Source organism: Novosphingobium sp. Fuku2-ISO-50 (assembly GCF_001519055.1).
Classification (GTDB): domain Bacteria; phylum Pseudomonadota; class Alphaproteobacteria; order Sphingomonadales; family Sphingomonadaceae; genus Novosphingobium.
Window position 1 is genome coordinate 57278 of sequence record NZ_KQ954293.1, and the last position, 56451, is coordinate 113728.

The 56451-nt window shown below is 63.3% G+C and carries 54 protein-coding genes and 2 pseudogenes (2 of these 56 only partly in view); 38 read left to right on the plus strand and 18 right to left on the minus strand.

The features are described from left to right. The 13 genes from AQZ50_RS12485 to AQZ50_RS12545 all read left to right on the plus strand — a co-directional run. Nucleotides 1-758, plus strand: partial view of an SDR family oxidoreductase gene (locus AQZ50_RS12485; RefSeq protein ID WP_067746800.1) — the 3' portion only. 22 nt of this gene lie to the left of the window's left edge; only the last 758 of its 780 coding nucleotides appear in the window; its start codon lies beyond the left edge, outside the window; it ends in the stop codon at nucleotides 756-758. A gap of 93 nt (nucleotides 759-851) precedes the next feature. Further along, nucleotides 852-2507: a class I adenylate-forming enzyme family protein gene (locus AQZ50_RS12490; protein ID WP_067746801.1), complete on the plus strand. Its 1656-nt coding sequence runs from the start codon at nucleotides 852-854 to the stop codon at nucleotides 2505-2507. 11 nt (nucleotides 2508-2518) lie between these two features. Beyond that, entirely contained in the window at nucleotides 2519-3286 is a 768-nt protein-coding gene (locus tag AQZ50_RS12495) for an SDR family NAD(P)-dependent oxidoreductase (RefSeq protein ID WP_067746802.1), read from the plus strand. Nucleotides 3287-3301: 15 nt separating this feature from the next. Then, a complete protein-coding gene (locus AQZ50_RS12500; protein WP_067746803.1) occupies nucleotides 3302-4141 on the plus strand; it encodes a fumarylacetoacetate hydrolase family protein in 840 nt (279 codons plus the stop codon). Nucleotides 4142-4163: 22 nt separating this feature from the next. Next, nucleotides 4164-5099: a VOC family protein gene (locus AQZ50_RS12505; RefSeq protein WP_067746804.1), complete on the plus strand. Its 936-nt coding sequence runs from the start codon at nucleotides 4164-4166 to the stop codon at nucleotides 5097-5099. Nucleotides 5100-5102: 3 nt separating this feature from the next. Further along, nucleotides 5103-5828: an alpha/beta fold hydrolase gene (locus AQZ50_RS12510; protein WP_082703626.1), complete on the plus strand. Its 726-nt coding sequence runs from the start codon at nucleotides 5103-5105 to the stop codon at nucleotides 5826-5828. Beyond that, nucleotides 5828-6592 (plus strand): SDR family oxidoreductase, encoded by a 765-nt coding sequence (locus AQZ50_RS12515; RefSeq protein WP_067746805.1) that lies wholly within the window; start codon nucleotides 5828-5830, stop codon nucleotides 6590-6592. The genes AQZ50_RS12510 and AQZ50_RS12515 overlap by 1 nt, the downstream gene beginning before the upstream one ends. Nucleotides 6593-6662: 70 nt before the next feature. Then, nucleotides 6663-7826, plus strand: a complete 1164-nt coding sequence (locus tag AQZ50_RS12520; protein ID WP_067746806.1) for an acyl-CoA dehydrogenase family protein — start codon at nucleotides 6663-6665, stop codon at nucleotides 7824-7826. Between the two features lie 27 nt (nucleotides 7827-7853). Continuing rightward, on the plus strand, nucleotides 7854-8306 hold the full coding sequence (locus AQZ50_RS12525) for a hypothetical protein (protein ID WP_067746807.1): 453 nt from the start codon (nucleotides 7854-7856) through the stop codon (nucleotides 8304-8306). Beyond that, on the plus strand, nucleotides 8303-8692 hold the full coding sequence (locus AQZ50_RS12530; RefSeq protein WP_067746808.1) for a MaoC family dehydratase: 390 nt from the start codon (nucleotides 8303-8305) through the stop codon (nucleotides 8690-8692). Before AQZ50_RS12525 ends, AQZ50_RS12530 begins: the two co-directional genes overlap by 4 nt. Before the next feature lie 11 nt (nucleotides 8693-8703). Then, complete coding sequence (locus AQZ50_RS12535) at nucleotides 8704-9252, plus strand: VOC family protein (protein WP_231730268.1); 549 nt, start codon at nucleotides 8704-8706, stop codon at nucleotides 9250-9252. A 2-nt stretch (nucleotides 9253-9254) separates the two neighbouring features. Continuing rightward, entirely contained in the window at nucleotides 9255-10091 is an 837-nt protein-coding gene (locus AQZ50_RS12540) for an alpha/beta fold hydrolase (protein WP_231730269.1), read from the plus strand. Further along, nucleotides 10088-10834: an SDR family NAD(P)-dependent oxidoreductase gene (locus tag AQZ50_RS12545; RefSeq protein WP_067746810.1), complete on the plus strand. Its 747-nt coding sequence runs from the start codon at nucleotides 10088-10090 to the stop codon at nucleotides 10832-10834. Before AQZ50_RS12540 ends, AQZ50_RS12545 begins: the two co-directional genes overlap by 4 nt. A gap of 53 nt (nucleotides 10835-10887) precedes the next feature. Here the strand turns inward: AQZ50_RS12545 and AQZ50_RS12550 are convergent, their stop codons facing one another. Continuing rightward, nucleotides 10888-11418 (minus strand): ester cyclase, encoded by a 531-nt coding sequence (locus AQZ50_RS12550; protein ID WP_067746811.1) that lies wholly within the window; start codon nucleotides 11416-11418, stop codon nucleotides 10888-10890. 157 nt (nucleotides 11419-11575) lie between these two features. Here AQZ50_RS12550 and AQZ50_RS12555 point away from each other — a divergent pair, with 157 nt between their 5' ends. From AQZ50_RS12555 to AQZ50_RS12575, 5 genes are read left to right on the plus strand one after another with little or no spacing between them, the layout of a single operon-like run. Beyond that, entirely contained in the window at nucleotides 11576-12031 is a 456-nt protein-coding gene (locus tag AQZ50_RS12555; protein WP_067746812.1) for a nuclear transport factor 2 family protein, read from the plus strand. Next, a complete protein-coding gene (locus tag AQZ50_RS12560) occupies nucleotides 12028-12819 on the plus strand; it encodes a hypothetical protein (protein WP_067746813.1) in 792 nt (263 codons plus the stop codon). Before AQZ50_RS12555 ends, AQZ50_RS12560 begins: the two co-directional genes overlap by 4 nt. A gap of 30 nt (nucleotides 12820-12849) precedes the next feature. Further along, on the plus strand, nucleotides 12850-15183 hold the full coding sequence (locus AQZ50_RS12565; protein WP_067746814.1) for a membrane-bound PQQ-dependent dehydrogenase, glucose/quinate/shikimate family: 2334 nt from the start codon (nucleotides 12850-12852) through the stop codon (nucleotides 15181-15183). 11 nt (nucleotides 15184-15194) lie between these two features. Next, a complete protein-coding gene (locus AQZ50_RS12570) occupies nucleotides 15195-16034 on the plus strand; it encodes an SDR family NAD(P)-dependent oxidoreductase (RefSeq protein WP_067746815.1) in 840 nt (279 codons plus the stop codon). Then, on the plus strand, nucleotides 16031-16801 hold the full coding sequence (locus AQZ50_RS12575) for a hypothetical protein (protein ID WP_067746816.1): 771 nt from the start codon (nucleotides 16031-16033) through the stop codon (nucleotides 16799-16801). Before AQZ50_RS12570 ends, AQZ50_RS12575 begins: the two co-directional genes overlap by 4 nt. Before the next feature lie 3 nt (nucleotides 16802-16804). Here the strand turns inward: AQZ50_RS12575 and AQZ50_RS12580 are convergent, their stop codons facing one another. Further along, a complete protein-coding gene (locus AQZ50_RS12580; RefSeq protein WP_231730270.1) occupies nucleotides 16805-17965 on the minus strand; it encodes a hypothetical protein in 1161 nt (386 codons plus the stop codon). Continuing rightward, entirely contained in the window at nucleotides 17962-19092 is a 1131-nt protein-coding gene (locus tag AQZ50_RS12585) for a sulfotransferase family protein (RefSeq protein ID WP_067746914.1), read from the minus strand. Before AQZ50_RS12585 ends, AQZ50_RS12580 begins: the two co-directional genes overlap by 4 nt. Before the next feature lie 102 nt (nucleotides 19093-19194). Here AQZ50_RS12585 and AQZ50_RS12590 point away from each other — a divergent pair, with 102 nt between their 5' ends. The 3 genes from AQZ50_RS12590 to AQZ50_RS12600 are packed head-to-tail and all read left to right on the plus strand — an operon-like array spanning nucleotide 19195 to nucleotide 23059. After that, nucleotides 19195-19962, plus strand: coding sequence for an SDR family NAD(P)-dependent oxidoreductase (locus tag AQZ50_RS12590; protein WP_082703627.1), 768 nt, complete (start codon nucleotides 19195-19197; stop codon nucleotides 19960-19962). Nucleotides 19963-19970: 8 nt separating this feature from the next. Further along, nucleotides 19971-21572: a GMC family oxidoreductase gene (locus AQZ50_RS12595; protein WP_067746817.1), complete on the plus strand. Its 1602-nt coding sequence runs from the start codon at nucleotides 19971-19973 to the stop codon at nucleotides 21570-21572. After that, nucleotides 21569-23059: an aldehyde dehydrogenase family protein gene (locus AQZ50_RS12600; RefSeq protein ID WP_067746818.1), complete on the plus strand. Its 1491-nt coding sequence runs from the start codon at nucleotides 21569-21571 to the stop codon at nucleotides 23057-23059. The genes AQZ50_RS12595 and AQZ50_RS12600 overlap by 4 nt, the downstream gene beginning before the upstream one ends. A gap of 157 nt (nucleotides 23060-23216) precedes the next feature. Here the strand turns inward: AQZ50_RS12600 and AQZ50_RS12605 are convergent, their stop codons facing one another. Further along, the gene (locus AQZ50_RS12605) at nucleotides 23217-24248 is read right to left on the minus strand and encodes an LLM class flavin-dependent oxidoreductase (RefSeq protein ID WP_082703628.1); all 1032 of its coding nucleotides are present in this window, start codon (nucleotides 24246-24248) and stop codon (nucleotides 23217-23219) included. Between the two features lie 126 nt (nucleotides 24249-24374). On the opposite strand from AQZ50_RS12605, the gene AQZ50_RS12610 reads away from it, so the two are divergent. Both AQZ50_RS12610 and AQZ50_RS12615 read left to right on the plus strand, forming a co-directional pair. Next, a complete protein-coding gene (locus AQZ50_RS12610; RefSeq protein WP_067746820.1) occupies nucleotides 24375-24821 on the plus strand; it encodes a nuclear transport factor 2 family protein in 447 nt (148 codons plus the stop codon). Then, entirely contained in the window at nucleotides 24818-25540 is a 723-nt protein-coding gene (locus AQZ50_RS12615) for an SDR family oxidoreductase (RefSeq protein WP_067746821.1), read from the plus strand. The genes AQZ50_RS12610 and AQZ50_RS12615 overlap by 4 nt, the downstream gene beginning before the upstream one ends. On the opposite strand, the gene AQZ50_RS12620 is transcribed toward AQZ50_RS12615, so the two are convergent. Together AQZ50_RS12620 and AQZ50_RS12625 are read right to left on the minus strand one after the other, a co-directional pair. After that, nucleotides 25541-26686: an oxidoreductase gene (locus AQZ50_RS12620; protein WP_067746822.1), complete on the minus strand. Its 1146-nt coding sequence runs from the start codon at nucleotides 26684-26686 to the stop codon at nucleotides 25541-25543. Between the two features lie 122 nt (nucleotides 26687-26808). Beyond that, complete coding sequence (locus AQZ50_RS12625) at nucleotides 26809-27036, minus strand: ferredoxin (protein ID WP_067746823.1); 228 nt, start codon at nucleotides 27034-27036, stop codon at nucleotides 26809-26811. 108 nt (nucleotides 27037-27144) lie between these two features. Here AQZ50_RS12625 and AQZ50_RS12630 point away from each other — a divergent pair, with 108 nt between their 5' ends. The 7 genes from AQZ50_RS12630 (at nucleotide 27145) to AQZ50_RS12660 (ending at nucleotide 34560) form a co-directional block, all read left to right on the plus strand. Beyond that, complete coding sequence (locus tag AQZ50_RS12630) at nucleotides 27145-28533, plus strand: aromatic ring-hydroxylating dioxygenase subunit alpha (protein ID WP_067746916.1); 1389 nt, start codon at nucleotides 27145-27147, stop codon at nucleotides 28531-28533. Between the two features lie 72 nt (nucleotides 28534-28605). Then, the gene (locus tag AQZ50_RS12635; protein ID WP_067746824.1) at nucleotides 28606-29187 is read left to right on the plus strand and encodes an aromatic-ring-hydroxylating dioxygenase subunit beta; all 582 of its coding nucleotides are present in this window, start codon (nucleotides 28606-28608) and stop codon (nucleotides 29185-29187) included. A gap of 5 nt (nucleotides 29188-29192) precedes the next feature. Then, nucleotides 29193-30371, plus strand: a complete 1179-nt coding sequence (locus tag AQZ50_RS12640; RefSeq protein ID WP_067746825.1) for an NAD(P)/FAD-dependent oxidoreductase — start codon at nucleotides 29193-29195, stop codon at nucleotides 30369-30371. Beyond that, nucleotides 30368-31183 (plus strand): SDR family NAD(P)-dependent oxidoreductase, encoded by an 816-nt coding sequence (locus tag AQZ50_RS12645; RefSeq protein WP_067746826.1) that lies wholly within the window; start codon nucleotides 30368-30370, stop codon nucleotides 31181-31183. Before AQZ50_RS12640 ends, AQZ50_RS12645 begins: the two co-directional genes overlap by 4 nt. Further along, nucleotides 31180-31800 (plus strand): TetR/AcrR family transcriptional regulator, encoded by a 621-nt coding sequence (locus AQZ50_RS12650; protein WP_067746827.1) that lies wholly within the window; start codon nucleotides 31180-31182, stop codon nucleotides 31798-31800. The genes AQZ50_RS12645 and AQZ50_RS12650 overlap by 4 nt, the downstream gene beginning before the upstream one ends. Nucleotides 31801-31823: 23 nt before the next feature. After that, nucleotides 31824-33053, plus strand: coding sequence for an acyl-CoA dehydrogenase family protein (locus tag AQZ50_RS12655; RefSeq protein ID WP_082703629.1), 1230 nt, complete (start codon nucleotides 31824-31826; stop codon nucleotides 33051-33053). Nucleotides 33054-33297: 244 nt separating this feature from the next. Beyond that, nucleotides 33298-34560, plus strand: a complete 1263-nt coding sequence (locus AQZ50_RS12660) for an IS701 family transposase (protein WP_197412482.1) — start codon at nucleotides 33298-33300, stop codon at nucleotides 34558-34560. A gap of 237 nt (nucleotides 34561-34797) precedes the next feature. Here the strand turns inward: AQZ50_RS12660 and AQZ50_RS12665 are convergent, their stop codons facing one another. Then, nucleotides 34798-36015, minus strand: a complete 1218-nt coding sequence (locus AQZ50_RS12665; RefSeq protein ID WP_231730271.1) for a cytochrome P450 — start codon at nucleotides 36013-36015, stop codon at nucleotides 34798-34800. A gap of 221 nt (nucleotides 36016-36236) precedes the next feature. Between AQZ50_RS12665 and AQZ50_RS12670 the strand changes: the two genes are divergently transcribed. From AQZ50_RS12670 to AQZ50_RS12690, 5 genes are all read left to right on the plus strand, one after another. Then, nucleotides 36237-37472 carry an acyl-CoA dehydrogenase family protein gene (locus AQZ50_RS12670; RefSeq protein WP_067746830.1) on the plus strand — a complete coding sequence of 412 codons (1236 nt, stop codon included), beginning with the start codon at nucleotides 36237-36239 and terminating at the stop codon, nucleotides 37470-37472. Between the two features lie 38 nt (nucleotides 37473-37510). After that, complete coding sequence (locus AQZ50_RS12675; RefSeq protein ID WP_067746831.1) at nucleotides 37511-38890, plus strand: Rieske 2Fe-2S domain-containing protein; 1380 nt, start codon at nucleotides 37511-37513, stop codon at nucleotides 38888-38890. Nucleotides 38891-38924: 34 nt separating this feature from the next. Further along, entirely contained in the window at nucleotides 38925-39491 is a 567-nt protein-coding gene (locus AQZ50_RS12680) for a 3-phenylpropionate/cinnamic acid dioxygenase subunit beta (protein ID WP_082703630.1), read from the plus strand. Between the two features lie 28 nt (nucleotides 39492-39519). Further along, entirely contained in the window at nucleotides 39520-40740 is a 1221-nt protein-coding gene (locus tag AQZ50_RS12685) for a cytochrome P450 (RefSeq protein ID WP_067746832.1), read from the plus strand. Nucleotides 40741-40847: 107 nt separating this feature from the next. Then, a complete protein-coding gene (locus AQZ50_RS12690; protein ID WP_067746833.1) occupies nucleotides 40848-42134 on the plus strand; it encodes a cytochrome P450 in 1287 nt (428 codons plus the stop codon). 294 nt (nucleotides 42135-42428) lie between these two features. Here AQZ50_RS12690 and AQZ50_RS20975 read toward each other — a convergent pair. Next, nucleotides 42429-42616, minus strand: a pseudogene (locus AQZ50_RS20975) (ParA family protein); the annotation flags it as partial. Nucleotides 42617-42666: 50 nt separating this feature from the next. After that, on the minus strand, nucleotides 42667-43812 hold the full coding sequence (locus AQZ50_RS12695) for a DnaA N-terminal domain-containing protein (RefSeq protein WP_067746834.1): 1146 nt from the start codon (nucleotides 43810-43812) through the stop codon (nucleotides 42667-42669). A 447-nt stretch (nucleotides 43813-44259) separates the two neighbouring features. On the opposite strand from AQZ50_RS12695, the pseudogene AQZ50_RS20105 reads away from it, so the two are divergent. Then, nucleotides 44260-44606 (plus strand): annotated as a pseudogene (locus AQZ50_RS20105) (IS701 family transposase); the annotation flags it as partial. A 107-nt stretch (nucleotides 44607-44713) separates the two neighbouring features. Here the strand turns inward: AQZ50_RS20105 and AQZ50_RS12700 are convergent. The 5 genes from AQZ50_RS12700 to AQZ50_RS12720 all read right to left on the minus strand — a co-directional run bounded on the left by AQZ50_RS12700 (nucleotide 44714) and on the right by AQZ50_RS12720 (nucleotide 50511). Continuing rightward, nucleotides 44714-45631: a molybdate ABC transporter substrate-binding protein gene (locus AQZ50_RS12700; RefSeq protein ID WP_197412476.1), complete on the minus strand. Its 918-nt coding sequence runs from the start codon at nucleotides 45629-45631 to the stop codon at nucleotides 44714-44716. A gap of 52 nt (nucleotides 45632-45683) precedes the next feature. Next, nucleotides 45684-46472, minus strand: a complete 789-nt coding sequence (locus tag AQZ50_RS12705) for a thiosulfate dehydrogenase (protein WP_067746836.1) — start codon at nucleotides 46470-46472, stop codon at nucleotides 45684-45686. Nucleotides 46473-46487: 15 nt separating this feature from the next. Then, on the minus strand, nucleotides 46488-47495 hold the full coding sequence (locus tag AQZ50_RS12710) for a c-type cytochrome (RefSeq protein ID WP_067746837.1): 1008 nt from the start codon (nucleotides 47493-47495) through the stop codon (nucleotides 46488-46490). 184 nt (nucleotides 47496-47679) lie between these two features. Further along, a complete protein-coding gene (locus AQZ50_RS12715) occupies nucleotides 47680-48114 on the minus strand; it encodes an OsmC family protein (RefSeq protein ID WP_067746838.1) in 435 nt (144 codons plus the stop codon). Between the two features lie 51 nt (nucleotides 48115-48165). Continuing rightward, nucleotides 48166-50511: a plasma-membrane proton-efflux P-type ATPase gene (locus AQZ50_RS12720; protein ID WP_067746839.1), complete on the minus strand. Its 2346-nt coding sequence runs from the start codon at nucleotides 50509-50511 to the stop codon at nucleotides 48166-48168. A gap of 244 nt (nucleotides 50512-50755) precedes the next feature. Here AQZ50_RS12720 and AQZ50_RS12725 point away from each other — a divergent pair, with 244 nt between their 5' ends. Together AQZ50_RS12725 and AQZ50_RS12730 are read left to right on the plus strand one after the other, a co-directional pair. After that, nucleotides 50756-51457 carry a class I SAM-dependent methyltransferase gene (locus AQZ50_RS12725; protein ID WP_197412477.1) on the plus strand — a complete coding sequence of 234 codons (702 nt, stop codon included), beginning with the start codon at nucleotides 50756-50758 and terminating at the stop codon, nucleotides 51455-51457. A 67-nt stretch (nucleotides 51458-51524) separates the two neighbouring features. Beyond that, nucleotides 51525-52391 (plus strand): class I SAM-dependent methyltransferase, encoded by an 867-nt coding sequence (locus tag AQZ50_RS12730; RefSeq protein WP_067746841.1) that lies wholly within the window; start codon nucleotides 51525-51527, stop codon nucleotides 52389-52391. On the opposite strand, the gene AQZ50_RS12735 is transcribed toward AQZ50_RS12730, so the two are convergent. The 4 genes from AQZ50_RS12735 to AQZ50_RS12750 form a co-directional block, all read right to left on the minus strand. Then, nucleotides 52377-52805, minus strand: a complete 429-nt coding sequence (locus AQZ50_RS12735; RefSeq protein WP_067746919.1) for a group II truncated hemoglobin — start codon at nucleotides 52803-52805, stop codon at nucleotides 52377-52379. The two genes, AQZ50_RS12730 and AQZ50_RS12735, sit on opposite strands and share 15 nt — an antisense overlap. Next, nucleotides 52802-53224 (minus strand): thioredoxin TrxC, encoded by a 423-nt coding sequence (gene trxC, locus AQZ50_RS12740; protein ID WP_067746842.1) that lies wholly within the window; start codon nucleotides 53222-53224, stop codon nucleotides 52802-52804. Before trxC ends, AQZ50_RS12735 begins: the two co-directional genes overlap by 4 nt. Before the next feature lie 325 nt (nucleotides 53225-53549). Then, nucleotides 53550-53894, minus strand: a complete 345-nt coding sequence (locus AQZ50_RS12745) for an ArsR/SmtB family transcription factor (protein WP_067746843.1) — start codon at nucleotides 53892-53894, stop codon at nucleotides 53550-53552. Continuing rightward, nucleotides 53891-56451: the 3' portion of an efflux RND transporter permease subunit gene (locus AQZ50_RS12750; protein ID WP_067746844.1), read on the minus strand. It continues 655 nt past the right edge of the window; the window shows 2561 of its 3216 coding nt (coding positions 656-3216); the start codon falls outside the window, past its right edge; the stop codon is at nucleotides 53891-53893. The genes AQZ50_RS12745 and AQZ50_RS12750 overlap by 4 nt, the downstream gene beginning before the upstream one ends.

Below are 56451 nucleotides of genomic sequence, written 5' to 3' on the forward strand. Positions count from 1 at the left end.
CGGGCAAGTTTGCGCTGGTAACGGGCGGCGCGCAAGGACTTGGCCGGATGATCGCCGAAGGGTTGCTGCGCGCGGGCGCGACAGTCGCGATCACCTCGCGCAAGGCCGATGCCTGCGAGGCGGCGGCGGCGGAAATGGCCGCGCTCGGTCGCTGCATCGCGCTGCCCTGCGATCTGTCATCACCCGAAGCCGCCGTCGATCTGGCGGGGCGCGTGCGCGCCGCGTGTGGCGGAAAATTGCATGTCATCGTCAACAACGCCGGCAAGACCTGGGGCGGACCGGTCGATTCTTTCCCCGACAAGGCCTGGCCCGGGGTGATGATGGTCAATGTCCAGGCGCCCTTCACGCTGTTGCGCGAATTGCTGCCCGAGCTCGAAGCCGCCGCCACGCCCGATGATCCGGCGCGGGTGATCAATATCGGATCGGTCGCGGGCAAAGTCACCGAGCGATTGAGCGCCTATTCCTATTCCGCCAGCAAGGCGGCAATTCACATGCTCAGCCGAGATCTGGCCGGCGATCTGGCGGCGCGCAACATCAATGTCAACGCGGTGATGCCGGGCTTTTTCCCGACCAGGATGACGGCGCATATGCGCGATGCCGAAGACGTCGATCCCAAAGTCCTGGCACATATTCCGATGCACCGGATGGGCCGCGCCGACGAAATCGCGGGCACGATCGTGTTCCTTGCCTCGCGCGCCGGGGGCTACATCACCGGGGCCGAAATTCCGGTCGATGGCGGGCTGGTCGGCTGTGGCTGAGCGGCGACCCTATCGGCGGAAAGGACAGGGGCGCGCGCCCGGCTGTCACACCGGCATGACATACGGTCGAGGGGGAGTGGCGTTTTGTCAGGCATGAGCGAAATTCCCGCCAGCATGCGCATCAGCGTCAGCCCGCTGGCCGATATGCTGTTGAAATCGTGGGACCGGGTGCCGCACAAGGAAGCACTGGTATTCCCGACCGGACGGCGCAGTTATGACGATGTCGTGCAATCGGTGTTGCGGCGCGCGCGTGGCCTGATCGGGCTTGGCATCGCCCCCGGCGATCATGTCGGCATCCTGTTGCCGTCGGGCGTCGAATTCATCGAAACACTGTTCGCCGTGGCCATGGTCGGCGGCGTATCGGTGCTGATGAACGCCCGCTATCGCGCGCCCGAAGTGCGTTACGTGGTCGAAAATGCCGATCTCGTGGCGGTTGTCACCAACAGCGAGGCGGATGAATTCGTCGACTTCGTCGCGCGCATGACCGAAGCATTTCCCGCGCTGGCGCAATGTGACGATGCGCCGGTGCTGGCCGATGCGCCCAAATTGCGGCGGCTGATCCTGCACGGCGGCAAGCACGCGCCGGGCTTTACCAACCAGGCCGCGTTCGACAGGGCGACCGAACGCACCAGCGAAGCGGCGGTGCACGAAATGCGGCTGGCGGTGCGGCTGCGCGATACGTGCATGATCCTTTATACCTCGGGCACGTCGGACAAACCCAAGGGCTGTCTGCTGAGCAACGAGGCGATCTGTCGCGAAGTCAGCAATCTGGCGCGCAACCGTTGGGCATTCGGCCCCGATGAACGCGTCTGGTCGCCGATGCCGCTGTTCCACATCGCCGCGATGCTGGCCATGCTCGGCGCGATCGAGGTCGGCGGAACGTATATCGGGCAACCGCATTTCGATCCAGGCGAAAGCCTGCGCCAGATCGAGGCGGAAAAGGCGACGATGGTGTTCCTGCCGTTCGTCACGTTCCATCAGGCGATGATCGCGCATCCGGACTGGGACAAGACCGACATGCGCTCGGTGCGGCTGATGAATTCCTGTTTCAGCCAGATGCCCAGGGCGGTTGGCGAGGCCTATCGCGCCAAGATGCCCGATGCACTGCAAGTCGGCACGTTCGGCATGTCCGAAGCCTGCGGCGTGGTGACCACCGGCGGCTATGACATGGACCCGGAACTCGGCTTCGAGGCGCTGGGCTACCCGCTGAAAGGCGTTTCGCTGCGCGTCGTCGATCTGGAGACCGGGGCCGACTTGCCCGTGGGCGAGCGCGGCGAAATCTGGATTCGCGGCTACAATATGCTCGACGGCTATTACCGCGACCCGCAAAAGACGGCTGAGGCACTGGATGCGGATGGCTGGTACCACAGCGGCGATATCGGCTCGCTCGACGCCAACGGCCATTTGCGCTTTCATGGCCGGTTCAAGGACATGCTCAAGGTCGGCGGCGAAAACGTCGCTGCCGCCGAAGTCGAAGCGGTGTTGAGCGCGCACGAGGCGGTCGAATTGGCGCAAGTGATCGGCATTCCCGACCCCCGGCTGGAGGAAGTTCCTGCCGCCTATATCAAGCTGCACAGCGACCAGAGTGTCGATCCGGACGCGTTGATCGCGTTTGTCCGCGATCGCCTTGCCTCGTTCAAAGTGCCGCGCCACGTACGCTTTGTTGACGAATGGCCGATGTCGGCGTCCAAGATCCAGAAGTTCAAGCTGCGCCAGCAGTTGATGGCCGAACTCGGCCTGGCGGATTGAGGAGAGCGGCGATGCGCGTAATCGTGACCGGGGCGGCAAGCGGGATTGGCCGCGCAGTGGCTGAAATGCTGGGCACCGGGGCGCACCGGCTGATGCTGACCGATCGCGATGCGGACGGATTGCGCGCAGTCGCCGATGCGATCGGTTCGGCGGCGGGCACTTGCGTGACCGACCTCGGCGACCCCGAATGCGGCGATGTGCTGGTCGCAGCCGCATTGGCGCACATGGGCGGGATCGATGCGGTAGTCAGCAACGCCGGGATCATCGCGGGCGCGCCACTGGTCGATCAGACGATCGAGCAGTTCGACCGGATCTATGCCATCAACACCCGCGCCACCTGGCTGATCGCCAAAGCCGCGCATCCGCATCTGGTTGCCAGTCGCGGCGCGCTCGTCGCCACCGCGTCGCTGTCGGCCACGCAACCAACGCCGGGACTCGGGTTCTATTCATCGAGCAAGGCGGCGCTGATCATGCTGATCCGCCAGCTCAGCCTTGAATGGGGGCGCGACGGCATTCGCTGCAGCACCGTGTCCCCCGGCCCGACGTATACGCCGATGACCCAAGCCGGCTATGACGATACCGAACGCCGCGCCCAGCGAGAGGCGATGATCCCGCTGGGCAAGCTGGGGATGGCGCAGGACGTCGCCAACGCGATCGTGTTCCTGATCGGCCCGCAGGCCAGCCATATTACCGGCATCGACATTCTGGTCGATGGCGGAATGAGCAACAACCTGATGCCCGCCACCGGCAGTGGAACCGGCCAGCGCGCCAGCAGCTAATTTGGGAGACAAATCATGCGCCTTGCACGAGTGATCAAAGACGGCCGGATCGGCCTTGCAGCAAAGACCGGTGACACCACGACCGTGGTGTGGGACGCGGCCGCTGCCGATCTCGACCGGCATATCGCGGCAGGCACACTCGCGCAGGCAGGCGCGCAAGCGGCGGGCGGCGAAGCGGTGGACATCGCGTCGCTCACCTTTTTGCCGCCGGTGGTGCGGCCTTCGAAAATTGTTTGCCTGGGCCTCAACTACCGCGACCATGCCGAAGAATCCGGGCTTGGCATTCCGGAATTCCCGGTGCTGTTCGCGCGCTTCCCCTCAAGCCTGATCGGCCACGGCGCGCCGATCATCTTGCCCAAAGTGTCGAGCCAGCTGGATTGGGAAGCCGAACTGGCGGTGGTGCTGTCAAAGGGAGGCAAGCACATCGCCGAGGCCGACGCGCTGAGCCATGTCGCGGGCTATTCGGTGTTCAACGACGGCTCGATCCGCGATTATCAGCTGCGCACGCCGCAATGGACCGCGGGCAAGAACTTTGACGATACCGGCGCGTTTGGCCCCTGGCTGGTGACCCCCGACGAACTGCCCGCAGGCGCGGCAGGGCTGAAGATCGAATGCCGGGTCAATGGTCAGGTCATGCAGAGTTCGAACACCGGCAACCTGATTTTCGACGTGGCGCGGACGATTGCGCTGCTGTCGGGCTTCATGACGCTCGAAGCGGGCGATGTGCTGGTGATGGGCACACCGGGCGGTGTCGGCGTGGCGCGCAATCCGCAAGTGTGGATGAAGGCCGGCGACGTGTGCGAAGTGGAGATCGAGCGCGTGGGCCTGCTCAGCAACCCGATCGTCGCGGAATAAAGCACAAGCGCAGGAGAGTGTAATGAAGCGCCCCAACGTCCTTGCCATTCATTCGATCGATCATTTCGCGCTCGAAGTGCCCGATCTTGCCGAAGGTCGCCGCTTCTACGAGACGTTCGGGCTCGATGTGCGCGACGAGGACGGGGGCCTCGCGCTCTATACCCATGGCCATCCGCACCGCTGGGCTCGCCTGTTCAAGGCGCCGACCAAGCGGCTGCATTACATCAGCTTCGGCATATTCGCCGAGGACGAGGCCGCCTTCGCCGTGCATCTCGCCGCGCATGGCGTAAAGCGGATCGCACCGCCCGCAGGGGCCGACGCCACGGGCGTGTGGTTCGAAGGTTTTGACGGACTGCCGCTCAACATCCGCGTTGCGCCCAAAGTGACCCCGGACACCAAGAGCCCGTTCGAATGCGTCAGCGCGGGCGACGGCGAAAGCGCGGCAGTATTCAACTCCGTCGCCCCCAAGACCCGCCCGCGCCACCTGTCGCACTTTGCGATCTTTACCAGTGATGTGATCGCCGCGACCGCCTGGTATGAAAACGTGCTCGGCCTGCGCCTTGCCGACGGCAACGGGGCCGTCGTGGCGTTTCTGCACGGCGCGCACGGCAGCGATCACCACTTGCTCGCGCTGGTGGCATCGTCGCATCGCGGGCTGCACCATTGCAGTTGGGATGTTGGATCGGTGCAGGAAATCGGCCTCGGCTCGGCGCAGATGCTGCGCGCCGGGTACAAGAAAGGCTGGGGTGTCGGCCGCCACGTGCTGGGCGCCAACTACTTCTACTATGCCACCGATCCATGGGGCAGCCATGCGGAATATTCGGCGGATATCGACTATATCCCGGCGACTTGCGAATGGCCGGCCAACGCCAATCACGACCCGGCGGACAGCTTCTATCTTTGGGGCCCCGACTTGCCCGAAGGCTTCATTGATAATTTTGAACTGGCGGAGGCCTGAGCCATGACGACATTTGTTCTGATGCACGGCGGCGGCATGGGCGGCTGGACCTGGAAATTCGTGCGCGAAGTGCTCGAAGCCAAAGGCCATCGCGTTTATACCCCGACCTTCACCGGATTTGGCGAGCGCGCGCATCTGATCGGTCGCGACATTGGCAATCCCACGCATGTGCTCGATATTGTCAACGTGCTCAAATACGAAGACCTGAACGATGTCGTGCTGGTCGCCCACAGCTATGCCGGGACGGTGGCGCCGGGCGTTGTGGCGCAAGCGGGTGAGCGTGTGTCGCGAGTGATCTATCTCGATGCGATCATCGCCAAAGCCGGGGAACGGATCGCAGCGCTGATGGGTTTTGCAACCGAGGCAGAGGCCGCGGGGCTCGATGCCATGCTGGAGGCCGGGCAAGGCCCGATCGGCTCGGGCGTGGACGAAATGCAGCGCGCTGCCGCCAGGGAGCATCCGCACATGATGGACCCGGCGCGCGAACAATGGTTGCTCGACCACTTGTCCGATCAGCCGATGCGCGCGACCACATGCGCGATCGCTGTGGGTGCCGAATCGATCCGCCACCCGGTCGATTATGTCGCCGCGCAGCACACGATCATGACCGCGATGCACGATCGCGCGCGCGCGCTGGGCTGGCCGGTGCATAACCACCCGGGCGACCACGCCTTTATCGTCGGCGACCCTGAAGGGGTCAGCGACATCATTTTGAAGATTGTCGGCTGATGGACACGCAGACACTGTTTTCGGTCAAGGGCCGCGTCGCCCTGGTTACGGGTGGCAGCGCCGGGATTGGCCGGATGATCGCCGAGGGATTGGCCGACGCGGGCGCACGGGTCTACATCTGCGCGCGCAATGCAGACAAAGTAGCAGCGGCGGCGGCGGCGCTGCCCGGCGATGTGATCGGCTTGCCCGCCGACGTCTCGACGCTGGCGGGGATCGAAGCGCTGGTTGCTGACCTGACCGCGCGCGAAAGTGCGCTGCATATCCTGGTCAACAACGCCGGAACCTTGAGCGATGCGCCAATCGACACGTTCAGCGAGGAGCAGTGGGACAGCGTGCTCGACCTCAATCTCAAGACACCGTTCTTCCTTTTGCAAAAGCTGCTGCCGCTGCTGCGCGCCGGGGCTTTGCCCGATCGCCCCGCGTCGGTGATCAACATCGGCTCGGTCGGCGCGCTCAAGATCGGCCCGCGCGAAGTCTACAGCTATCAGGCATCAAAAGGCGCGATCCACTGGCTGACCAAGTCGCTGGCCAAGAAACTCGCCGCCGACGCCATCACCGTCAACGCGATCGCGCCGGGCTTTTTCGAGAGCGACATGACGGTGATCACGTCCGACGCGATGCGCAAAATGGTCGAAAGCATGGTTCCGCGCGGGCGCACCGGGCTGGCCGAAGACGTTGCGGGCGCGGCGATCTATCTCGCCTCGCGCGCCGGGTCCTACGTCACCGGCTCGGTCATCCCGGTCGAAGGCGGACTGTCGATCTGACCCTGCCGTTCGACAGGTGATGAAGCGCCTGCCACGACCGATTGGCGAAGGCAGGAGAGGTTCAAAACCGATGGATTTCCAGCTCAGCGAAGAACAGGCAGCATTCCGCGACATCGTGCGTCGCTGGGTCAATGCCGAATTGCCCAAGGACCTTATGCGCAAGCTTGAGGCCGACGAGGAAAACTATCCCTATCTGATCTGGGACAAGCTCAAGGAACAGGGCTTTTTCGGCATCGGCATCCCCGAGGAATACGGCGGGTTGGGCGGCGATGTGGTCATGCAGATGATCTTTGCCCGCGAGATGGCGCGCACCGCCGGGGGCTTGCTGTGGGTGTGGGGCCTGACTTCGTTTGGCGGCGCCAAGACGCTGACCGTGGCGGGAACCGAGGAACAGCGCCGCAAATGGCTGCCCGAAATGGCGGCAGGCAATTTGCGCGTATCGCTGTCGATGACCGAACCCGACGGCGGCACCGACGTGCTGGGCGCGATGAAGACCTTTGCCGACAAAGTCGATGGCGGCTGGGTGATCAACGGCGCCAAGATGTGGACCACCGCTGCACGGGCAGCCGACCGCCTGCTGGTGCTGGCCCGGTCGGATCGCCACGCGGCCAAGAAACACCACGGGCTGACCGCGTTTTTCGTCGATGCCAAAACGCCGGGCATCACCGCCACGCTACTGCCGAAACTGGGCATGCGCGCGATGGGCAGTTGTTCGGTCAGCTATGACAACGTGTTCGTGCCCGACAGCGACGTACTCGGCGCGCCGCATCAGGCGTGGAGCGCGATGCTGCCCAGCCTCAACAACGAACGCATCATGGTCGGCGCGCAATGCCTCGGCGCGATCGACGGCGTGCTGGAAGATGCGCTCGCCTACATGATGCAGCGGCATGCTTTCGGCAAGCCGATCGGCCAGTTCCAGATCCTGCAACATTACGTCGCCGACATCGCTACCTCGCAGAAACTGACCGAACTACTGCTGTACAATGTCGCGTGGATGCAGGCGAATGGCATGCCCTGCGGCAATGAGGCCAACATGCTCAAGATGGTTGCCACCGAAAACGCGGTAAAAGCGGCGGACCTTGGCATCCAGATCCTGGGCGGCATGGGCTATTCGGCGGAAACCGACATGCAGCGTTATTGGCGCGACCACCGCATCCTGCGCATGACGCCGATCTCGAACGAGATGGTGCGCAACACCATTGCCGAAAACCTCGGCCTGCCCCGATCCTTTTGAAGACGTCGTTCTGAAAAGGCACCCGCGATGAGCGATTTCCCCCCTGCCCCCGATGTCGCCGGCACCGCGCTCGACGGCATCAAAGTGTTCACGATCAGCGCCGGGGAAAACGCCGCGCTGTGCCGATCGATCGGGGTCGAACCCGCCGCCGACGGCAGCGCACACCCGATCTATTATTACATCGCCACGCAAGTTGCGATGGGCAAGACCGTCGCCGGCTTGTGCGAAACCTGCGAATTCGATGTCGATGACGGACCGATGATGGGTTCATCAGGCGTGCGGTTCACCGCGCCGCTCAGGGTCGGCGAAAGCTACAAGGTAACCGGCGAAATCCTCAGCCTGGTGCGCAAACAGAGTCGCAAGCTGGGCGTGATGGACGTGCTGACCTATCGCCTGCGCCTGCATCCGGCCACCGGCGGCCCGGCCCTGCTCGAAACCGACAATGTCTGGGTGCTTCCGCGCAAGGAACTGGCGGCATGAGCGTGACCGTGGGCGATAGCCTGCCCCCCTTCACGATCGAGCGCATCAGCCCCGAGGGAATGCGCGACTGGTCGGTGTTCCTGGCCGATCCCAATCCGATCCACCTCGATGTCGAGGCGGTCAGGGCCAAGGGGCTGGGCGACAAACGCATCAACCAGGGGCCGATCAACGTCGCCTATGTCATCAACATGCTGTTGGCGGCGTTCCCCGGCGGCCGGATCGAGGCGATGGATTCGCGCTTTCTCGACAATGTTTATGAAGGCGACCGGGTCACGGCAACGGGCACGGTAACCGCCGTCGAAGGAAACCGCGTTTCCTGCACTTTCACGCTCGATGTCGATGGTCGCGGCACAGTCAACAGCGGCACCGCGACAATCGCAATTTAAGGAGAACCGAAATGCCCAGCAGCCCGTTTGCCCATGTTTGCATGGTGGTGCGCGATCTCGACAAGGCGATTGTCGACTGGACCAAGATCCTGCGCGTGCTCGAACCCGGCCAGCTTGAACAGCGGCTGGTCAAATACGACGAATTTTCCAGCGGCGACGATGCCGGGATGAAATGGGCGACGTTCGTCAACGATCACGGCACCGAAATCCAGTTCATTCAGCCCGCCCCCGGCACCCCGATGGGCCGCCGGCTCGACAAAGTGGGCGAACACGTGCACCACTTGTGCTTCACCACCGACGACGTTCCGGCCGCGATGGCCAAGCTGAAAGCCGAGGGCATCAGCCTGCCGGGCGACGGCGAAACCTTTAACGATCAGGATATGACCTGGCAGAAATGGAGCTGGGTCGGTGCGCAAAGCACCCACGGCTGCCTGATCGAAGTCGCCAGTCCCTATCAGAGCAAGAACGACGGCAGATGGTATCACGCACCGGGCAAATTCGCCTACAAGGGGCCGGGTGAACACCCCAGCCACGCCGAAACAGTGCCGCTGTCGGCCTGAACTTGCGCCGTTTTCAAGGCGATGGGCTGACGCTTGCCGGTGAAGCCTATGGCGATCCGGCAGCGGCACCCGTGCTGTTTTTCCATGGCGGCGGGCAAAGCCGCAGCGCGTGGCGCGGATCGGCGCGCACCGTGGCGCAGGCCGGGTATTACGGCGTGACGTTCGACTTGCGCGGGCACGGCGACAGCGACTGGGCGTCCGACGAAGATTATCTGCTCGATGCCTTTGGCCGCGATGTCGAATCCCTGCTGGCCCGGTTCGACCGCCCGGTCACTTTGGTCGGCGCCTCACGCGGCGGACAGGCCGCGCTGGTCGGCGGATCGCGCCACCCCGATCGCGTGCGCCTGATCATGCTGGCCGATGTCGCGCCGCTGATGCGCGATGACGGCGTTGACGGCATCCGCGCGTTCTTCGCCCAAAGCGCGGCAGGCTTTGCCACGCTCGACGCTGCTGCCGAGGCACTGGCGCGCAATCTGGACCAGTCGCGCTTAGGCGATGCGTCGCGCCTGGCGCGATCGATGCGGCAGGACGCTGCGGGGCGCTGGCACTGGCGCTGGGATCCCGCCACCGGTCGCACCGAATTCCTCCACCCGCCCAGCGAGGGCGAGGCGGTGCTGGCCGCCGCCGCGCGCGTCACATCGCCCATTGTGCTGGTGCGCGCCGAATTGAGCCATCTGCTCACCGATACGGGCGTTGCCGAATTCCAGCGCCTGACCCCGCAATTGCGTGTGGTGACAGCCAAAGGCGTCGGTCATATGTTCACTGCCGACCGCAACGACGCGTTTGCCGCCGAACTGCTGGGCTGGCTGGCCAAAACACCCGAAGGAGCGTTGCCATGACTGCGGCTTTCGTGATCGGCGCCACCGGCGGTCTCGGCCGCGCCTCGGCACTGGCGCTGGCGCGCGAATGGCCGGGAATTGCGCTGACCTACCGGACCAGCCGCGATGCGGCACAGGCCCTGGCCGAGGAACTGCCCACGGGCTGCACCGGCCTGCCGGTTCCTTGCGACCTGACCGACGCCGATTCGATCCCGCGCGCGCTGGCCAGCGCAGTCGATCATTTCGGCAGCATCGGCACCGTGGTCTTCGCCTCTGGCGTCGCCATCGCCCAACCCTTCGTCAGCCAGATCAGCGAAGCCCAATGGCGCGAAGTGATCGAAACCGAACTGATCGGCCTGACCCGCGTCATATCGGCCACCCTCCCCCTGTTCCGCGCCCAACGCAGCGGCAATTTCGTGATCGTGGTCTCGGTCGCCAACTATGCCTTTCCCCCCGGCGACGCACTGTCCTCGGTCCCCAAGGCCGCGATGGAATCGCTCGGCCGCGCCGTCGCCAAGGAAGAAGGCCGCTACGGTATCCGCGCCAACATGGTCGCCCCCGGCATCATTGACTCCGGCCTCGGCGCCACTTTCCTGCAAGGCCTCTACACTTCGGAAATCTGGGAGAGCCAACGCAAACGCGTGGCCCTGCAACGCTTCGGCCAGGGCAACGACATCGCCGAAGCCGTCGCCTTCCTTGCCTCGCCCCGGGCAAGCTATATCACCGGGCAAACGCTGATCGTCGATGGCGGGTTCAGCCTGTAAAAAAGGGGGCGGCCCTGCGGTCGCCCCCCTCCCCCTGAACATCGGCAAAAAACTTATTTGTAGGGATCGACCGGTTGCGGGGCGGCGATCACTTCGAGGTCGATCAGCATCGAGAGCACGTCGGAGATCGAATAGATGTGGACGATCTTGTCGCCTTCGAACTTGATCCAGCTGAACCACAGCACGTCGAGCTGGTTGCCGGTCGGCTTGACGCCCATGTACGGGCCGCCGGTGTGCTTGCCATGGTGGTGGCACAGCACGCAGATTTCGTCGTCGCCCCTGCCCCAGGCCTTCAGCGTGCGATAGACGCTGGGCGGAAACGTGTCGAACAGCGCCTTGGGCGACGTGACCCATTCCTGAAACGAGCCCAGATCGGGGCGGTTAGGGTTGTCATATGTCATCTTCGACGTGTCGAGGAATTCGTCGAACCCGGTCCAGTCGCCGACATTGAGCTTGTCGTGCAGGTTCATCCACTGGTTGACCATGAACGCCTGGCGTGCGGTCAGGCCGTCGGTGATTTCGGCGCGCTTGGCGGGCGAAAGTTTGAAATCGTCAAGCGTAAAGGGCGGGATACGTCCGGCCATGTTCCATCTCCAATATGTTCCGCCCTGTTGCGGTATGTTGAATGTCCGACCCGCTTTTCCCGGTTGGATGCGTTGGTGCAACCTACCTTCGGACAGGCCCTTGCCACGATGCGATCGTTAGCCATTGCTCCAGGCAAAAACAGGACGGGACGGGACGATGACGCTCTCGATGCAGGAAATGTCGGATCGGTTCGAGATCCAGGATTTGCTGGTCGGCTATTGCTATGCGGTGGATGACAAGGACTTCGACGCGCTCGACGCCTGCTTCACCGACGATGCGGTGATCGATTACAGCGAAATGGTCGGGTTCAAGGGCAATCTCGCGCAGACCAAGGAATTCCTGCGCGCCAGCCTCGGCCCGATCCCGATGGCGCAGCACGCGGTGCATACCACGCAGTACAAGATCGCCGGCGATACCGCCGAGACGCGCACGGTGTGTTTCAATCCCATGGTGGTGCCAGGCGACGATGGCGCGCCGCAGACGATCTTTTTCGGGCTGTGGTATATCCACACGTTCCGCCGCACGCAGGCCGGGTGGCGGATTGCCAGTCTGTACGAACGCAAGGCCTTTAACCACAACCTGCCCGAGCACATCAAGGCGATGGTGGCATGAGCCTGGCGTTGCTCACCCTTGCCACCGCTGGCGAGGCGCCGATGGGCCCACCGGTCAATCCGTGGGTGATGGAAACCGGCAGCATCATCTTCTGGTCGGTGCTGCTGGCGGCGACCGTGCTGGTCACGCTGTTCAAACGGCGGCTACCGCTGTTCGGGCTGGTGCTGATCGCGGCGACGAGCAGTTTCTGGCAGGAATTCTATGGCGACTGGGGCGCCTATGACCATTGGAACCCCGCCTTTGCGCGCCTGCCGCTATGGGGGATCAGCGCCTATACGACGCCGGTCAAACCGCTGTTCATTCCCTTCAGCTGGGGCTGGTGGTTTGCGCTGTCGATCCCGTTGCTGGTCTCGCTGACGATGTGGCTGGGGCGGCGCTTTCCCGTCCTGTCGACCACGGGCTGGGCGTTCGTGATCGCGTTTCCGCTGTTCACCGCCTATCAGATCCAGACCGAGGGCAGCGCGGTGGCGCAAGGCTGGTGGAGCTATGACGTGGTGCTTGGCCCCGCGATCGAAAGCGCGCGCGGGCGGTTGCCGCTGATCTTCGATTTCACGCTCGGGCTATGGGCGGCGACGTTTATCGCGTTCCTCGCGCGGCCCGATGCCGACGGCTTGCGGTGGTACGAACGCAAGCTGGGCGTGAGCGCGGCGATGGCCGGCTGGCACCGCGAGATGCGGCGGCTGGTGGCGATGATCGTGCTGTTTCAGCTGACCTTTCTGGCGTTCAACACGTTGCCGCCGATGATCGGGCGCCTGCTGTTTGGCGGGCCGAGTGCGCTGGTTCCCTGATTTTTCCCAAAATTGCCGAGACCCTTGCCAATGACATTTCTCAATCGCCTGCTCGCGTTGTTGCTGGTGCTGCTTGCCGCCGGATTGGTCTGGATCGGCGGACAATTGCTGCTGGCTGGTGGATCGGCGTATTATGTCGTGGCGGCAGTCATGCTCGCGGGCACGGCGCGGGCGCTGTGGCGGCAATCGTCAGGGGCGGTGCTGCTGTTCGGCCTGTTGTGGCTGGGCACGCTGGTCTGGGCGCTGTGGGAATCGGGGCTCGACGGGTGGGCGCTGGCTGCGCGGTTGGGATTGCTGACCGGGATCGGGCTGTGGCTGCTGAGCCCCTGGGTGCGGCATTCGTTGGGGTTGCCGCGTTCGAGCGCGATGAGCAAGGCACTGCTGGCCCTTGCGCTGGTCGCGCTGGTGGGTGGCACGGCGTGGATTTTCTGGAACGACCGGATTACCGGCGGGACCGACCTTTCGCATCTGGCGGGCGGCCCGACCGACCCGGCGGCGGGCGAATGGGCCAATTATGGCAACGGCCCGGGCGGCAATCGCTATTCGCCGCTGGCCCAGATCACCCCGGCCAATATCGGCGCGCTGACCCCGGCGTGGAGCTATACACTGGGCAAGGAGCCCAATGGCGAGCACGCGCCGTTTGAGGCAACGCCGCTGAAAGTGGGCGACACGCTGTATTTCTGCACCGGCTATAATGACATCGTGGCGATCGATGCCGAAACCGGGCGACAAGTCTGGCGCTATCAGGCGCATGCCGATACTTATGGCATTTTCGGCCAGACGTGCCGGGGGGTCAGCTATTACCGGCAGCCCGCGGCCAATGGCGTGTGCGCAGCGCGAGTCTATACCGCGACCATCGACAGCCGCCTGATCGCGGTCGATGCCGCCACCGGCAAACCGTGCGAGGGTTTTGGCGAGCATGGTTCGGTCAACCTGCTCAAGGGCATGTCTGCCGCGCCCAAGGGCTATTACCATGTCACGTCGCCGCCTGCCGTTGTCGCGGGCAAGCTGGTGATCGGCGGCTGGGTGACCGATGGCCAGATGATCGGCGAACCGTCGGGCGTGATCCGCGCGTTCGATGCGGTGACCGGCAAGCTGGCCTGGGCATGGGACATGGAGCGCCCCGATCGCAGTGGCGAACCGGCCCCGGGCGAAACCTATACCCCCGGCACGCCCAACAGCTGGAGCGTAATGAGCGCCGACGAAGCGCTGGGGCTGGTCTATGTCCCGACCGGCAGCCCGACGCCCGATTATTACGGCGGGCAGCGTACGCCCGTGATGGAAAAGTACGCCAATTCGGTGGTCGCGCTCGATGTCGCGACCGGACGCCCGCGCTGGAGCTTTCAGACCACGCACCACGATCTGTGGGATTATGATGTCCCCGCCCAGCCGGTGCTGGTCAACCTCGCCGACGGGCGGCCCGCGCTGGTGCAGCCGACCAAGCGCGGCGAACTGTTCCTGCTCGACCGCCGCACCGGCCAGCCGATCGCGCAAGTCACCGAACAGCGCGTTCCGGTCAGCACCGTGCCCGGCGAGCGCTCTTCGCCCACGCAGCCGTTTTCGACCGGCCTGCCCGGTTTTGCCGGGCCCCGGCCAAGCGAGCACACCATGTGGGGCCTGGCGATGGTCGATCAGGCATGGTGCCGGTTACGCTTCAAACAGGCGCGCTTTGACGGGGCGATGACCCCGGTCGGCACCGACCGCGCCACGATTGCCTGGCCGGGCGCGCTGGGCGGCATGAACTGGGGCAGCGTGGCGGTGGACCCGGTGCATGGCATCGCGATTGTCAATTCGTCGCATGTGCTCAATTACGACCGGCTGATCCCGCGCGCGCAGGCCGATGCGATGGGGCTGAAGCCGGTGGCCAAGCCGAGCTTCGAGAATGTCGCCGGGCCGGTGGCGCAGGCGGGCACGCCTTATGCCGTATCGGTTTCGCCGTTTCTGTCGCCGCTGGTCGCGCCGTGCACACAGCCGCCTTATGGCCTGATCAGCGCGGTCGATCTCAACACGCACCGGCTGTTGTGGCAAGAACCGTTCGGCACGGCGCGCGACAGCGGCCCGTTGATGATGGGCACCGGGCTGCCGATCCCGATGGGGGTGCCCAATATCGGCGGAGCGGTGATCACCGCATCGGGCATCGCCTTTATCGGCGCCACGCAGGAACACCGCCTCCACGCCTTCGATATCCGCACCGGACAGGAATTGTGGAAGGGCGTGCTGCCGGCAGGGGGCAATGCCACGCCGATTTCGTACTGGTCGAGCAAATCGGGGCGCCAGTTCATCGTCATCGCCGCCGGGGGGCATGCCGGTATCCTGTCGGGATACAGCGATCGGCTGATCGCCTTTGCCCTGCCCAGACAATAGGGAGAAATTGCATGAGCACTGTCGCTGTCGTGACTGGCGCAACGCGCGGGCTTGGCCGGGGCATCGCGCGCGGGCTGGCGAGCAAGGGGGCCACGGTCGTGGTGACCGGGCGCAACGAGGATGACCTTGCCGCCGTGTCACGGGAAATCGCAGCGGCGGGCGGAACGGCGCGGGCGATTGCCTGCGACCATGGCGACGACGCGCAAGTTGCCGATGCCTTTGCCCGGATCAGGCATGACCTCGGGCGGATCGACATTCTCGTCAACAATGCCGCGGCGGTCCATGCGCAGGATCTGATCGCGCCCGGCGGGTTCTGGGAAAAGCCGCTCAAGCTGGTCGAAATGATCGATGTCGGGCTGCGCTCGAACTATGTTGCGGCGTGGCATGCGGCGCCGATGATGGTCGCGGCGGGCAAAGGCCTGATCGTCAGCATCTCGTTCTATGGCGCAGTGTCCTATTTCCACGGCCCGGCCTATGGCGCGGCCAAGGCAGGCACAGACAAGATGATGGCCGACATGGCGGTCGATCTGGCTCCGCACGGGGTATCGGCGGTGGCGCTGTGGCCGGGCTTCATCCTGACCGATGCGGTGCGCGCGATGCCGCCCGAATATATCCCCGAAGATTTGCGCGCCCAATTGCCCAATTGGGAAACCCCCGAATTCACCGGGCTGGTGATCGAGGCGCTGGCGCGCGATCCCTCGCTGATGGCGTTGAGCGGGCAAGCCTTGATCGGCGCCGAACTGGGCACCCGCTATGGCATCCGCGACACCGACGGCAAGCAGCCGATTTCGTATCGCGCCACCATGGGCGCGCCCGCCATGCCCTTCTCTTCAACAGGAGCTTCCGCATGATCGAGGCCGTTCTCGTCGTTCTGACCAAGGCGCGGCCCGGCCGCGAGGCCGATCTCGACGACTGGTACACCAACATCCACATCCGCGATGCCTTGCGCTTTCGCGGGTCGATCACCGCACAACGCTTCGCGCGCAGCGCCGATCAGCCCACCACATTGCCGCCCGCGTTCGACTGGCAATATCTGGCGCTGTACGATGTGTTCGATGCGGCGCGTTTTTCGCGCGAACATTGGGATAACGCGCTGACCACGCGGATGATGGTAACCGACGCGATCGATGACAGCGTACTGGAGGATTACCACTATTACCCCCTCGCCTTTCGCGACAACGATCCGGACGTGCCGCATACCGGCGGCGTGATCCTCGAACAATTGAACGCCGCGCCGGGGCAGGATGCCCGGTTCCGCGATTGGTATATCGATGAATACCTGCCGCAGGCCATGCGCCGTCCGGGCGTCCATTCGGCCAGCCTTGGCGTGTTTCGCAGCCATGGCCAGATGATCCCGACCACGCCGGGGCACAACTATGTGGGAATATACAAGGTCAATGACAAGGCAGCCTGGCAGGCATGGCAAGACGGGGTGCAATCGCCGTTCATCGACGAGCCCGGCATGCGCGTGACACATTGGGACTGGCTGACCGCCCGGCTGACCAAGGATGCGGTGCAGAACCCGACGTCAGAGGGGCTGGCCGCTGAAGAGCAGGCCCGTTTGCGCATGGGCGACCGTGTGCTGACTGCGGGCGCCGACAAACTCGGCGCGGCCTGAACATTACCAACGGCGGCGCATTTGCACCGCACGACGGCGGTGTGTCAGCGCTTCACGACGCGCATCGGGGGTGACCATCGGCGTATCGGCGGGCAGATGCACACGCAATTCATCCTGCCGCACGGCACGTAACGTCGGCGCGGGGCCGCTGCTCGCCTCGGTCCAGCGCAGCATGATCGCGCCTTCGCGGTTGCCACCGGGATCGAGCCAGTTGGGCACCCCCGGATCGTCAAGCGCGATGACCGCGCGGAACTTGCCATCGCCATCGAGCCGCGCCTGCCCGCCGTTGAGGCTGGACTGGTGGTTCATCCAGTCCACGCTGTTCCACAGCATGTCGGACAGCTGCACGTTCCAGTAGCGCACGGTGTCGGGCAGCGCGGTTTCCACAAGCAGGACCATGCCCGGTTCCAGGCGGAACAGGCCCTGATAGTAATGCTGCCCCTGCAAACCGCCGCGCCCGGCCCAGTCATCGTGTTCGAACCGGTTCCACAGGTCCTTTTTGCGCTGGGCGGCGATAAAGCCCAGCGCCATACCGGCCAGCCGTTCGGGATAGCCCGCCAGCGCCGACAGCCGCGCGACGATTTCGGCGGCGTCGGGCTTGCGCGCGCGGAGCGGCGCATCGGTGCGCTCGATCGCGATCCGCGCCTCGCGTCCCGCCCCCCACTCGTAACTCGCCTGCCGCAGCGACAGCGAGCGCGCGCTCGGGTCGAGCCGGTGCCAGTCACCGGTCCAGTCGGGCGGGCGCTCGGCGCTGAGCAGCAAGGCGAACCGCCCGGCCTTCAGCGTCAGCCGGTCGAAATCGATCGTGCCCAACGAGGGGCCCGGACGGTCCATCACCCCCAGCCCGCCTGCGGCGATGTCCATCAGCAGGAACAAGGCATCGCCACGTTCGCCGGTCAGCAGATAATGCCCCGCCCCGTCGATCGACGCCGTGCCATAGATGAAATCGGGATTGGTGCCGACGCAGTTGAGATGCGTGTTCACTGCGGGCACGAAATCGGGCCGATCGGGATCGGCAAAGGCGGTGAACCAGCCCGAAGCCAGCGTCAGAAAGAACAGCCGTTCGGCCTCGGCCACTTGCGCCGGATCGGCGGGATCGGCGAGCAGCGGCAGGAGCTTGGCCGCTTCGCCCAGCGTGGCGAGGTAATCTTGCCAATCGCTCACAGGAAGTCCGCGTATTCGGCGATGTAGTCGGCATAGACGCTTTCGACCTGATCGCGGGTGAGGCCATAGTCGGACAGCTCGTAGCGGTGTGCACCATGTTTGTCGGCGGGATTGTCATGCCACCACTGGCGCACTGCGGCTTGCGACTGCTCGGTAAAGTCCATGCCCGCATGATCATACACTTGCCGCACGACCGCCACCGGATCGGCAACCAGATCGCGGAACCGCAGATCCAGCACGCGCACTTGTGGATTCGCCTTGCGAAAGGCCATCGCGGCAACTTGGCCATCGTGCCACAAGTGCAGCAGTTCCTGCCCCAGCGCGGCGCGATCGATCTTGCCGAAACTGACACAACGGATAACTTCGATCAGCCGCGAAATGGACGCCATCACGGTCACCGGGTCGCGGTGCGGCTGCACCAGCACGGCATCGGGATAGACGCTGAACAGTTCCGGCAAGTGAAAGGCGTGTTCCTGCACTTTGAGCACCCACCGATCGCGCGGGTTTTTCCATGCCAGATGTTGCAGCCACATTTTATGCACGCGATAGCCGAAGCGCGTGTCGGCGTCGCGATACCAGCGGTAATAGCCCGGCAGGCTGAACAGCATCGTCGGGTTGATCCCCTGAAATGCGGTTTCGAGAATCATCCCGCATTCCTGCGGCACACGCGCGCCGATCGGGTGGGCTTTCAGCACGTCGGCCCAGGCTCCGGTAAAATTGGCGGCGACATAGGCGTCGAACCCGTCCGCGCGCGGATCGCTGGCAAATGTCGCGGCATCGGGCGGTGGCGACGGCGCTGCTACTTCCCATTGCAGCGGCGTGCGCACCGCAGGATCGGCACCGATCAGCGCGTGCAGGATCGATGTTCCACAACGCGGCAGGCCCAGGATGAACACCGGGCGATCGATCGCGACATCGGCGATGGCGGGATGCGCCGCGCGGTCGGCCACGATCGCCGCCAACCGCGCCAGATTGTCGCGGAACTGCGCCAGCGCGCGGGCTCGCCCCTCGGCGGACAGGCCCGATTCCCCGGCCAGCGCGGCGAGCGCAGCGGTGAGCCCGGGCCGCGTACCATCGGCCATTTCTCCGACCAGTCCAGCGTCGGCAAGCATATCTTCAGCTGTCATCATCGCCGCAGGGTAGGATGCCGAAATGCGGCCTCACCCGTCTTGGGATAGGGGGCAGACAACGGTCGGCCCGGCAATTCACCGCAGAAGGGAGATGCCGCGATGACGCTTGATCTGAACCAGCTGTACAATCTCGCCGGCAAATCGGTGATCGTGACCGGCGCGGCACAAGGCATGGGCGAGGCGTTCGCCCGGCACTTTGCCGCGATCGGCGCGCACGTCACGCTGGCCGATGTCAGCCGGGATCGCCTGCACGCGGTGGCCAACGACATCGGGGGCCATGCCGTCGCCGCCGACATGGCAAGCGAAGCCGACGTGGTGGCGTTGGTCAAAGCGGCGCGGGCGAAATTCGGACGCATCGACATTCTGGTCAACAACGCCGGGGTGCAGGATCGCCGCATGCTCGAAGACACCGATCTGGCCTATTGGGATCGTGTGCTGGATATCAATTTGCGCGGGGTGATGCTGGCAATCCGCGAAGTGGTGGCAGTGATGCGCGCCGATGGAACGCGCGGCACGATCGTCAACATCGCCTCGAACAGCGCGTTTCACCCGATGGCCCCCAGCCTGATGGCCTATGCCGCATCGAAGGCGGGGGTCGTCTCGCTGACCCGGTCGGCGGCGATGGAACTCGCCCGCGAGGGCATCCGCGTCAATGCGGTGTGCCCGGGCAACACCACCACCCCGGGGCAAGGAAGCGCAGGCGGCCCCGGTTTCCCGCCCGAAGTGATTGCCAAATTCATGCCGCCGCTGGGCCGACCGGGACGCCCCGACGACATCGCCGCCGCGGTGTTGTTTCTGGCCTCCGACGCGGCGAGCTATATCACCGGCCAGACGCTCGTCGCCGACGGCGGACATCTGATCGGATAAGCAGAACCGTGACCGATATCTTTGATTTCATCGTGGTTGGTGCGGGCTCTGCCGGATGCGTGCTGGCCAACCGGCTGTCCGCCGATCCGGGGACGCGCGTGCTGCTGATCGAATGCGGGCCCGATGACAAGAGCCCGCTGATCCGTATGCCGCGCGGGCTGGGAAAGCTGCTCGATCCGGCCAATCCGCATGTGTTTGCCTATCCGGTCAGCCCCGCGGGCAACCAGCCGCAGGAACTGTGGCTGAAAGGGCGAACGGTCGGCGGGTCGAGTTCGATCAACGGCATGGTCTATATGCGGGGGAGCCCGCAGGACTATGACGACTGGGCGCGCGCGGGATGCACGGGGTGGGGTTGGGACCGGATCGGCGCGCACTATGTCGCGCTGGAGGACCACGTGCTGGGCGCCGATCGGTGGCGCGGAGTCGGCGGGCCGTTGAAGATTTCGCGCTATCCGAAGGGCAATCCGCTGGCGCAGGCGATCCTCGATGCGGCGGGCGAAGCGGGCGTGCCGCAAGTCGAGGATGTCAACCACACCGATGTCGTCGCCGATCAGGGCATGGGCTATCAAACCGCGACGATCTGGTGCGGCGAGCGGTTTTCCGCGGCGCGCGCGTTTCTCGATCCGGTGCGCAGCCGACCCAACCTGACGATCCGCACGGGCGCCCGCGTCGAACGCGTATTGTTCGAAGGACGACGCGCCTGCGGCGTGGTGCTCGACGGCCATGCCATCGCCTGCCGGGGCGAAGTGATCCTGAGCGCGGGCGCGGTCGAATCACCAAAGCTGCTCGAATTGTCGGGCATCGGCGATGCAGCGCGATTGCGTGCCTTGGGCATCGAGCCATTGGTGCACAGCCCGCTGGTGGGCGAAAACTTGCGCGAACATCGCTATGTCGCGGTTGACTGGCAAGTCACCGGGCACAGCTCGAACCAGCAGTTGCAGGGGGTGAACCTGCTGCTTTCGGTCTTGCGCTATCTGTTTGGCCGCAAGGGCCCGATGACCGATGCCGCGCACGAAGTCGGCGGGTTCATCAAGACCCGTCCCGGGCTCGACCGGCCCGACGCGCAAGTGGGATCGATGTTGGTGACGATGGGCATCGATGCGGCAGGCAAGGTGAAGCTCGACAGCTTTCCGGGCTTGCGCATGCTCGGCTATTTCACCCGGCCCGAAAGCCGTGGATCGACGCACATCACGTCTGCCAATGCGGCGCTCCCGCCGCGGATCGACGCCAACCACTTTGCCGAAGAGATCGACCGTCAGACCGCGCTCGGTCTGTTCAAATGGCTGCGGCGGCTGGGCGAACAACCCGCGCTGGCGCGGTGGATCGTGCGCGAATGCGGCAAAGGCGCGGATATCCGCAGCGATGCCGATATCCTCGCCAACCTGTTGCAACTGGGCGGCACCAGTTTTCACATCGCGGGCACCGCCGCGATGGGCAGCGCCCAAACCAGCGTGCTCGATCCGCAATTGCGCGTGCGCGGGGTCGACGGCCTTCGTGTCTGCGACACCTCGATCATGCCGACGCTCGTGTCCGGCAACACCAATGCCCCGGCGATGGCACTGGCCATGAACGCCGCCGACATCATCCTTGCGAAAGATCCAGCCCGATGACGATCCCCTTCACCCACATCGACCACGTCTACATCAACGGCGCATGGGCGGCGCCCGAAGCGGGCCACGAAGCGGTGATCAACCCGGCGACCGGCGCCGTGATCGGCCAGGCGCCGCAAGCCGGCCTGCGCCAGGTCGATGCCGCGATTGCCGCCGCGCGCGACGCGTTCGACAAGGGGCCCTGGCCCGCGCTGTCGATGGACCAGCGCGCCGACGTGATGCAGCGCATGGTCGAAGAGCTGCGCGCGCGGCAGAGCGAGATCGCCGCGCTGATCGTTGCCGAAGTCGGCTGTGCCCAGCACATTACCCACGCGATGCAGGTCGCCAATCCGATCAGCCATCTGGAGGCGGCGATCAAATACGCCCGCCGTGACGAGCCCGAGCGCCTGCCGATCGACGTGACCCCCAACATGTTCGTCCCCGGCGGGCCGCAATCCATCGGCGGCACGACTGTCGTGCGCGAACCGATCGGCGTGGTCAGTGCGATCACCGGCTACAATTTTCCGTTTCTGCTCAACCTTGCCAAGATTGCGCCCGCCTTGCTCGCGGGCTGTACCCTGGTGCTCAAGCCATCGCAGTTCACGCCCTATTCGGCGCTGCTGTTCGGCGAAATTGCCGACGCGATCGGTTTACCGGCGGGCGTGCTCAACGTCGTCACGGGCGGGATCGCCGAAGGGCAATTGCTGTGCACCGATGAGCGCGTGGACATGGTAACGTTTACCGGGTCAGAGGGCGTTGGCGCCGCGATCATGGCGCAGGCCGCACCCACCTTGAAGAAAGTCCATCTCGAACTGGGGGGCAAATCGGCGATGATCGTGCGCCATGACGCCGACGTCGCGCGCGCGGCGGCCATGGCGGTGGGGTTCCTGTCAGTCAACGCCGGACAAGGCTGCGCCATTCCCACCCGCCTGCTGGTGCACAACAGCATTCGGCCCCAGTTCGCGCAGATTGCCAGGGCCGTGGCCGCGCAGATCAAGGTGGGCGATGCCTCCGACCCCGGCGTGACAATGGGCCCGCTGATCCGCGAGAGCCAGCGCGCCAAAGTCGAACATTATATCGCGCTGGGCAAGCAGGCGGGCGCCACCCTGCTGTGCGGTGGCGGACGACCGGCGGGGCTGGAAAGTGGCTTCTTCATCGAGATGTCGCTGTTCGACGATGTCACCAATGACATGGCGATCGCGCAAGACGAAATCTTTGGCCCCGTCGGCTGCATCATCGGGTTTGACAGCGATAACGAGGCAATCGCCATTGCCAACGCATCGCGTTATGGCCTCAATGGCGCGATCGAGACAGCCGACGCTGCCACCGGCTATGCCATGGCGCTGCGTATCCGCGCGGGCAGCGTGGCACTGAACGGTGGAACCGGCACGATGAGCTATGCCCCGATCGGCGGGTACAAACGATCGGGGATCGGTCGCGAATACGGCCCCAACTGGATGCGCGAATACCAGCACGAAAAGTCGGTGTTCTACCCGATCGGGCGCTAGTGACCCAAATCTGAAGTTCGCCTGACCAAGAGGCTGGGTGGGTGCGAACTTCAGATTCAAAAGGGTCACTAGAAACATTTGATTCTAGTGTGGTTTAAGGATTTGAAATTCGCTCCGTACCTGGCCGCTTAATGAGGCGAATTTCAAATCCACCACACTAGAATGTTTGTACTACCGGCAGGATCGAGGCGGCGAAGCAGTCCATCGCCGCTTCGCGCTGGGCCGGGTCGCCGATGCCCCAGGCCAGATCGACCACGCCTACGCCGCAATCGCGCAATGTCTCGAACCGGCCTTTGAGCGTTTCTGGTCCGCCGACAAAATAGGGTTCGGTCACCAACGGCACGATTGGCGGACCCCCCATGGTCTTTTGCTCAATCCGGGCCTGTTCGGCCGCTTTCTTGCCAAAGAACGCTCCCATGTCGGCCTGCGCTTGCGCATCGCCTGGCGCGGCATAGGCGATACCGCGATAGATCACCTGATCGGGGCGAGGCTGCCAGCCGGCCCTGGCGGCTTCGGCATGGTAGAGCTTTACCCAACCCGCCACGACATCCACCGGCGCAAACGAAAAGGCGATACCCATGCCCCGCGCGGCAGCGAAGCGCACCGATTCCTCGCTGTTTCCCGACCCATAGATCGGCGGATACGGTTCCTGCAGCGGACGCGGCCAGACCGCGACCGTGCCAAAGTCATAGTGCGCGCCCGACCAGGCGAACGCTTCGTCGCTCGTCCACGCCTTGATGATCAGATCAATGCCCTCTTGGGTCATCGCGCGGGTGGTCTGCGGATCGTTGCCATACGTGCGATGTTCGTTGGGTGTGCCCCGCAGAAACAGCACCACCATGCGCCCGCCCGACAGCTGATCGACCATCGCCAGTTCTTCGGCCAGGCGCACCGGGTTGCACAGCGGCACCAGCGGCCCGAGCAGCGCGATTTTGGCACGGCTGGTCACCTGGCTGAGCGCGGCGGCCATGACGCAAGGATTGGGGGTCAGGATATAGGGGGCATAGTGATGCTCCGACACGCTGACCCAGTCGAACCCCAGCGTATCGGCGCGGCGCGCCATCGCCAGGCTATGCGAAAATGCGGCGGCGGCAAGGTCGCGCCGGCAATAGTGTGGTTCCGCAGGCCAGATTTCCAGGCCCGGCGCCGGTCCGTCGTATCCCGTCATGCACAGGCTTGAAACCAGCATGCCCTTATCCTTACCTGCCTTTTTTGGCGGGATAAGGCCGATGCACCTGCCATCCCCCTACCCAAAGGAGGGCGAAGCGTCGCCGGCCTGGGCTAGTCTTTTCCCGACAAGACGGGGGAGGCAGACATGAACCAGCTCGGCAATGCGGGCACCGGCCTCAGCGCGCAGGACGAACGCGCGATTGCAGCGGTGCTCGTCGCCTATGCCAGCGGCATCGATCAGCGCGACTGGCGCTTGTTCCATTCGTGCTTCACGCCTGATTGCGAGGCGGATTACGGCCAGTTCGGCCACTGGCACGGCGCCCATGCGATCACCGCGTTCATGAAAGAGGCGCATGCCATCTGCGGCGCCACACTGCACCGCATCACCAATATCGACATCCGCAGCCACAATGGCAGCGTCCACGTGCGCAGCTATGTCGACGCGCTGCTGATGCCGCAAATCGAAGGGGGGCCGATCCATCGCGGCATCGGCACCTATGACGACCAGTTCGCGCGCACCGCCAATGGCTGGCAGATCGCCCGCCGGCAGTTCAACGTCGTGCTGATCGATCAGGTTGGAGCCCTGGCATGACACTGACCGGCAAGACTGCCGTGATCACCGGCGCATCGGCGGGGATCGGCGCCGCCACCGCGCAACGGCTGGCGCAGTCCGGGGCGCAAGTCCTGCTGGTCGCGCGACGCCAGGACCGGCTCGACGCGCTGGCCCGCGATATCGGCGCGAAAGCCACCACCCTGGCGCTCGACCTTTCCGCGCCCGAGGCGGCGCAGGCGATGCTCGATGCGGCGGTCGAACGGTTGGGCCGCATCGACATTCTGGTCAACAACGCCGGAATCTTGCGCACCAGCCATGTCGACGCATTTGACCTTGCCGAACTCGAACCGCTGATCGCGATCAATTACACGGCGGTGGTGCGCGCCAGCATGCTGTTTGCGCGGGTGATGAAGGCACAAGGCAGCGGCCAGATCGTCAACATTTCGAGCATCGGCGCCAGCCTGACTGCCGCCGGGACAGGCGTTTATGGCGGGCTCAAGGCAGCGCTCGAACGCTTTACCGATGTGCTGCGGATCGAACTGGCGGGCAGCGGCGTGCGCGTCGGACTGGTCGCCCCGGGAACCACCACCACCGAAATCTTTGGCGACATGAAAGCCAAAGGTCAGCCCGGGTGGGACGAATTCATCCCGCCGCTGGCGCCCGATGACATCGCCAGGGCAGTGGCCTTCATGTGCGAACAGTCGGGCAACGCCAACGCCGCGCGAATCCACATTTATGCCACGGCAGAGAGCTTCTGATCAGTCCAGCCGGGCATAAGCGGACAGATCGAACGGCTTGAACGCCTCGCCCCGGCGCAATTTGCCGATCCAGTCGGCATCCATCAGCGCCGCGCGCCCGATCGCGACCAGATCGAATTCGCCCGCAGCAAACCGCCGGGCCACTTCGTCCAGATTGTCGAGCGTGTGCGTGGACTCGACAAACGAGCTTTGCAGATCCTTGTCAAAGCCGATGCCGCCAACCGTCATCACCGTTTTTCCGGTGAGCTGCCGCACCCAACCGGACAGGCCCATGTCCGATCCGTCGAACGCGGCTTCGTTGAACCGGCGGGTCGAGACATCGAAAATATCAACGCCCGCATCGACCAGCGCCCCGGTGATAACGCCCAGTTCCTGCGGGGTCTGCGCCAGTCGGGCGCCGTAATCCTGCAATTTCCATTGCGACAGGCGGAATATGATCGGCTTGTCGGCCGGGATCACGCGCCGCACCGCGCGCACCACATCGCAGGCCAGACGCGTGCGCCGCAGCGGATCGCCGCCCCAGGCATCGGTGCGATGGTTGGTCTGCGCCCACAAAAAGCTGTCGAGCAGATAGCCGTGCCCGCCGTGCAGCGCGATCGCGTCAAAGCCCAGCGCATGCGCATTGGCGGCGCTGCGCGCAAAGCCGGCGATCACGTCGGCAATATCGGATTCGCTGGCCGGTCCGGTGGGCGCACGAACCGCTTCAAGATAGGCAGGCGGCAGCGCAGCCCGATCGAAAGGCCCCCAAATGCCCGAAGGACTGACCGACACGGCCTCTGGATGCGGCCCTGTCCCGGCCAGCCGGATCGGACCCATGTGCCACAATTGCGGCGCAATCTTCCCGCCTGCCGCATGCACCGCATCGACCACCCTTTGCCATCCGGCCAGCGCCGCCTCGCCGTGCATCAGCGGCAGCGCCGGACCGCCGGTGGTGCCATCGCCCAGCGCTGCCGGATGATCGGGCCCGACGCCTTCGGTAATCACCAGCCCCATGGGTGCGCGGCGCGCATAATAACGCGCAACATCGGGCCCCGGCACGCCGTGCGGGCTGAAATTGCGAGTCATCGGCGACATGACGAAGCGGTTCGCCATGGTCAGCGAGCCGCAGGCAAAGGGCGTAAACAAGGGCTCTAACTGATCACGCATGGATATCCTCGCACCGTTACCGCGCAGGATTTCCTCGCATCAGCGGGGGATACCACCTGTCGCGCGGCAGGGTGTCTGGCCGGCAGGGTGTCTGGGCGGCAGGGTGTCTGGGCGGCAGGGCGTCAGGCCGGGACCAGCTTGAGCGCCGCCTGCGGGCAGGCATCGGCACCTTCGCGCGCCAGATCTTCCAGACCTTCGGGCACCAGTTCATCATCGACATAGACGATGCCGTTTCCGTCCAGCTTGTACACTTCGGGGCAGATTTCGGCGCAGACGCCATAGCCGCAGCATGCCGGCTTGTTGATCACCACTTTCAGTTTGCCCTGTACCGGTTTGCCCTGTTCGGACATCGAAAAACTCCTGTCATCCTCTTCCTGACGCGAACTTACATGTTGAACACATTTCATTCAATATGTATGATGCGAATCAACGATAAAAACCCCGAGGAGAAATGTGCCATGCTGCAACATGCAGGCCTGGTCCTGAACGACGGCACCACGCTCGACGATTTGGTCATGCGCAACAGCAACGAAGTGTCGTTGCGCGTAATGACCGATAAAGAGCTGTATTCCCATGAAATGGAGCGGATTTTCGCCAAGACCTGGCTCTTGCTGGGGCACGAGAGCGAAATCCCCAAGGCGGGCGATTTCATCGTTCGCGACATGGCCGAAGACAATGTCATCGTTGCGCGCGGTCGCGACGGCGACGTGCATGTCTCGCTCAATGTCTGCCCGCATCGCGGCATGCGCGTGTGCCTGGGTGAAGCGGGCAACAAGACCATCCACCAGTGCATCTATCACGGCTGGGCATTCCGCCCGAACGGCGACTTCATCGGCGCGCCGATCGAAAAGGAAAAGATGCACGGCAACGATATCGACAAGGCCACGCTCGGCCTGAAAAAGGCGCGCACACATCTCTATGGCGGGCTGATTTTCGCCACCTGGAATGTCGATGGCCCGTCGTTCGACGAATATCTCGGCGACATCAAATATTACATGGATCAGCTGTTCTGCCGCACCGACAACGGGCTGGAACTGCTCGGCCCGCCACAGCGCTTCATCGTGCCGTGCAACTGGAAAGTGGCGGGCGAGCAATCGGGCTCCGACGGCTTTCACACGCTGACGCTGCACCGGTCACTGATGGAAGGCGGCGTGATGGGCGGCACTGCCGAGACGATCTATGATCAGGCGCCGGGGATGTATGGCGTCGATGTGTCGTGCGCACAGGGCCATTCGCTGCGCTGTCTGGAGGCCGAAAAGACCTTCAAGATGTTTGCCGACGTGCCGTTCGAGGGCAAATCGGTGGTCGAACGGCTCAACCTGCTGACCCCGCCGGGCATCACCAAGGAGATGATCCCGCAACTGTTCAACAACCTGTCGGCCGATCAGGTCGAACAGCTGGCGACGATCCCGCCGCAAGTGGGCGGCATGTTCCCCAACGTGCTGATCGCGTTCATCTTTGCCCCGCGCACCGATGGCGGATCGTCGGGCGCGCTGGCGCTGCACACTTATGTGCCCAAGGGACCCGATCACGTCGAATTCGTCAATTTCATCTTTGCCGAAAAAGACGCGCCCGAACAGATGAAGCGCGACATGCTGCAAAACTCGATCCAGGCGACCGGCACCTCGGGCACGATCGAACAGGATGACGCCGATGTCTGGCCGGTGATCATGCGCAACGCGCGCGGCGCGGTATCCAAGCACATCACGCTGAAATACCAGGCGCTGCACGGCCACGAACGCCCCGAAGGGTGGAAGGGCGGCGGGTTGCTCTACCCCGGCTTTACCAAGGATGACACCCAGTGGAACTGGTGGCTCGCCTATTATGACCTGATGAGCGCAGCCTGAGCATCGTGCGAAAATGCGGGAACCGGCTTTTTGCAAAAACGATGCGACCACAAAGCCTTTGAGGATAACGACATGACCTGGGTGACCAAATCGACCGCCGCGCCCGATTCCACCACGATCCTGCGCGGGCTGACCTCGCGCAATCGCGTGCCGCTGGGCTCGGAGCTTTACAACCGCCTGCTCGAAACCTTGTACGACGAAGCCGCCGCGCTCGATGAACGGCGATTTGACGATTGGGTTGCGCTGCTGGCCAAAGACCTGATCTATCAGGCGCCGATCCGCATCACGCGCACCGGCCCGAACCGTGATCGCGACGTGATGCGCACGATGTTCCATTTCGACGAAGACTACAATTCGATCCTGATGCGCACCGGTCGCCTGCAAAAGAGCGCCTGGGCCGAAGATCCGCCGTCGCGTTGCCGCCGGTTTGTCACCAATGTGCGCGTCGCGGCAAGCGAGATCGCCAACGAATACGAAGCGGTCAGCTATCTGTTCCTCGAACGCAGCCGTGGCGACAACCCGCACAATGAAACGCTGACCGCCGAACGCCGCGACGTGTGGCGCGAAGGCGAAGGCGGCTTTACCCTCGCCCGGCGCGAGATCATTGTCGATCAATCGGTGCTCGGCATGTCCAACCTCGCGGTTTTCCTCTGACCGCGATGGGCACTTCGGCTCCCCCCTCGATTGTCGTGGTCGGCAGCGGGCTGGCCGGGTTCGGCGTGCTGCGCGAATTGCGCAAGGTATCGCCAGAAGCCCGGCTGACGCTCGTCACGCTCGAAGACGGGCATTTTTACTCAAAGCCCGCGCTGTCGACTGCGCTTGCCAAAGGCAAGACCGCGCAAACGCTGATCACTTCGACGGCGGAAAAAATGGCCAGCCAGCTTCGGCTCGACGCGCGCATCGGCCGCGCGGCAGAGGCGATCGACCGCGCAGGCAAGGCCTTGCTGACTACCGGGGGGCCCGTGGCCTATGATGCGCTGGTGCTGGCAACCGGCGCCATGCCGGTGCGGCCGCAGATCGAAGGCGATGCGGCGCATCGTGCGATCGCGGTCAACCAGCTCGATCATTATGCACGCTTTCGCGACGAGTTGCCGGTGGGCGCGCGCGTGCTGATCATGGGATCGGGGCTGGTCGGCACCGAATTTGCCAACGACCTGATCCAGACCGGCTATCGCCCGGTGGTGGTCGACATGCTGCCGCTGCCGCTGGCCCAACTGGTGCCGCCCGCAGTGGGCGAAAAAGTCCGCGATGCGCTGGCCGCCGAAGGGGTCGAATGGCACCTTGGCCGCAAGGTCGTGGCGATCGATTACAAGGCCCCTGCCCCCGGCTATGTCGCCACGCTCGACAACGGCACCATTGTGGAGGCCGATCTGGTGCTGTCGGCGGTGGGCTTGCGCCCCAATGTCGCGCTCGCCGCAGAGGCCGGGCTCGATGTCGGGCTCGGGATCAAGGTCGATGCCCATGGCCGAACCAGCGATCCGCATATCTATGCCATCGGCGATTGCGCCGAATATCCGCACGGGCTGTCGGCCTATGTGACCCCGATCATGGCGGCCGCGCGCGCGATTGCCCCGTCGGCGCTCGGCACCCCGACCGAAATCCGCTTTCCGCCGCTGTCGGTGCAGGTCAAGACCACGCTGTTGCCGATCAACCTGCTGCCGCCGCCGCGCGATGCGGTGGGCGAATGGCGCTGCATCGAAGACGATGCGCAAGGCTCGAAGCACGTTTTCACCGACGCCGAGGGCCGGTTGCGCGGCTATGTGCTGACCCACGACAAGTGCGAACAACGCACGACTATGGACGCCCAAATGGGCGCAAAATCGGGAGAGACTGTGTGAGCCGACTGCTCGACGGAAAAGTTGCCATTGTCACCGGCGGGGCCAAAGGGCTCGGCCACGGGATTTCACGCGCGATGGCCAAAGAGGGCGCATCGGTGCTGATCACCGGGCGCGACGGCGCAGCGACCGAAGCCGTCGCGGCCGAAATCCGCCGCGAATTTGGCACCGGCGCGGTCGGCATCGCCGCCGACATGCGTGACAAGGCGCAAGTGGAGGCGATGGTCGAACGCGCGGTTGCGGAATTCGGCGGGCTGGACAGTCTGGTCACCAATGCCTCGCAACTGTCGCCCAATGTCCTGCTCGAACACAAGACCGACGAAATGCTCGCCGACACGCTGGCCGTGGGCATCTGGGGCACATGGTGGGCGATGCGCGCCGCGTTTCCGCATATGCAAAAGCGCGGCGGCGGCACGGTGATCAATTTCTATTCGATCGATGCCGATACCGGCGCGTGGCTCCATTCGGATTACAATATCAACAAGATGGGCATTCTGGGCCTGACGCGCAGCGCGGCGGTCGAATGGGGCCGGTTCAACATCCGCGTCAACGCCATTGCGCCCACCGGCATGGGCCAGGTGTTTGCCCAACTGGTCAAGGACGTGCCCGGATTTCTCGACATGGCGACATCGACCAATCCGCTCAAGCGCGCGGGCGATCCGGAGAAGGATATCGGCCCGGTGGTAGTGTTCCTCGCATCGGAAATGTCGCGTTTCATCACTGGCGAGATGATCAATGTCGATGGCGGGCAGAATCTGCCCGGCTACGTCAGCATCCCGCACAATCTCAAAGAGATGGAAGAAGGCTCTGCATGAAGCTGACCGACGCCCGGATTGACGAAGCCGCCCTGCCCGAGGCGGAGCTTTCGCCCAGCGTGATCCGCATCCTGAGCGGTGCGCTGGATGCAATCGCGGCGCGCGGCACCAAGCGCCTGTCGATGAGCGATATCATCGATGCCAGCGGCGTTTCGCGCGGGACCTTGTACCGGTATTTCTCCAACAAGGACCAGGTTCTGGCCGCAGTCGCGGAATTTGTCTGCACCGGGTTCGAGAGCGGCATTCGCGAAGCCGGCAAGGGTATCGACGACCCGATCGAACGGCTGCGCGCGGTGATGCAGTTCTATGACCGCTATACCGACGAGAATTCACCGGGCCGCATTTTCGAAGTGGAACCCGCATTTCATCTCGCCTTTTTCCGCAGCCGCTTTGGCCGCTACAAACAGGCTGTGCTCGACGCGCTTGATCCGACGTTCGATTATCTCGACCGACTGCTGGGCGAACCGCTCCAACGCGACGCCTTTGCCGAATTGCTGGTGCGAACCCAGCTCAGCACGCTGCTGATCCCCGCCGACAACGAATGGAAACAGCTGTGGAACGGCTCGGCAGACCGTGTCCGCAAATGGGCGCTGACGATCGCTGCCGCACGCAATTAGAATCAGCAAAAAGGAACATCAGGATGGCAACCGCACTCCAGGTCGAGATCCCCGACCACGCAACTTTCGCCGACAAGGCAACAGCCGACGCGATGGTCGCCAAGGCGATCGCATTGCGCCCCCTGCTTCAGGCCGAGGCCGCTGCCGGCGAAAAGCAGCGCTCGCCCACCAAGGCGGTCGAACAGGCGCTGTTCGAAAACCGCATCCTTTGCGCCATGCTGCCCAAACGGCTGGGCGGGGTCGGCCTCTCGTTCACCGATTTCTGCCGCATGCAGATCGAAATTGCCAAAGGCGATCCCTCGATCAGTTGGGTGGTACAGATCATCAACGGCACCAGCTGGGTGACCAGCCTCGCGCCTGACTCCGTGCAGGACGCGGTGTTCGGGGATGGGCCGACCACGGTGTGCGGCGCCTACAATCCTCCGGGCAAGGCGCGCAAAGTCGATGGCGGCTGGATCATCAACGGCGCCTGGCCCTATACTTCGGGATCGCGTCAGTCGAAGTGGGCGCAGCAGGGCGTCGTGCTCGAAGGCTATGACGGCCCCGTCGTTCCCGGCATTTCAATGTGCTATATTCCGTTCAGCGACCTGACCATCACCGACAGCTGGTTCGTCACCGGCATGCAGGGCACGGGTTCCGACACCAGCGTGGCCAAGGACGTGTTCATCCCCGAAGGCCAGATGGTGCTGATGGACGAACGCGCCGGGCAGATCGACCGCACCAAGCGGCATTTCGGCGCGCCGTCCGACGTGCTGCCGGTGGTGCCGGTGGTGCGCACCACGGGCATTGCGCAATTGATCGGCGCGGTCGAAGCGATGCTCGAAATCGTGCGCGCCGAGGCCGCGACCAAGCCCGTGTTGACCACCATTATCGGCCCGCGCGTCAAATCGGGCGCGTACATGCGCGATCTGGGTGAAGCGGCGGCGGCGATCGATACCGCCAAGCTGATCCTGTTCCATCTGGTCGGCGATTTTGACCGCGTCGGGCTGACCGATGGCGCACTGACGCTCGAAGAAAAGGCGCGCCATCGCGCACAATGCGCGCAGATGATCAAGCTGATCCACTCGGCGTCGGAATCGCTGATGTTTCTGGCGGGATCGTCGGCCTTTTCGCTCGACAAGCCGATCAGCCGGTATTGGAAGGACGTCTCGATGGGGCTGCGCCACATCCAGAACATCCCGACGATCGGCTATGAAATCTATGGCCGCAATATCGCCGGTGGCGACATGATCTCGCCGCCCGGCGCCTATTGATCGGGGATCAGGCGCGCGCGCAATCATGCCGGTATTTCGTCGCGCGCCTGAACCGTCGGCTGCCCGATCTCATCGATCACGTGCAGCGTGATTGGTGGCAAAGCGATTAGGGCGTAAACTCATAAACCACACCGATGGTGTGGTTTATGAGTTTACGCCCTAACACTACTTTGGCAGAAGCCTGATTTTTAGGATTCCCTAGACGCCAAAAGCGTGATTCATGGGGAGCCAGCTTTGATGGAGGCTGGCGGTGGATGCAGATTGGCAAAGCGATTTGGAGCGCTGGCTTGCTCCCTACCTTGATGCGCTTGGCAACAAGACGCGGCGGCGGATGTGCCCTGCCTATATCGCAGGTTTGATTGGCCCTGGTGATCGCAAGAGTATCCAGCCGATGGCGGCGCGTGTCGACGCAATCAGCTACGACCGATTGCACCATTTCATAGGCGCGGGCTTGTGGGACAGTGCACCGCTGGAATCGACGTTGTGGCAGCAGGCCGACGCTCTCGTGGGCGGGGAGAAGGCATGGCTGATCATCGACGACACGGCTTTGCCGAAGAAGGGCAACGCGTCTGTCGGGGTTGCCCCTCAATACGCGTCTGCCTTGGGGAAAAACGCGAACTGCCAAACGCTTGTATCGGTAACGCTGGCATCGGGCGAAGTACCGCTCATGCTGAGCCTGCGGCTGTTTCTGCCGGAAAGCTGGACGAGCAACGAAGCCCGCATGATCAAGGCGGGCGTACCTGAGCCGTTCCGGCAAGCCAGAACCAAGCTCGAATTGGCTATCGAGGAGATTGACCGGATCGCCGCCGCCGGGGTCCGTTTCGGCTGCGTCCTTGCCGATGCGGGCTATGGTCTGTCGGCCCCGTTTCGTCAGGCCTTGAGCGCTCGCGGGCTTTCCTGGGCGGTCGGCATTCCAAGGCACCAGAAGGTCTATCCGTCTGACGTGCAACTGATCTTTCCTGTCGCCGAGCGCGGACGGCCACGTCTGCGGCATGTGCCCGACGTTAAATCGGTGGCGGCCCATGTCATGCTGGACAGCGCCAAATGGCGTCAGGTCAGTTGGCGCCGGGGAACCAAGGGGCGCTTGGTTGCGCGTTTCGCCGTCATGCGCGTACGGATCGCCGATGGCGCGCCCCAACGCATAGGAAACGCAGGCGCGCAACACATGCCCGGCGAGGAAGTCTGGCTGGTCGGCGAGCATCGCTCGAACGGCGAGCGGAAATACTATCTGTCCAATTTACCCGCCGAAACATCGATCAAGGACGTGGCAAGCGCCATCAAAGCCCGATGGATCTGCGAGCAGGCCCATCAGCAACTCAAGGAAGAACTGGGCCTTGACCACTTCGAAGGCCGATCATGGACAGGCCTTCATCGCCACGCGCTGATGACGATGATCGCTTATGCATTCCTGCAAACTCGCCGCCTCGCTCAAGCGGGGCGGAAAAAAAAGAATCGCAGGACCACCACCTCAACCCAGCCTTCCGGCGATACGCCGGGCCATCATTGACCGCCTGTCGCAACCGCCCCCGGCCTGCTGCCCACACTGTGGGGCAACGCTCCTAACCGCCGAAATTATATTTCTGCCAAAGTAGTGCTAATACCAAGGTGCGGTGATGGCGACTCTTCCCCCCTCTCCTTCAGGGGAGGGGTTTGATAAGTTCTGGTCAATGCACCTTGGTATAAGCCGGCACGGTCAGGTCTTCCGCTTCCATCCGCGCCTTGAGATCGAAACCGGCCGAAGCGATTACCAGACGAGCGGCAGCTTGTCAGGTTGCAGGATACCGCCGGTATGCGTCTTGACGACATAGCCATCCTGAATGCGGAACGGCGGCATGGTCTTGAGGAATTCTTCGAGCGCAATGCGCATCTCGCGCCGCGCCAGATGCATGCCGACGCACAGATGCGGGCCGAACCCAAAGCTGAGATAGCGCGATTTGCGCCCCAGCCTGACGTGATCGGGATCGTCATACGCTTCGGGATCGCGCCCGGCGAGGCAGGTCGGCATGGCGACCTTGTCGCCCGGCTGGAACGTCACCCCGGCAATTGTCACTTCCTTTGAACATGTGCGAAACGTGGTGACGGCAGGATAGGCGCGCATCAGTTCCTCGATCGCATCAAGAATCTGCTCGGGATGTGCGCGCAATTGCGCCTGGTCTTGGGGATGCGTGGCCAGATGGCGGAACTGCCACGCCATGTTGGTCGAAACGGTGTCCATCCCGCCGATGAACAAGTTGAAGGTAAAGCCCACCAGTTCGTCATCGGTCAGCGGGCGGCCATCGACTTGTGCCATCACGCCATAACTGATCAGATCCTCGCGCGGATTGGCTTTCCGGTCGGCGATCTGTTCGCGCAGATAGGTCACTACATTGCGTGTGGCCGCCGCAATCGTGGGCAGGTCGTTGGTGTGGAGCAGGTCCATTTCCCAGGCGAGGAACAGTGCGACCATGTCTTGCGGCAGGCCCATCAGTTCGAGGAATACCTTGATCGGGAATTCGAACGCGAAATCGTGGACGAATTCGCATGACCCTTTGGCCAGGATCGCCTGACAATATTCCTGCGCGTACTGGCGGATCTTGCCGTCCAGCTTGTTGATTTCCTTGGGTGTAAACAATGGGTTGATGAATTTGCGATAAAGGCCGTGCATCGGCGGATCGGTTTCGACCGGAAGCGAACTCCAGCTTTCCCCCACCAGCAGCGCAAACGGCGCAAAATCCTTGTTCGAGAAATGCTCGGTGTCGGAATAGATTTTTTCCAGATCCGCCACACGGCGAACGATCCAGGCCGGCGTACCGCCCGGATAGGCATCGAGCGAATAGAACACCGGCGGCATTGTCCGGTGCACATGCGGGATCACCGTATCGAACGGGTTTTCATCGACCAGCCCGCCCATCTTGATCGGATAATCGAGCACCAGTTCCTTGGGAACGTGCGCCGGGGCCTCGGTGACTTGCATGCCCAGCATTGAAACTCTCCGCACATGATTGTTGTTCTGCGCAAGGCGCTAACACCGGACGCAAGGCCCGCACCCTGCTGAACGATAGGGTGGGCAATTTAATTCGACAAATTGTCGAGTTTGATCTGGATCAAATCCCCTGCCCGCAAAATCTGCTTATTTATACACATAAGACATAATTTGTATAAACGGTTGATTCGAAAAACGCTGCCCGGGAAGGATCACACATCATGGCTACGCTGCTCAAATCGGCCGCTACGACCGATTTTACCGGTTACAATCTCGAAGCGGAGCGACAGATGGTCGGTCGCGCGCAGGAATTGCAACCGCTGCTGCGCCAACATGCCGCCTATGGCGATGAGCATGGCACGCTCCATCCCGATGTGTTTGCCGCGCTGACCGATGCCGGTTTCTGGGCAATGGCCGCGCCGCGCCGCTGGGGCGGGCTTGGCACCAGCGCGCGGGCGATGTCGCTGGTCGGCTATGAACTGGCCAAGGCCGACCCATCGGTCGGCTGGGTCTATACCGTGCTGCACGGCACCACATGGGTTGCCAGCCTCGGCCCCGATGCATTGCAGGAAGCCATCTTTGGCGATGGCGCCGACCATCCGGTGATCTGCGGGATCGCCAACCCGCCCGGGTCGCTGGTCGAGGTCGATGGCGGCTATGTGCTCAATGGCCGCTGGCCTTATGCCTCGGGCTCGGCCCATGCCAGCTGGGCGCAGCTCGGCGTGGTCACCACTGCCAAGGACGGCAGTCACGGCGGCGGCTTTGCTTATGTGCGCCGCGACCAATATACCATCGACAGAACCTGGCACATGATGGGGATGAAGGGCACCGGGTCCGACACGATTGTCGTCAAGGACGCGTTCATTCCCGCCGCACAGTTCTACAATGTGGCAAAGCTGGGCATCGGCGGGCACGAACCCGGCAAGCGCCATGTCGGCGAACCCTCGGATTTCTGGCCGTTCATGCCGTTTCTGCGCGCCACGGCTCATGCCGTGGTGGCAGGCGCCGCAGCCGCGATCAAGGAACGCGTGATGGAGGCCTCGCACAAGCGGCCGATCCTCTACACCTCGTACACCCGCCAGGCGGACGCAGTCATGATGCAGGGCGAACTGGGCAAGGCCGCCGCGCGGATCTCTGCCGCCGAGGCTCTGACGTTCAAGAATTGCGATCTGATCGATGCGGCGGGCCTTGCGCATCAACGCCTGACCCCCGAACAGCGCGCGCTGAGCAAAGGCGAAGGCTCGCTGGCGGTGGAACTGCTCAACGAAGCGATCGAGCAGCTGATGTTTCTGGCCGGATCGAGCGCCTATGCCGACGCCAACCCGATCCAGCGGTTCTATCGCGATGCCTCGTTCGCCATGCGCCACGTCGCGAACCTGCCATACGTCGGATACGAAATTCTCGGCAAATCCCTGCTCGGGGTCGAGCCCAACATCGCCCTGCCCGATTTCATCTGATCCCCGCAATCAGAACCATCGCTGAGAGGAGCAAGACCATGCGTCTGCAAGCACGCCAGGACTATCTGAAAGAAGCCATGTCGCAGTTCATCGACCTTGAAAACCGGGAGGTTTCGGTCGCCGCGCTGCACGATCAGGAGCTTTATGAGCTGGAGCTGGAGCGGATTTTCGCCAAAGCCTGGCTGATGATCGGCCACGAGACCGAAATCCCCGATGTCGGCGATTATGTCGTGCGTCTGATGGGCGAGGATCAGGTGATCGTCGCGCGCGCGGCCGACGGGCAAGTGCATGTCTCGCTCAATGTCTGCCCACACCGCGCGATGCATGTCTGTCTGGCCGACAGCGGCAATGCGCGCGTGCACAAATGCATCTATCACGGCTGGGCGTTCCGTCCCGACGGCAGCTTTATCGGCGCGCCGATCGAAAAGGAGCAGATGCACGGCAACATCAGGACCAAGGCACAGCTGGGGCTGAAAAAGGCCCGCGTGCAGCTTTACGGCGGGCTCGTATTCGCCACCTGGAACCATGACGGCCCCAGCCTCGACGAATGGTTCGGCGACATGAAGTTCTATTACGACATGCTGTTCTGCCGCACCGACAAGGGGCTGGAAGTGCTCGGCCCGCCGCAGCGGCTGACAATCGACGCCAACTGGAAAACGGCGGGCGAACAATCCGCCTGCGACGGATTTCACACGCTGACGCTGCATGGATCGGTGATCGACATCGGCGCAATGGGCGGCGAAGCCAACACCGAGCACGAAAGCGCCCCGGCGATGTACGGCATCAACTTGTCCGGCAACGGCCATTCATTGCGCTGCATCGCTGCCGACACCAGCTGGGCGCTGGCCCATGGCAAGGGCGATCTGACCCCCGACCAGCGGCTGGAGGCGTTTCCACCGCCGGGCATCACGCCCGAACTGCTGCCCGAAGTGCGCCGCAACATGAGCGCGGAACAGCTTCACGTGCTGGCCAAGGCGCCGCCGGTGGTGGGCGGGATGTTCCCCAACATGAATATCCTGTTCATCTACAGCCCGCTGCGCGACGGCACACTCGGGGCCGCGCTGGTGCTCCATTCGATCATGCCCAAGGGGCCGAACCATTTCGAATGGACGACGTATTATTTCGCCGAAAAAGGCACCCCCGAACACATCAAGGTGATGATGCGCGCAGCCGCTACCCACGGCACCGGCACTTCGGGCATCATCGAACAGGATGACAGCGACACCTGGCCGCATATGACCGAATCCGCCAAGGGCGTGATCGGCCGCACCGAGACATTGAAATATCAAGCAATCCTGGGCGAGAATCGTCCCGCCGACTGGCCCGACAAAGCCAAGGTCTATGAAGGGTTCGGCAAGGACGATGCCCAGTGGGAATGGTGGCTGGCCTATCACAAGCTGATGACCGCCAACGCCTGATTGGTTTCAACCGCATCTATGAAAGGGGCGCGACATGTCTGTCACCATCGCCACCGTCAATTACACCCGTGAAGATCAGCGCCGCGACCAAGTGCCCTATGGCTCGCCGGTCTACAATTCGATCATGGGCTTTCTGATCCACGAAGCACGCCTGCTCGATCACCGCGATATCAAGGCCTGGGGCGAATTGCTGGCCGAAGACCTGGAATACAAGGCGCCGGTGCGCATCACCCGCCGCGTGCAGCAGTTCGATCAGGAATTTGGCACGATGGGCCATTTCGACGACGACTACAACTCGATGCAGGTCCGCATCACCCGGCTGATCACCACCACCAATGCCTGGTCCGAAGACCCCGCCAGCCGGGTGCGCCGGTTTGTTTCCAACGCGACGGTGTGGGAAACCGACGTGCCCGACGAATACGAAGTATCAAGCTATCTCCTGCTCACGCGCAACCGGGCCGAGGCCGACAATTACAAGCAATTGAGCGCAGAGCGGAATGACCGTCTGCGCATGACCAAGAGCGGTTTCAAGCTGGCGCGCCGGTCGATCCTGCTCGATCAGGTCGTGCTCGGCATGCCGAACTTCGCCATTTTTCTCTGAAAACAAAAATTTGCGAGAGGATGTTCCGATGTCTTTGGAACTCGTGATCGACCGATCAATTCCCGCCCATGTTCCCGAGGATCTGATCAGGGACTGGCCGTTCCAGTTCGGCACCACGTACAAGGGCAATCCCTATACCGACCTGGTCGACCCGGTGCATGCCGACTATCCGGATGTGTTCTTTACGCGCGACGCCTATCCGGGCGGACAGCCGGCCTGGGTGGTGCGCCGTTTCGACGACATATCGGCGATCTACAAGGACAACGTGAACTTCCTCAACATGGGCTTTGCGCCGTTTGCCATGCTGAGCGGCGAAACGTGGCACCTCGTGCCGGCGGAAATGGACCCGCCGAGCCACGGCCGCTATCGCGCGATGATTTTTCCGCTGTTCACGCCAAAGGCGGTGCGCTCGCTCGAAGACAAAGTGGCGGCTTATGCCAATCACTACATCAACCAGTTCAGGAACCGCGGCCATTGCGAGTTCATGCGCGAATTCGCGTTCGAGTTTCCGATCAAGGTGATCCTCGACCTGATCGGCCTGCCGCAGGACATGACGGCGCAATTCATGGCTTGGGAAACCGACCTGCTTCACGGCCACGATCTCGAAACCATTGCGGCCGCGACAAAAAGCGTGGTTGCCTACTTGCGCGCAGAGATCGAAGACCGCAAGCGCGCGCCGCGCGAAGACCTGCTGACATTCGGCGTCAACGCCGAAGTCGATGGCGTGAAGATGAGCGATGACGAAGTGCTCGGCTTTGCCTTCAACTTGTTCATCGGCGGTCTGGACACAGTTTCCACCAATCTCGGCCTGCAATTCTGGCACCTTGCCACGCATCCGGAAGATCAGGCCCGGCTGCGCGCCAATCCCGACCTGGTGCCCGATGCAATCGAGGAAATGCTGCGCGCCTATGCTGCGGTATCGACCTTTCGCACCGTGGCCCATCCGGTGGAGATCAAGGGCGCAACGATGATGCCCGGCGACAAGGTGATCATGTCCACCACTCTGGCCGGGCGCGATCCGGCAGCGTGGGACCACCCGACGCAAGTCCGCCTCGATCGCAAGCCGCACCATATCAGCTTTGCCATCGGGCCGCACTTGTGCCTTGGCCTGCATCTGGCGCGTCGCGAACTGACATTTGCGATCAATGCATTCTTGCGGGAAATCCCGCAGTTCCGCCTGGCCCCGGGTACCGAGGTGGAATTCCACCTTGGCATGATCCAGCCGCTGGCATTGCCGCTCGTCTGGTGAACGGGCGGCTTTACGCCCGTAAAACGATCATACCTTCAGACAGGTGCGCAAGTCGCATAGGCTGTCACCAACAACAAGATTGACGTCCACATGCCGGGAGCCGATGCATGAGCACAAAGACCCTTGACCCGCTTGACCAGATGGTTGCCGACTATTCGCTGGTCACCAACGGCTATTCGGGCAATGCTCCCGCCAATCCCTATCCGCTGCTGGCCGAAATGCGCAGCAAGTGCCCGGTGATGCAGGGCGATCTGCTGAAACAGCATCAGATCCCCAGCATGGCCGACTACATGATGACCGGGCGTCCGACGCTCACCTTGTACCGCTATGACGATATCCATGCGGTTCTGATGAACCCGAAGGACTGGCTCAGCTATATCGTCGGCGACGGGTTTGGCGCGGCAGTGGACAACATGCTGCTGACCGCGATGGACGGGGAAGCGCACGACAAGTTCCGCAAGACGCTGCAAAAGCCGTTCATGCGCAGCGAAGTGCGCAAACTGGTCGACACGCTGATCCGCCCGGTGGTGGTCAAGGAATTCGTCGAGAAATTGCGCCCCAACGGCAAGGCCGACCTGGTGCGCGAACTGGCGCTGCCTTTCCCTATCCGCGCGATCTATGCCTATTTCGGCTTTCCGCATGACAAGGACCTGCTATCCAATCTGGCCAGTTGGGCGATCCAGGTCGTCGCCGCGCCGCAAAGCGATCCGGCGCTGGCCGCGATCACCGTGCCGCAGTCGATGGTTGCCGGACAGTCGATGTACGACACCGTATTGCCGATTGTGCAGGCCTATCGCCGGCGCGGCGAATTTCGCGCGGATATTCTGGGCCACATGATGCAAGTGGAACACGACGGCCAGCGCTTTACCGACGAGGAAATCACGCTGTTCCTGCGCATGCTGCTGCTGGCAGCGGGCGAAACCACCACCCGCAGTTTTGCCAACATGATGGTGCAATTGCTTGAAAATCCCGATGTTCTCGACGAAGTTCGCGCCGACCGCAGCTTGATCCCCAAGGCCGTCACCGAAACCATGCGCCGCGATCCCACCGCTGGCGCAGTCGCGCGCGTAGCGGCGCGCGACCTCGAAATCGGCGGCGTGGCAGTACCCAAAGGAACAGCCGTGCTGCTGTCGATCGCCTCCGCCAACCGCGACCCTGCAGCTTATGAAGACCCTGATCGCCTGTGGCTGAAACGCCCGATGCGCCCCCTGCTCAGCTTTGGCTTTGGGCCGCACATGTGCATGGGCATGCACATGGCGCTGGCCGAAATGGAAGTCGCGCTTGATGCGGTGCTCGACCTGCCGAACTTGCGCTTTGACCCCGCCTACCCGCACCCTGAAATTCGCGGGCTGAACATGCGCGGCCCCGATGCGCTGCACGTAGTGTGGGGCTGAAACCGGCAAAGACCGGCGATCTGCCATTCGCTGGCTGAAACAGGCTGGTGGCGGAGTATCGCGCAAGCCCACAACTTCGCTGCCGCACGATGCCGGCAGCGCCTGGATCGTCACGCCATCGGGGCGCCACGTGCCCTTCGGCCATGGCCGCGCCATACCGCCGCGATTGGTTAGTGCCTCGTTCTCGCCAAAGCCAAAGATGCGATGCACACGTGCGATGCTTGCGATCCCGCGCGAGGGCCTCAGGCTTCGCTCGCGCGCTATGGCCCCGCACAATGTCAGATCCGAGCGGGAAAGTGGGATCAGGCTGACGGTCGTCCGGATTGCCGCAAGGTCAAACGCACTCGGGCAGCATGGGATCAGGACCAGGTCGGCGATCTCGACCGCACGGATCGCAGCGCTGTCGCTATCGGTGGTGTATCGACGATCACGGCTATCTGGCCCGCCACCTCGTCAGCAGCCGCCAGGTTCACTGTGAGCATGGTTTTACGCGAACTACCCTTCTGGCTCACAATCGCGATGGTTGGCGTGTTCAATCCTTCACATGTTCACGTGTGTGGTCATCAGCACTTGCAGGAATATGTGCGTTGACGTTATGCGCGGGCACGGCCACCCTGCGGGTTTGTGCCGGCTGCAAGACACCACAATTCCGCTTTTGCGGCCACGACGCTTCGGCTTCGACACAGACCCAACTGACGGCCGGGTCGAGCCGCTGTGCAGCAGCCAGGATGACCTTGCCGAAGTTGGTTTCGACCCAGTTGCGCATGAATTCCGAACGAACGGCCACCTTCAGCCGCGCCCCGTCGAACTGATAGGCCGCCGGGGAGAGGTAGTTTGTCCAGTGCCCATCGGAGACTGCGGCCCGCAATACTTTGCGCAGCTGCGCTGACTGGTCCGTCTCCAGCGACAGAGCCTTGACCGGGGAGTGATCCTGCAAGGCGCGGCATCCCTGCCCGGAAGATGGCAGGCTGGCACAGAACCGCATGCCGGCCTTCCCTGCGCGCATCACCGAGGGATGCAGCAACGGGATGCGCGCTGACCACTGCGCATCCCAGTTCGCCCGACGATCCCCCCTGCCCAGCCAATGCTGGTGGAACGCCTCGGCTTCGGCTTCATAGGCGCCATGGGGCCACTGCTCGGCAAGCTCCCAAGCCGTTGACGGTAATTGATCGATGGCGGGCGCTGACCAGTCTTCCGCAATCGGCTTGCGCTGCACATCAAGCCGCGGGGGGCTTTGGGGGGAATCTATAAGGTTTAATTCTAGTTCTCTATAAGGGGTGACTGGGTGGTCACCCCCGCCCCCGCCCATTGGACACCCCGGGGGTGACTGTGTGTCGCCGATTGACTCGACAATTCGGGAGGGGGGTGACTGTTGGTCACCCGGGTAGATGAAGCCGACCAATTCGAAGCAATTGGCCTGCTGGCCGCCATCACGCCGCAATCGGGCAACGCGCCGGATCAGCCCGCGCCCGCCTTCGGCCTTTGGCGCTTCCAGCAGTCGCAGCGCGCGCTGCACGGAGCGCTCCGATATTTCGACGACACGGGCGATGTCAGTGACCCGCCGGAATTCGCAGATCCCGTCGGCACGGGCCCAGTTGGCGAGTTCGATCAGCACCGCCTTGGCGTAGGGGCAACCGCAGACTTGCTGCTTGGCCCATCCCATGGTTTCGACGCTCATCAGATTGCTCCGGCGCAAGGTCCATGGCCATTGCGCGAACGGGTCGAGTTCGTACTGTGGAACCCAGTTTCAGCGCAGTAAAATTGGGCTTGGGGCCACCGAATTTTTCGGTCAGATAAGGGGCGTACTTGCCCCGACTGCATTCCGCAGTTTTCCTCTAACCCATTGATATCCGCCTGTGGGAAAACACCGCATTCCGCACTGAAACCCGCAGACATCCGCAATTCGCAACTGTTTTTGGTACCGGCATCCGCAGGTTCGAATCCTGCCGCCCCAGCCAATTGCTTTAAAAGCATAAAATGCCCTTTGAAAATAGTTATCCACAGCGTTCCGCAGTTCATTCTGCACTTCAGGGTGCGGTTCGTTCCGAATGGGCCTGTCGCGACTCCGGTTTGGCGACCGCAGAATTGCTCTGAACAGCAGTTCAGCGCCTGGTATCGATCTACAACAACCGGGGAACAGAAATACTATCTGTCAAACCTGCCCGTCGACGCCACTCTCAAGATGCTTGCCGCGGCCATCAAGGCAAGGTGGATCTGCGAACAGGCACATCAGCAACTCAAGGAAGAGCTTGGGCTTGATCACTTCGAAGGCAGGTCATGGACCGGACTGCACCGACATTGTCTGATGGCGATGATCGCCTTCGCTTTTCTCCAATCCCGCCGCCTCAAAGCAGCGGGACGGAAAAAAAGAGTCGGGGGACCACCGCCTCAGCCGACGATGCCAGCCCTCCGACAAGCCATTCTCGACCTCTTCATCCGACCACCACCCCGCCGATGCCCCCACTGCGATAAACTCTTCGCCAAGCCCGCATCAAATAATCTGCCAAAGTGGTGCTAGGTGGATTGTTTTTGACATTTGCATCCCGCCATCCGGATAGCACGGTCGCAAATGGCCCCGGCTATGGCGCCGCCGAGATGGCCGCCGCGACGGGCTTGAAGCCATAGCGCGCGAAAATGGCCATGGCTTGCGGCGAACGGATGAAGGTCAGCCATGCCTGCGCCGCCTCGGGATGCGGCGCCCCGGCAATCATCGCACCGCCGTAAGTCTCGGTCACATTTCCGGCCGAGGGGATATCGACATGGGCGATCGGATTGCCGACCTGTTCCTGGAACAGCGCTTCCGATTGCCAGGTGACCCCGGCATCGGCCACCCCCTGCATCAGGAACAGCGGCGTCTGCCGGTGATGGATGTGTGTCAGCATGGCGCTGCCATCGGCGACCTTGGCGTCATAAACCGTCTTGGCCAGCGCTTCTCCGCCAGCCTTGACCAGCGCTTCCCGGATCTGGCGGGCAATGCCTTCAAACGCCGGGTTCGGCATGGCGAGCCGCACATCGCTGCGCGCCAGATCGGCCAGCGACGCGATGCCCTTGGGATTGCCCTTGCGCACCATGATGGTCAGCGTGTTGGTGACATAAGGGATCGCGGGGCCGGTGAGCAGATGCTCGTCGATCAGTCGGTTCACCGCGCCGAGCCCGGCAAAATAGACATCGCCCCGCGCCGTCCAGGTCATGTTGCCGCTGGTGATCCGGCCGCCGGCCTTGATCTGTTCGACCAGCAGGCCGGGCGGGATCGTTTCCCAATAAAGCCTGCCCTTGTAGGCGGGGTTGGCCTCTTCGAATGCCTTGACCAGTGGCGCCATCACAAAGAAGTAATTGCCGCCGACATAGAGCACGAGCCGGGGATCGGTCAGATCCCCGTGAAAATCGGCCAGCACGTCGATCTGCGGGACGGTGAATTCGACTCCTCTGTTCACCGCGTCATTGTTGGTGCCGTGCTGCCACGGCGGGGCAAACTGGTCCCCCTGGGCCTGGGCCATGGCTGGACCATGGCCCACCATCAGGCACGCAGCGCCAAGGAGCGAGAGCATCTTAGCGTGCATAAGCGAACCCCGCGCGTTGCAGTTCGGGCAGAGTGGCGACCGCACCGGGCATCAGCACGACATCGGGCACGAGATGATTGGTCAGATCCGCCGCCAGCGCATCGACCGACAGCTTGTCGGGATTAGTGCCCGCCGCCGCCAGCTTTGCCGCCAGTTCCCACAGCGAATTGTGGCACGACAGGAACACCGCGCCGCGTTGCTGCAGTGCCGGGATCGACGTATTCTCGCCCGAGTAGACGCCATGCGGATTCTGGATGTCGCGTGGATCGGCGCTGGCGGCCAGACGCGGCAGAATCAGGTTGTTGCGGTCGAATCCCTTGGGCGCGATCTGGGCCAGCGCGTATTTGTCCCAGACCGACTGGTCGAGCAGTGCCAGATTGGCGCTGCCATGGGTCGCGGAAACCACCAAAAAATCGTGATGACCAAAGGCATAGACCTGGGCGTTGAGCGCATTGCGCATGGCGTTGAGCCATGGCCCGGCCAGATCGCTGACATCCCACGCCTGTTTGACCGCGCCGGCATAAGCCAGGACATCGTCCAGCGCTTCGTGATCCCACAGGTCGGGATGATCGAGGATCATCGGCACCGTCTTGAAATCGCGGCGACGGGGCGCATGGGCAAGGCGGCGAGAAAGATCATCGAGCGAGGCGGCCCCCGGCCCCGGTTTGGCAGGGGATGGATGGGCTGCGCGGGCCGGGGTTGCCCCCAATGCCGCAGCGGATGCCCCGGCGGCCATCGCCATGGTCTGGATTACACGTCTGCGATCAGTGGCACTCATGACGTCCTCCTTGAATTAGTGTCGGGCGACCAGCGCATCGATGGCAGCGCGTATCGGCGCATAAGGCCCGAATTTGTGCTGGCTGGCGGGAAAACCGTCGGCATAAGGACCATAGGCCGCATCCACCGGCTTTTCCCGGCGGTTGGGGAAATCACGATCCAGGTCGGCCTTGTGCGGGCGTGGCTGCGCTTCGATATAGGCCGCCACATCCCAGGCGTCGGTCACCGACAGCGCCGGATCGGTCCATGTCGTGCCGTTGGGCATGTTGTTGTGGATGAAATTCGCCGCGTTGGTCAGGCGCGCCATTCCCGCGCCGTCGTTGAAGCTGTTTGGCCCCCACAGCGGCGGGATGACATAGCCCGGTTCGCCTGCGCCCGCACTTTGCCCTTCACCATGTTCGCCATGGCAGGCCGCGCATTGACCGGCAAAGACCTGCTGCCCGCGTATGGGATCGGCCGCGCGCGCCAGTTCGGGCATATGCCCCGGGCCGCGTCCTTCGGTCATCACGCCGACCGGCCGTCCTGTGGACAGGAATTTGAGATAGGCGACGATCGCGGTCATTTCCGCGCCACCTTCGGGCAGAGGCTTGCCGTTGAGGCTGCGCGTCATGCAGCCGTTGACCCGCTCCTCGATCGTGCCCACTTTGCCCGAACGGGGCCGGTAACTGGGATAGGCGGCAAAGGCGCCAACCAGCGGCAAGCCGAATTTCTTCCTTCCCCCGTCAACATGGCAGCTTTGGCAGTCAAGCCCGCTGCCGGCGTAGCGTCGGGCCGGATCGGGCGCGCCCGGGCCAATCAACGCGGCGGTCTTCATGACAAGATCCTGCCCCTTGCGCACCGTGCGGCCCCATTCATCATCCGGCAGGCTGGCGATATCGGGCACAGCCCATGGCGCAGGTTCGACCACTGTCGATGAAGGCGTCGCGGCGGCGGCCTTGCCGTCCTGTACCATGTGCATGGCACCCCCTCCGGCCACGAGCGCAACAAGCCCGAGCCCCAGATGAAAAGCCTTCAAGGCGGACATTCGGCATTCTCCCGCGTGGTCCTGTCAGCGAGGCCATCCCCCTTTGGATGGCCCGGATCGATGGCACAGCGACTAAGGCACCCAAGATCATCATTCCAACGGATTATTCATATCATATTTATCGCAACATCAGATCGATTGTGCGCATCGGTGGCAAGATCGTCCATAAAATCACCCCCAGCGGCTACGTCGCCGCGCCGGCAGACAACGGCGCCAAGGACGAGGCAATGCGCGATCCGCGTTGCAGCGTCTGGCTCACCGGGCAACGATCCGCGACGTCCAAAAGCCGCTGGCGATCCGCATCGCTCAGATCGCCCTCAAGAGTGATAATCCGTTCGAACGCATCATTGGATGCATTGCCCTCGGCAGCACGGGCGACATGACGCAAATGAACGCTGACTTTGGTGAGGGCCATGTGCTTGCGCTCGGCATACATGCGCAAAGTCATCGCCGTGCAGGCGCCAAGACCCGACAGCAGCAGTTCATAAGGATCAGGGCCAGTATCGCACCCGCCCAATGGCTCCGGCTCGTCCGCGCCCAAAACATGATGGCCGGCGGTTATGAACTGGCCAAACCGCCCCGCACCGCTTTCGACAACCGTGACTTCCCGTTTACCCATCGCACAACTCCCTTGCCCGAAATTCCGCGCCGGCGGCCGATCGCGCCGCGCTCAGGCGACCAGATCCATGCCGCGAAAGATGAGAACCTTGATCTGGTCCAGCAGGAATAGCCAGACCCCGACCAGAGCAAGCAGCGCGATCAGCAGTACCGGCGTGATGGCCGCCATAAACATGCCCTGCGTGGCCATGAATGCCACCAGCAACAGATCCAGCACCGAGGCGGCGATCAACCAACGGCTGGGTCGCGAGCGCCAGAAATGCCCGCGTTCGCGCACCAGATAGACATTACCCTGCCCCGTGGCGACGAGCATCACGAACACCAGCGTCTGCAACTGGGGAAGCGGCAGACCAAGAATGGTGCGGCCATAAAAGAATACCGCGAACGACAGTATCAACACCAGCCCCGCGAGCATGCCCCCCGTCAGCATCAGCATCCGCACATCCCAACGATCAGGCCGGGCCGAATAGCCGACATTGTCGGTGGCGATCGCCATCGTGGCAAAATCGTTGGTGAACAGCAGCAGCACGATCAACAGCGGCGTGATGACGAACTGGTGCGTAAGGATCACCCCCAAGGACAGAAAAACCGCGATCTCCAGCGTCTTCATGATCTTGTTGATCGTGTATGTCAGCATCCGTTGATAGATCTGCCGACTGGTGCGCACTGCGGTCAGCGCATCGACCAGGCCCGGCTGGGTCAGTACAACGCCGGCCGCCGCGCGGGCGACGTCGGTCGCGCTGGCCACTGCAATACCAACATCTGCCTGACGCAAGGCCGGCGCATCGTTCACGCCATCGCCAGTCATGCCCACCACATGGCCGGCCTGTTGCAGCAGCCGAACCAGGCGGATCTTGTGTTCGGGAAAGACACGCGCATAGACACCGAAATCGAGCGCCTGCGCGCCGTCCATCTGCTCCAGCATGGCCGCGCCAGCATCCGGCCCGGCTATGCCCACACGCGCGGCGACCGAGCGCGCGGTGGCGGCATTGTCACCAGTGACCATGATGACCCGCACGCCCAGCGCCTGAAGCCCGGCGACAAGCTGCGCGGAATCACTGCGCGGTGGATCTTCCAGCGCAATCAGCCCTGCTAGGGTAAGGCTGCCGCGATCGGGCCCCGAGGCCACGGCCAGCACCCGGTTGCCGCCAGCGGCCATTTCCTCGCTCAGCGCCGAGATGTCAGGAGCCTGTGCAATCAGGCCGCAAATGGCGGTTGGCGCACCCTTGGCCACCCACAGTTCGTTCGCCCCGGCTCGGTAATGCCCCATGGAATAGCGTGTGGCTGGGTCAAACGGTTCAAAACCAAGCTTATCGATGACCTTGTGCGTAGCCATTTCGGCACGCGTGCCATCCAGAATGGCGATGTCAATGGGATCTTGCGTGGCAGGATCGCTGGCCAGCGCCGCCAGCCACAGCAATTCGCTGCCGGTGATCGCCGCGATTGGGCGAGCTTTGGCCAGAGTCAGCCGATTCTGCGTCAACGTACCGGTCTTGTCGGTGCACAGCACGTCCATGCCGGCCGCCTCTTCAATCGCAGTCAGCCGCGAAAGCAAAACGCCAGATCGCGCCAGTTCTGCCGCGCCAAGTGCAGTGGCCAGCGTAAACGTCGCCGGCAAGGCGACCGGCACCGAGGCCACCAGCAGAATCAGCGCAAAGGGCAACACTTCGGTCAATGGCAGGTGGGTCCAGAGCGACCAACCGAGCAGCACTGCGATCAGCGCCGCGTCGATCGCCATCAGCACCCGCACAATCCGCAGGACCGTTGTCTGGAGGTGGCTGGTTGGATGCGCATCGCGGACCAGTTCTGCGGTCTTGCCAAAATAGGATCGCGCGCCGGTGGCCGTGACTTCGCCGGTGGCTTCGCCCCGGCGCACGATCGCTGCGGCATAGGCGTTGGCGCCCGGCCCAACCTCAATGCCGGCAGCTTCACCTGTAAGCGCCGACTGATCGAGCAGCACAGAGCCCTCGGCAATTCGGATATCCGCCGGCGCCAGATCGCCCATACGCAGATGCACCACATCGCCCGGCACCAGTTGATCGGCATCGATGACCCGCCATGCACCATCGCGCAGCACGCGCGCCCTGGCCGAAAGACGCTGGCGCAAGAGATCCAGCGCGCGGCTGGCCCGCCCCTCCTCGATGAAGGAAATCCCGGCGTTGACCACCAACAGGCCGGCAATCACGCCCGCTTCCAGATGCTTGCCCAGCGCCAATTGCAGGGCAATCGTCGCTTCCAGCATCCATGGTATCGGCCCCCAAACCTTGCGCAAAAGCTGGAAAACCGCATGCTCACCGGGTTCAGGGATAGTATTGGGGCCAAACTGCGCCAGCCTCCGGCGCGCTTCGGTTGCGGTCAGTCCCGCGATTCCCAAGCCCTTCGGGTCAGCAGTATGCATTGAATATTCCAATTGCTGTGCCTGCCATGCCATGTCCCTGCGTCGCAGCTCGACAGAACAGGGTGTACCTCAGTCATCCATGCCAGACGCCACCTGCGACCATAGTAAAAAATATTTAAGCTGCCTGCCTCCCGGCACACGCTGACACAGCGCAAAATATCGGCCATTGCGTCTCGGACGCTTTTGCATTCCGCCATTCATGAGAAAGGCCCGAACAATGATATCCGTGAAGGGAGAAGCAGGTTTGGCATTGGAGCGGAAAAGCCTGGGCGAGCTGCCCGATTTTGCTGCGGTATGCCGAATGGTGGACGTCGCAGGACTAAGCCTGGTGGATGTCGGTTGCGGACCGGCCATCGCGTCGCGCGAACTGGTCGCTCGCGGTGCCACCGTGCTCGGCGTCGAGCCCGATCCGGTGCAGGCCGGCAAGAACCGGGCGGCCAATCCGGTGACCGGCCTGACACTGATCGAAGCTCGGGCAGAAAGCCTGCCCGTGGAAAGTGCCTCGGTCGATGGCGTGCTGTTTTTCCGCTCGCTCCATCATGTACCCATCGATGCCATGGACACCGCACTTGCCGAAGCCGCGCGCATTCTCAAACCGGATGGATTCCTCTGCGTGGTCGAGCCCGGCATGGCCGGCAGCCATTTTGCGGTCATGCGCCCCTTCAACGATGAGACCCGGGTACGAACCGAAGCGCAAGCCGCGCTCACCCGCACTGCTCGAAGCCTGTTCCGAGACGCGACCGGCTTTTGCTTCGACCAGTATCCGCGCTATGCCTCCTTCGAGGCGATGGTCGCCCGCGTGACGGGACTGACTTTCAACGCCACCACCCGCGATCAGGTCGAGACAGATGAAGTGCGAGCCTTGTTCGAGACTGGCCGCACGCCTGAAGGCGATTATGTTTTTGAGCAGCCGATGCTGATGGATCTTTATCGTGGGCTTGCCTGAACTGCCACCTTCCATATTAGTACCTTCGCATATACGCAGAGACTCTTCCGCCAGAAAGGACCTCTCGATGCCCGACACTTCCCCCCATTCTCCCGAAGCCATAACCATGGAAGACTGGGCGGGCGAAATGGGCGAACGCTGGCTGGCCAATCTCAAGGGGTTTGAAAGCACGATCGCTCCTGTGGGCGAAGCCCTGCTGACCCACGCCGGCTATCGCCCCGGCGAACGGGTGCTCGACATCGGCTTTGGCGGGGGCGCGACCAGTCTGGCTATCGCCCGCGCCGTGGCCCCCGGCGGCGAGGTGCTGGGGATCGACATTTCACCCGATCTGGTCGCCGCGACCACCCGCCGGGCCGCGACCGAAGGTGTAACCAATGCACGCTTCGTGTGTGCCGACGCCGCCCATGTGATTGTGCCGGATGCGCCTTATGATCGTTTGTGTTCGCGCTTTGGCAGCATGTTCTTTGCCGATCCGTTTGGTGCATTCGCCAATCTGCGCAAGGCGCTGAAGCCGGGTGGACGGATCGATCTGGCCGTCTGGGCGCCGCCGCGGGACAATCCCTGGATGAGCGCTGCCGTGGCGCTGGCGCGGCGCCATATCGATCTGCCTGCATCGATACCTGGCGCACCTGGCCCATTTGCCTTTGACGATCCCGCCTATCTGAACGCCATCCTGACAAAAGCCGGCTTTCACGCGGTGAATTGTGTGCCGATCACCGGCCTGCTTCCGGTTGGCGGGCCGGGCAGCACGCCCGAAACCGCGCTGACCTTTGCCCGCAACGCCTTGTCGACCGGCCGGGTGCTGCTTGAATATCCCGACAGCGTTCAGCAAGCGGTGGCGAGCGAACTGCGCGAACTCTACGCCCATCATGACCGCCCCGGCGAGGGGGTCATGATGGGCTACGCCGCATGGCTGGTATCAGCACGGGCCTGAGCGGGCGGCGGGCTGGTTGGCCATGTGCCAACCCAGCCCGTCGATCTTTTCCAGAATGCCGTCCGCGACCGGCGATGGCGGCACGATCTCATGCCACGCCTGGTGAAAGCACAACAGCCAACCCTCGACTTCGATCGATCCGATCGGGGCCATGAAATGGCGGCTCCTGAGCCGTGGGTGGCCGTATTTCTCGGTGTAGAGCGGCGGGCCGCCCAGCCAGCCGGTCAGGTATTCGAACAGTTTCTCCTCCGCGCGCACCAGTGACGGCGGATGCACCGCCCGACAGGCAGCCGCCTCAGGCAGGATGTCCATCAACGCATAGAAGCGAGCGACCAGCGCGCGGACCATCGTCTCGCCACCAAGCACGTCATAGGGTGATTTCTGCGGTGTGTGCGGTGTGTTGGTCACGGTCATGCCCACGTCCATTCAACGATGCGGCGGGCGTCCATCGCCCCCGACACGCGCTTCACTTCGCGTCCACCGGCAAACAGCGCCAGCGTGGGGATCGAACGAATGCCATGCGCGCCGGCCAGCGCCTGCTCTTGTTCGGTATCCACCTTGAGCAGACGCGCCTGTGGCTCCAGCATGCGGGCGGCCTGGTCGAACGCAGGCGCCATCGCCTTGCACGGGCCGCACCACGGCGCCCAGAAATCGACCAGTACCGGCAAAGTGCCTTTGCCGATATGCGCTGCAAAAGCAGTGCCGCCCGCCGTCAGCGGATGGCCGGTGAACAGTGGTTGGTGGCATTTGCCGCAGTTGGGCGCCTCTGCCAGCCGTTCCGGTGGCACCCGGTTGCCCGCCAGGCAGTGCGGGCAAACGACGATTTCGCTCATGATTTCCTCCGACGGCCAGCGCCGCTCAATGACGACCACAGCCGCCGCTAGTGGATTGTTTTTGACATTTGCATCCCGCCATCCGGATAGCACGGCCGCAAATATCAAAAACGGAAAATCAACTAGAATCAAATGTTTCTAGTGGTCCAAAAAGATTCTGACATTTGCGCACCACCTAGCCGAGAGCGGTAGCAAATGTCAGAATCGGACCACTAGGCGGCACTATCAAGTATTCGGAAGCAGACCTTGCTCGTCATAAGAGTTCCCGGAACTCGAGCGTCCATGATGTGGCCGGCCACAACCACGCATAATCCACAAGATTGCGCTAGGCCGATAACTGCGACGGACACGATCTCGTGGCCATATCGCCGCCATAACAAAGACCACACAGGGCATGGATGATGCCCGATACCACGCGATCCTTCAGGCTGTACCAGCGGATGTTTGCCTCGATCCGCACCGAAACCGCATCTTCGGCGCGCAGCAGGGCCAAGTGCTGCGACACGCCCGATTGCGACAACCCGGTCAGCGCGACCAGTTCGTTGACGCTGACTTCGCTCTCATCCATCCGACACAGCATCAACAGGCGCTCGGGATGGCTCATCACTTTCAGGCGTTGCGCCATATATCCGGCATTGGCCTTCAACTCGGTCAGGTCGGCGGGTTTCATGATGCCTCCACAGATAGTGGCACGCCATCGTCGCGCAAGACAACATAGATCGCGGGGATCACCAGCAGCGTCAGCAAAGTGGACGAGGCCAGGCCAAACAGCAGCGAGATCGCCAGTCCCTGAAAGATCGGATCGGTCAGGATCACGCTGGCGCCGATCATGGCCGCCGCTGCGGTCAGCGCGATGGGCTTGACGCGGATGCGCCCGGCCTCGAGCAGCACCGCACGCAACGGTTTGCCCGGGGTGCTGGCATGGCGGATGAAATCGACCAGCAGGATCGAATTGCGCACGATGATGCCCGCCAGCGCGATAAAGCCGATCATGCTGGTGGCGGTAAACGGCGCGCCGAACAGCATGTGGCCGATAACGATGCCGATCAGCGTCAGCGGCACCGGCGTCAGGATCACCAGCGGCAGTTTGAACGAGCCGAACTGCCCGACCACCAGCACATAGATCGCGAGCAAGGCAACCATGAAGGCCCCGCCCATGTCGCGGAAGGTAACCCACGTGATTTCCCATTCGCCATCCCACAACAGGCTGGCATGGCTTTCATCGTCAGGCTGGCCGTGGAGCAGGATCACGGGCTTGGCCAGGCCTTTGCCCGCCCAATCATAGGCATCGATCGCCTGATCGACCGCCAGCATGCCATAGATCGGCGCTTCATAGCGCCCGGCAAGATCAGCCATGACCATTGTCGCACCGCGCCCATCGCGCCGGAACATGGCCTGCCCGCCCAGTTCGCTGTGCGCATCGACCAGCGCACCCAGGCTCAGCAATTGCCCGGAGGGCGCCATCGCGACAGGCGTTGCCGCCAGGTCGCCACTCCACTGCCGCTGGCTCTGGTCAAGCCCGAACACGATCGGCAAAGGATCGCGATCGGCGCCGCGCGGCGCATAGCCGAGCGTCTGCGTCCCCATCAAAGCGCCGATACTGTCCAGCACTTGCCGTTCGCTGACGCCATATTGGTCGAGCTTGCTGCGGTCAGGCACCAACCGCAACGTGGGCACGGCATGGCCAAACGAATTGTCGGTATCGACGATGAACGGCACCGATTTGAAGATCTGTTCCACCGCCAGCGCGGTCTTTTGGCGCGTCGCCTCGTCCGGGCCATAGATTTCAGCCAGCAGCGTTGCCAGCACCGGCGGTCCGGGCGGGGTTTCCACGACTTTGATTACGCCGCCTTCCGGCAGGGCGATCCCCTTCAGCCGCTCGCGCAAGTCGACCGCAATGGCGTGGCTCGACCGGCTGCGGTCACCCATGGGCTTGAGGCTGACCATGACATCGCCGAGATTGGGCGCGGCGCGCAGGAAATAATGGCGCACCAGACCGTTGAAGTTGAACGGCGCGGCGGTGCCGGCGTAGCTTTCCATCGCGGTGACTTCGGGCATCTGCCGCGCGACGGCCGACGCCGCCTCCAACACGCGCGAGGTGCCTTCAAGGCTGGTGCCGACGGGCATGTCGACCACCAGTTGCACTTCGCTCTTGTTGTCAAACGGTAGCAGCTTCACCACCACCGCCTTGAAATAGAACATGCTGCACGCAACCAGCGTGGCAACCCCGACACCGATCAGAAAACCGCGCGCGCTGGCACGGGTGGCGATCACGCGTGAGGCATACCGGGCATAGATTGCGCCCAGCCGACCGCCACCGGCCATTTCGTGGTCGTGCCCGGTCAGCGCCTTGCGCGCAAAGCGGATCATCAGCCAGGGCGCAATGATCACCGCGACAAAGAAGCTGAACACCATCGCCGCCGAGGCATTGATCGGAATGGGCGCCATATAGGGGCCCATCAGTCCCGACACGAACAGCATCGGCAGAAGCGCCGCAACCACCGTCAGCGTGGCGATGATCGTGGGATTGCCGACTTCGGCGACCGCCTCGATCGCGGCCTGCTGCCGGCTGCGGCCATCGCGCATCGCCCAATGGCGAGCGATGTTCTCGATCATCACGATCGCGTCATCGACCAGGATGCCGATCGAGAAGATCAGCGCGAACAGGCTGACCCGGTTGATCGAAAAACCCATGATGCGCGAGGCGAACATCGTCAGCATGATCGTGGTGGGGATGACGATCGCGGTCACCCCGGCTTCGCGCCAGCCAATCGCAAAACCGATCAGGATGACGATAGACACCGTGGCGAGCGCCAGGTGGAAGATCAGCTCGTTCGCCTTGTCGTCCGCCGACTGGCCGTAATTGCGCGTGACGTTGACGGCCACGCCCGCCGGGACCAGTGAGCCCTTCAACGCTTCGACCCGGGCGATCACCGCCTGCGAGACATTGACCGCGTTGGCGCCGTTGCGCTTGGCCACGGCGATGGACACCGCAGGGGCAGAGGTCCAGCCATGCTGCGCGTCCCTTGCCCAGCGCCAACTGCGCGCCTGATCCTGAGTCGCGCCGGTCACGACTTGCGCGACATCACCCAGCTGCACCGGTGCGCCGCCAGCTGAACGCACGGTCAGCGCGCGCACTTCGTCGGCGCTGGTCAACGACCGGCCAGCGGTCACCGCCATGGCGGCGCCGTTTTCGCGCACCGTGCCGCCGGGAAAGCTGCGCCCGG

Excerpts from the sequence above, each read along its gene's own strand:
- AQZ50_RS12490 (WP_067746801.1), top strand. The coding sequence starts at position 852 with ATGAGCGAAATTCCCGCCAGCATGCGCATCAGCGTCAGCCCGCTGGCC.
- AQZ50_RS12495 (WP_067746802.1), top strand. The coding sequence starts at position 2,519 with ATGCGCGTAATCGTGACCGGGGCGGCAAGCGGGATTGGCCGCGCAGTG.
- AQZ50_RS12500 (WP_067746803.1), top strand. The coding sequence starts at position 3,302 with ATGCGCCTTGCACGAGTGATCAAAGACGGCCGGATCGGCCTTGCAGCA.
- AQZ50_RS12505 (WP_067746804.1), top strand. The coding sequence starts at position 4,164 with ATGAAGCGCCCCAACGTCCTTGCCATTCATTCGATCGATCATTTCGCG.
- AQZ50_RS12510 (WP_082703626.1), top strand. The coding sequence starts at position 5,103 with ATGACGACATTTGTTCTGATGCACGGCGGCGGCATGGGCGGCTGGACC.
- AQZ50_RS12515 (WP_067746805.1), top strand. The coding sequence starts at position 5,828 with ATGGACACGCAGACACTGTTTTCGGTCAAGGGCCGCGTCGCCCTGGTT.
- AQZ50_RS12520 (WP_067746806.1), top strand. The coding sequence starts at position 6,663 with ATGGATTTCCAGCTCAGCGAAGAACAGGCAGCATTCCGCGACATCGTG.
- AQZ50_RS12525 (WP_067746807.1), top strand. The coding sequence starts at position 7,854 with ATGAGCGATTTCCCCCCTGCCCCCGATGTCGCCGGCACCGCGCTCGAC.
- AQZ50_RS12530 (WP_067746808.1), top strand. The coding sequence starts at position 8,303 with ATGAGCGTGACCGTGGGCGATAGCCTGCCCCCCTTCACGATCGAGCGC.
- AQZ50_RS12535 (WP_231730268.1), top strand. The coding sequence starts at position 8,704 with ATGCCCAGCAGCCCGTTTGCCCATGTTTGCATGGTGGTGCGCGATCTC.
- AQZ50_RS12545 (WP_067746810.1), top strand. The coding sequence starts at position 10,088 with ATGACTGCGGCTTTCGTGATCGGCGCCACCGGCGGTCTCGGCCGCGCC.
- AQZ50_RS12550 (WP_067746811.1), bottom strand. The coding sequence starts at position 11,418 with ATGGCCGGACGTATCCCGCCCTTTACGCTTGACGATTTCAAACTTTCG.
- AQZ50_RS12555 (WP_067746812.1), top strand. The coding sequence starts at position 11,576 with ATGACGCTCTCGATGCAGGAAATGTCGGATCGGTTCGAGATCCAGGAT.
- AQZ50_RS12560 (WP_067746813.1), top strand. The coding sequence starts at position 12,028 with ATGAGCCTGGCGTTGCTCACCCTTGCCACCGCTGGCGAGGCGCCGATG.
- AQZ50_RS12565 (WP_067746814.1), top strand. The coding sequence starts at position 12,850 with ATGACATTTCTCAATCGCCTGCTCGCGTTGTTGCTGGTGCTGCTTGCC.
- AQZ50_RS12570 (WP_067746815.1), top strand. The coding sequence starts at position 15,195 with ATGAGCACTGTCGCTGTCGTGACTGGCGCAACGCGCGGGCTTGGCCGG.
- AQZ50_RS12575 (WP_067746816.1), top strand. The coding sequence starts at position 16,031 with ATGATCGAGGCCGTTCTCGTCGTTCTGACCAAGGCGCGGCCCGGCCGC.
- AQZ50_RS12585 (WP_067746914.1), bottom strand. The coding sequence starts at position 19,092 with ATGACAGCTGAAGATATGCTTGCCGACGCTGGACTGGTCGGAGAAATG.
- AQZ50_RS12590 (WP_082703627.1), top strand. The coding sequence starts at position 19,195 with ATGACGCTTGATCTGAACCAGCTGTACAATCTCGCCGGCAAATCGGTG.
- AQZ50_RS12600 (WP_067746818.1), top strand. The coding sequence starts at position 21,569 with ATGACGATCCCCTTCACCCACATCGACCACGTCTACATCAACGGCGCA.
- AQZ50_RS12605 (WP_082703628.1), bottom strand. The coding sequence starts at position 24,248 with ATGCTGGTTTCAAGCCTGTGCATGACGGGATACGACGGACCGGCGCCG.
- AQZ50_RS12610 (WP_067746820.1), top strand. The coding sequence starts at position 24,375 with ATGAACCAGCTCGGCAATGCGGGCACCGGCCTCAGCGCGCAGGACGAA.
- AQZ50_RS12615 (WP_067746821.1), top strand. The coding sequence starts at position 24,818 with ATGACACTGACCGGCAAGACTGCCGTGATCACCGGCGCATCGGCGGGG.
- AQZ50_RS12620 (WP_067746822.1), bottom strand. The coding sequence starts at position 26,686 with ATGCGTGATCAGTTAGAGCCCTTGTTTACGCCCTTTGCCTGCGGCTCG.
- AQZ50_RS12625 (WP_067746823.1), bottom strand. The coding sequence starts at position 27,036 with ATGTCCGAACAGGGCAAACCGGTACAGGGCAAACTGAAAGTGGTGATC.
- AQZ50_RS12630 (WP_067746916.1), top strand. The coding sequence starts at position 27,145 with ATGCTGCAACATGCAGGCCTGGTCCTGAACGACGGCACCACGCTCGAC.
- AQZ50_RS12635 (WP_067746824.1), top strand. The coding sequence starts at position 28,606 with ATGACCTGGGTGACCAAATCGACCGCCGCGCCCGATTCCACCACGATC.
- AQZ50_RS12640 (WP_067746825.1), top strand. The coding sequence starts at position 29,193 with ATGGGCACTTCGGCTCCCCCCTCGATTGTCGTGGTCGGCAGCGGGCTG.
- AQZ50_RS12650 (WP_067746827.1), top strand. The coding sequence starts at position 31,180 with ATGAAGCTGACCGACGCCCGGATTGACGAAGCCGCCCTGCCCGAGGCG.
- AQZ50_RS12655 (WP_082703629.1), top strand. The coding sequence starts at position 31,824 with ATGGCAACCGCACTCCAGGTCGAGATCCCCGACCACGCAACTTTCGCC.
- AQZ50_RS12665 (WP_231730271.1), bottom strand. The coding sequence starts at position 36,015 with ATGCTGGGCATGCAAGTCACCGAGGCCCCGGCGCACGTTCCCAAGGAA.
- AQZ50_RS12670 (WP_067746830.1), top strand. The coding sequence starts at position 36,237 with ATGGCTACGCTGCTCAAATCGGCCGCTACGACCGATTTTACCGGTTAC.
- AQZ50_RS12675 (WP_067746831.1), top strand. The coding sequence starts at position 37,511 with ATGCGTCTGCAAGCACGCCAGGACTATCTGAAAGAAGCCATGTCGCAG.
- AQZ50_RS12680 (WP_082703630.1), top strand. The coding sequence starts at position 38,925 with ATGTCTGTCACCATCGCCACCGTCAATTACACCCGTGAAGATCAGCGC.
- AQZ50_RS12685 (WP_067746832.1), top strand. The coding sequence starts at position 39,520 with ATGTCTTTGGAACTCGTGATCGACCGATCAATTCCCGCCCATGTTCCC.
- AQZ50_RS12690 (WP_067746833.1), top strand. The coding sequence starts at position 40,848 with ATGAGCACAAAGACCCTTGACCCGCTTGACCAGATGGTTGCCGACTAT.
- AQZ50_RS12695 (WP_067746834.1), bottom strand. The coding sequence starts at position 43,812 with ATGAGCGTCGAAACCATGGGATGGGCCAAGCAGCAAGTCTGCGGTTGC.
- AQZ50_RS12700 (WP_197412476.1), bottom strand. The coding sequence starts at position 45,631 with ATGGCCCAGGCCCAGGGGGACCAGTTTGCCCCGCCGTGGCAGCACGGC.
- AQZ50_RS12705 (WP_067746836.1), bottom strand. The coding sequence starts at position 46,472 with ATGAGTGCCACTGATCGCAGACGTGTAATCCAGACCATGGCGATGGCC.
- AQZ50_RS12710 (WP_067746837.1), bottom strand. The coding sequence starts at position 47,495 with ATGTCCGCCTTGAAGGCTTTTCATCTGGGGCTCGGGCTTGTTGCGCTC.
- AQZ50_RS12715 (WP_067746838.1), bottom strand. The coding sequence starts at position 48,114 with ATGGGTAAACGGGAAGTCACGGTTGTCGAAAGCGGTGCGGGGCGGTTT.
- AQZ50_RS12720 (WP_067746839.1), bottom strand. The coding sequence starts at position 50,511 with ATGCATACTGCTGACCCGAAGGGCTTGGGAATCGCGGGACTGACCGCA.
- AQZ50_RS12730 (WP_067746841.1), top strand. The coding sequence starts at position 51,525 with ATGCCCGACACTTCCCCCCATTCTCCCGAAGCCATAACCATGGAAGAC.
- AQZ50_RS12735 (WP_067746919.1), bottom strand. The coding sequence starts at position 52,805 with ATGACCGTGACCAACACACCGCACACACCGCAGAAATCACCCTATGAC.
- trxC (WP_067746842.1), bottom strand. The coding sequence starts at position 53,224 with ATGAGCGAAATCGTCGTTTGCCCGCACTGCCTGGCGGGCAACCGGGTG.
- AQZ50_RS12745 (WP_067746843.1), bottom strand. The coding sequence starts at position 53,894 with ATGAAACCCGCCGACCTGACCGAGTTGAAGGCCAATGCCGGATATATG.